Genomic DNA, 57,671 nt, shown 5'->3' on the forward strand with positions numbered 1-57,671 from the left:
GACCGATTTCCCCTCTAACTTTTCACCTTTGACACAAAACTATTGACATACCCTTTCTCCAGCATTGCAGTCATACTCTCTCGAAGCAACCTCAACAAGTTTGGTGATGACTTGCTGCGTTTTTTGCAGCCCGATCGTCTCCAATACTTGCTCATCGTCGAGCATTTGAATAATGTCGTTGAGCATATAGCTGCCGCTGTGATTGGACATCTACTTTCCTCCAGTCTGAACACTTCTAGGAATCGCAAATGCCGCTATTATATAGTACAAAAGTACGGTTTGATAATAGAGTTTTATCAGGCATCAATCTAGCGTCGGAACCTCCACTTCTATAGTCATTCCAGCACGTTGTAACCGATGTGCCAGAACCTCGCCCAATCCAGTCGCTGGAGTCAGAATGCCTCCCCGCGTCTGACCTCCGGGTAGCTCAACGATTTGAAGTGCCAAACTCAAGGCTGATTCACACATGAATTTGACAGTTGCTCGATTGCCAGGATCACCTTGATCTCGAATCAGTCCTTGTACCTTATGTCCATTGCCCGCAGTCCCAATCAGGTCACAGGAGAACCACCCCTCATTCATCGTTTGCTCTGAGGGTCCGCTTCCCGGTTGAGGCAAGATCGGTTGCAACAGCGATCGCACTTGAGGCTGTTGCAATGCTCCCATAAACAAAGCAAGTCCTGATGTCATACCTACTGCTTTCAGCCCTGCGAGTGGCTCCTCAAACTTGAGATATTCCTGGTAGGTAAAATCGGCTCCATAAGGTTCCTGCCAGTCTTCATACAAGGCAGCACTCCGCCGCACAATTCGAGTATTGACGGCTCCCATAAAGAAGGGTGCAATCCAGGTGTTGAGATCTGGATCGAACACTGGCAGGTGTGGATCGCGATTACGATCGAGTTCAGCTTGAGTATGGTTTCTGTATGGATTCAGCAGGAAGGGTTCATTCATCTGTACTAACCCCTGTGAATCGTAGAGATTAAACGCGGATGCCAGAGTCCCACCATTGAAGCCCCCTGCTGCTTGGAAATAAGCCTTGACTTGTTTGCAAGGCATCCCCAATTCTTGTAGGCGACGAACGATCAAGTAAGTGCCGAGGTCAGACGGAACAGAATCAAAGCCACAGCAAGGAATGATGCGCGTACCGTCGATCGCGGCTTGCTCATGATAGCGATCGATCAACGTTCTGACCCAGGGCGTTTCTCCGGTGATGTCCACGTAATGTGTTTTGAAGCGAACACAGGCATCGACGAGAGCATTGCCATAGAGCGCAAACGGTCCAGCAGTGGTAAGAATGACTCGCGTTTGAGACACGATCGCATCGATCGCCTGCTGATCCTGACTATCGGCAACTAGCACATCCACCGTTACACCCACTTCATCCCGAACAGCCTCTAATTTCTGGCGGCTTCGTCCAGCGATCGCCCAGCGCAATTGCTCAGGAGCAACATGGTTGGCAAAATATTGCACCGTTTGTTTGCCAACGAACCCACTCGCACCATAAAGGACAACATCATAAAGGCGATCAGACATCGTGAAGGACTCCCAAATTAGGCGATTTTTGAGGTTTGTCGGAGCAATTGCAACCGCACTTTTTTAGGATTGCGATCGCGCTCATAAAGTAAGGATAGAATCAGCTAAAGGAGAAAAGCGGGTGGATTACGAGTGTTGAGCAAGATGTGATCGAAACACTGAAGGTTCTGCCTCTTGACAAGCAGCGAGAGGTCTTACGCTTCGTGCAATCCTTACAGCCGTCTAGCCTAACCGCTCAGAAAGATCTACGAATTAGTTTTGCTGAAAAAATTCTGCCAGATTTGCGGCGAATTCGCCGCGATCGCGACGAACCGCCTTCTCCGGTTTATGCAGATAGCCTGATTCGGACGATGCGAGAAATGCGCGATCCTTCATCTGAAGATCCGTTCACACAGATTGTCATGGCGTTACACAATGCAATGGCGTTTGAGAATCATTGGATTACTTACACCGCAGATCAATATTTAGGAGCTTACACCCTGCTTAAGAGTCTGGTCGATCAAGACAATTTGCAACCTGAAGAGGTGCAGCAAGCAATTCTTGGGTTGAATCGGCTGGGTTTTGAGACGATACCGTTTGACTTCAATCCCTCAGTTTCTAGAGACTCCAATCCTCAATCTTCAGCCTTGGCACTTGTTCAAAGTCTCGGCGATTACGAGTGACAACTGTAGCATTTTGAGAAAGAGCAATTGCAGCAATCCTCATATCTTTACTGAATCCGATTTTTCCGCAAGTTGGGTGAGTCAGTTAGCATTTGGCGAAAACAGAGATCGGCGACATCATCTAGCTCTAAAACCTTAACCTCTTGCAAATACGCCACGATTCTCGCCAATTTTGCATAAAGTCGAACTTGATGATTTGCCTGAGCAGGGTCATTGAGGCGACCCACCCAACCATTAAACAGTTCTTGAACAGTCACGATCGTAATTGCAAGATCTGCCTCAAATTCGGCTGCTTTGCTCCTAACGGTTGGATGATCCTCTAGCCAAAGCGAGACATGATCAGTATCGAGAATGTACAAGTTCTGTCCTCAACCTTCTAACGAATAAATGGAAGGATCAACTTCTGTATCGTCCTCAACTTCCCGCTCTGCTCGAATCGCCGCCGCAATCTCTGCAAAGTCTGGATCATCTTTGAACATCCCAGCGTACTTAATCCACGGGCTTTCCATTATCCGTTCAGAACCATTCAAATTTTCATTTGGCAAAGGCACATCCCACGAAATTGTCTCACTCCGGGCAAGTTGCTCTAAGAAAGCAGCTTGAACTTTCGCGATCGCTGCCTCCCGCGTTGCTGCCTCTACTCGACAGTCAGGAAATTCAACCACGGAAGCCGCAACTCTGCCGGAAGCCTGCGCTTCTAACCGAAGCGTTACTCTGAGCGTGTTTGATGAGCGTTGATTCATAGGGTTTCCTTGAACAACATCTCTCATTATAGTCGAGGCATAACTCGAACCTTACGCTTCATTCTCCAGCCACGCACCTCATTGCGTTGTGTCAAATGCAATGCCAATGCTGTAGTAGATCTTGCGATCGCGCTATTTCAACCGAATTGTAAAGAGCGGCTGTGCGATTACCTCGACTCAGGCAGTTTTAGAGCTTTGAATGAACTCGTCCCAATGGTTTTGAATGGCTTGCGTTGCAGCTTGTCCGATCTCACTCCAATCTGAAGGTGAGAGTAATGAATGGACAATCGACTTCAGTTGGGCACGAAGCGGCTTGTCTGAGGACTGAAGCTGATCTTCACCAACCAAAGCATCGAAATAGGCTTGCTGTTCGTCCGTGAGATGAGCTAATTGCTGACGAATGCGTCGTCTCCCCTCTGTGATTGCCGCTTCAGTACCCGCGCCCAAATTGACAGATTGAATCAGTTCTGCGAAATCGCTCAACACCATTGACTGTAATCGCACCTTTCGCATCATCGCCTTCGCTTGGGCAGGTGTTATCGGCTTCGGATTTTTGGAGTAAGCAGGAAACCCTGCTCCAATCTCACTACATTCTGATTCGATGCGACCTAGTAGACTGTCAATCTTTAATTGAGGGATAAATTTTCTCAAAATCTGCTTTCATTCGAGGGTTACAGCCCCTAGCTGTCTCTCATTTTAATCTTGACAGACCACTAGGTCTTCTTTATCTGAGTCTTGTCCATAATCCGTTACATGACCCTAACTTTTTGACGAGCAAGAAGAAACATGATCATACCAAAATGCTCTGTTTATAGATAAATGGAATTAAATTCCAATGGAAGCTTAAAAATGCGATCGCCCTCTCACTAAATGTAAAGAATTATTAAGACACCTCGCGATCAATTTTGACTATGGAATGACTATCGTACCGATCGCAAAAATCAAAACCCTTGCATGTCAGTACTTTTAGCCTCTCAGTCGCAGCACTGGAAATGCTGTTTAGGGGTAACTTTAACGAGGGTTCGAATCCCTCTCTCTCCGTTCCAAACTTCAGACATAGTAAGGATTTCAGAAAACCCTCAAACTTTCGGGGCTTCCTTTTTGGGCGATCGATTGGGTATTTTTGGAGGTCTTTGGACACCTTTTGACTGCGCCATTCGACTGACACAGCTTTTAGACACACCGCAGGATATTCCGTTTCTCGCACCGATGATCATTCGCGAAATGTATTATCGTCTTCTGATGGGCGAACAAGGCGAAGCCGTGCGTCAAATTGCGACTTCTGGCAGTAGTATGCAGCGCATTGCTGAAGTCCTCAAACGGATTAAAGCTGACTTTATCAAGCCTCTGCGGGTTGATGAACTAGCTGAACAAGCAAATATGTCTCCTGCATCGTTCCATCGCCACTTCAAAGCAGTCACTTCGATGAGTCCGCTACAGTATCAAAAACAATTGAGACTATTAGCTGCGCGTCAGATGCTGCTGACCGAGAATGTTGATGCAACTCAGGCGGCTCATCGGGTTGGGTACGAGAGTCCTTCGCAGTTCAGCCGTGAATATTCCCGCATGTTTGGGGCTTCCCCGATTCGAGATGTTGCGCGGTTACGCATCGCTTCTTGATCAAAACTCAGATGGATTTAACAGACGACCCTAAAGCCAATGTCTTTGGCGCAGACGACGCGGCTAGTTGTATCATCTAGAAGGCGGTATCCAGAGCGGCAGTCAGCAGAATGTGCGAACCACGAACCGCCCCGCAGCACTGAGCGATCCCACCACTCCGCTTCACCTTCATCTGGGTATAAGGGTTGATATGCAGAGGGGCAATCAACTGGATAAACGAACCATATCCCATTCCGCTGCTCTGCTCTGTAAGGTTTTCGAGACGGATTCGTATTATCGCCATCAACCCAAGCACTGCCATCTGTAGGTGTACCTTCATAGCCACTGTGCCAATCATCCAGGCACCACTCCCAGACATTGCCGTGCATATCGTATAGCCCAAAGGCATTGGCAACACCAAAGCTACCTACAGGTGTGGTTGACCCACGGCTTTCTCTGCCTAGCCCGATACTATAGCTGTAGTCAGCCTTATAAGTTTGTATCGCACTTGTCTTGTAGTTTGCCAGTTCTGGTGACAATTTCTCACCGAAGTGAAAGGGGGTCGTAGTTCCTGCACGACACGCATATTCCCATTCGGCTTCAGTCGGGAGGCGATAGGCTCGTTGGGTCTGTTGAGTTAAGCGATCGCAATATTCAGCCGCATCGTGCCAAGTCACGCCTTCGACTGGAAGACTATCCCCTTTGAACGTAGACGGGTCAGGGTCGAGGTCACAGTTGACAGGAGGGAGAGCAGCAACGGCTCGCCATTGGGCTTGGGTGACAGGGTACTTACCCATACAAAACGGCTGAATGGTGACGATATGCTGAGGACTTTCGCTGTCAGGAAGGAAAGTGAGAACTTGTTCATGCGGTGGCAATCCCATCAGGAAACTCCCGCCTGAGATTTGAACCAATTCTAATTCGATTCCCCCTGCTAAACCTTCAATCAGGCTGATTGCCTGCTTTGAGTAGCGATTGATCACCCAACGATCGCCAATGCCTAAAAATTGGCTTTCCCGTTCTAAGGTTGCAACATCAAACTCAAAGGTGCGAGTTTCTTCAAAGGGCATGGCTACTCCATTCTGCTCAGAATTTCGAAATGCTCTCCTCTTGTTTCGGTGGGTTCTGCTGTGGGCAGTTTATGCAGTCGAATCATCAAATACAAAGCGAAGAGCATCCGAGCTACATCAGACCCTTTGCCCGAAGAAGTTCTGACTTTTTTAACCGTTTTTATGCTCAATCTAAACTCAGCTTCTAACTTTTATATAACTTTTCAGAAAATTCCTCATTCTCTCAGTGATGCCTGCATAAATATTCAATTAATCGTCCCACTGGAATCATGGGAGAAGATTGATCGGTCTCAATTTCATCCCTAGAGAGTTGGTCAGAGCAATAAAGGATTCCTGCTACAACTCCATGTTCATTCAAAGAGGTAAAAGTGATGAAACGTCTTTGCTACCGAGGAGTATTCTATGACTATCCTCAACTCTCCGTGTCTAACGCGCCTCCCATCATTCACTGCACAACCTTGAGGGCAGGACAAAACGATGAGGCTGTGCATAACGAGGCGCGATTCAACGTGAACAATATCAGTGATTGGAGTCAGAGTATGCAGTGTGAGCGGATGGGAACGTTGTATCGGCTTTATTGTGTGGGTTGGAGAAACGGCTCAACGCAGCATTTCTCGCCTTTGCTACATTACTTGTTGAGCGTGTTTCTCTACTACCGTCGAGGTTTTGCAGAAGGAGTAGATTGGCAGAAAGAACAGATGCAAAGTAGAACATTTTGAACCAAGAACCACATCCAATTAGGAGAATTCTGCTAACAATGCTACTTCTATGCAAACCATTCTGACGATGAATGCGTTTGAACTGCTACTTTGGATGCTATGCCCTTATTGGGCAATTTTGATTCTGAAGTACGAAAATTCTGAACTATGGCTGATTGCAGGCATCGTTGTCGGTATCGGACTAATGAACAAGTTTTCGATGGCGCTATTTGCGTTCAGTTCATTCTGATGAACCCTGTGGCATTTCCAGCCTGGCTAGCAGGCGTTTACTACTACTTATTTGCGCGAGGAGGCAGAAAATATCAAGCTTTTGGCTAGACGTTTGTTGTCATCTTAGGATTGTTTTTACTATTTGAGGCGCGGTATTACTATCTACTGCCAATTTACCCTCTGTCTCTTGCAGCAGGCGGCCGCATTATTCCCGGTGCAACATCCTCTACGATGTCAGTTGCCACCCGACCAGGATGTAGTTGGAGTTGAGGACAGCATGGCAGTGTGCCAACGACGTTACAGCCAAGAGGAGTTGATCCGAAAGTTTGCCAGAATTGGCAGCTTGGGGGGCGGAAGACTTAAGTAACGAAGCAAAAGAACTTCATCGAATTCACGTTAATCCAGGTAGCGATCGAACTCAAAAAACCGCAGCAGTTCCTCTAGTGAAGTTTGATTATCTGTGGGCGTAGTGGATTCCAGCGTTTGGATTGTGGCGGGTGTTAAGTGCTGAAAGACCTCGTGACGAAGCGGTGCGATCGCTGCCGTTGGAAATCCAGCGAGTTCTTGATCAATGCGTTTTACCCGACTTTTTGCAAAGTTGATTTGAAAATGACAGCGTTTGAGTAAGCGTTGCTGAATGTTTTTTGCCAGGGCTGGATCAGTCGTTTCTAGTTGGTAAATCGTGCCGTCTAACAACAGTGGAATCACGTCTGGATTTTCTTCTAAAAACAATAGGCTTCCTTCCTGGTTGTACATTGCAATTCCGTCGATTCCCAATGCACCCAAATCGGCCAATGCTAGAATTCGTGCCACGATCGGCAAATCCATTTGATCTAAAGCAGGCTGATAGATTGCTTGCTCGGCAGTGTCATAGGCGCAAACTGTGGCAGCAATCGCCGATCGCAGTATGGCTTGATCTAATTCGGTGAGTTGTTCGCAATGGTGAGCATGAATGTACTCCAGTAAGCGATCGATGGTCGCGGTTTCACTCACCCCTGCCGTTCTTTGCCGAGAAGTATGCTGCGGCTGTACTTCAAAGATTTGCACCATATCATGAACAATCACACACAGATCCAACAGGCGCTGCATTTGAGACTGTTCTACCTCAGATTGATGCAAGCCAGGGCTGATAGTTTGAAAGATTAGCTGCGATCGCCGTTGGACTTGAGCCAGATGATCGCGGGTGTGGTAGTAGAGTTGGTGATGTTGAATTTGGCGATCGAATTCCCCCAGCGCGAATGCTTTAATCGCCTCGATACAGTCCGCAGTAGAAAATAGATCAGGTAGTTGAGCGTCACGATTCATAGCTCTCAAACTTAACAGAAGGCTGAGTAGACTGCTGTTGCAATCATAGCTTGCAGATCTGTTGATCGATCGTTCACTAGACTCGCTACTACGGACTATCAGCCCTCCAACCGCTCAATTAAGTGGTCGCCTACCCGCAACGCATTCGCAATGATCGTCAGCGCCGGACTGACACTCGCACTAGACGGAAAGAAACTCCCATCCACCACATAAAGATTGTCAACCTCATGGGAACGACAGTTGAGATCCAACACCGAAGTCGTCAAGTCTGACCCAAACCGACAAGTCCCACACTGATGCGCCACCACCTGAATGGGCATATCGCTACGCGGATGAATCGCCCCTCGATTAAACAATGTCGGACTGTCCGCTTCGATCGCCTTCAACACATCAATCCAGCGATAAACTAAGCGATCGTGGGCCTCAACATTCTTAGGCTGATAATCTAGATGCAAGCGATCGCCCGCTAATCGGACTCGGTTGTTGGGGTCGGGCAAGTCTTCAGTTTGGAGCCACCAGCCGATCGAGCGAGTCGCCAACTGTCGTAGCCCAAATTCTGGCATGAGTCGAGTCAAGACTGAGAGGATCGGAGGCGCTTCTGAAAAGATCACGTCTTGTAGAATGCCACCAGAGTTTTGTACATGCCCCATCGGATACGGATAGTCGCCGTTTCCCCAATAGAAATCGTTGAGACTGAGCGATCGCTGAAACAATCCCGAATTAGCCGAAGAAGTTAACTGCACGACGACAGACAACTGTTGTTTCATCAAGTGACGACCAACTAGATCAGACCCGTTCGCAATGCCGTTGGGGTGTTTTTCGTTGGCAGACCGCAGCAGTAGAGCCGCCGAATTGATTGCTCCGCAAGACAGCACAATGATGTGTCCCAAAAACAGATAGGACTGTTCGCCTATTTTGGCTTGGACAGCTTTGACTTCAGAGCCAGAAGGATTGGTGTGCAGACAAACGACTTGAGCAGAGGTTTTGAGGGTGACGTTGGCGTGTTGAAGGGCAGGCGTGATGCCACTGTCTTCTGAATCAGTTCTGCCCTGATCGCCCAATCCTAGAGGCAAGTAGGTCGGGTGAAGTCCCTGTTTTGAGAGAATGTCGCTGATGGTTTGAATGTGGGATTCGTGAGCGATCGCCGAGTGGGGATAAGGTTCACTATGGGGTGGCTCAGTCGGGTCGTCGTCAGATTTGCCGTGGACTTGATAAAGTTTCTCAGCCTCGGTGTAGTAGGGTTCAAAATCCTGGTAGGTGAGGGGCCAGGCAGGAGAAAGGCCGTCTTGATGTTGAACGTCGGCAAAGTCTCGATCGCGCATCCGCATCAACACGCCACTATAAAGTTTGGTGTTGCCGCCCACTGCATATTGAGCTTGTGGAGTAAACGGCTCTCCCTGGGAGTCGTACCATTGCTCAGGCGCGTGAAACTGCTCCTTTTTGAATACTTCTGTATCGATTAGCTCCGAACTCTCTTTGACCAAAAAGTCGCCTCGCTCCAGCACCAAAATCTTTTTGCCTGTGGGAGCCAACTTACGCGCCAAAGTGCCGCCGCCTGCCCCAGTGCCAATGATAATAACATCGTAGTACTGATCATCAATGATCATGGTTCTTCCTCACGGTGCTAATAGAGAAGCTAATAGAGAAACACTCACTGCCAAACATAGATGAGAATGTACAAAACAATCCAGATTACATCAACAAAATGCCAGAATAGCGAAGTTGCTTCAACCCCAAAGAAACCATTGTCGTAGTTGCCCGGATAAAACGATCGCCCCAACATCAACACTTGAAGCAAAATACCCGTAAGAACGTGCAGACCGTGAAATCCAGTGAGTAAGTAGAACGTTCCGCCAAACAAGCCAGACGTAAAGCCAAAGGTCAAACTGCGCCACTCGATCGCTTGTCCATATAGGAAGTAGCCCCCCATGACCATTGTCGCCAGCAAAAACAGCCGAAATCCCCACAGTTTTTTGTCATGCAAATAGCGCTCGGCCACATAGATCACAAAGCTACTGGAGACTAAAACGATCGTATTAATTCTCGGTGCCTCAACCTCTAGACCTGTGACTCCGGGCGGATACCAGTCAGCGGTCGTTGTTTTGTAGACAATGTAGCCAACAAAAAAGCTGAGGAAGATCACGCTCTCCGACAGCAAAAATACAATAAAGCCAAACTTACTGTTGCCTGCTTCGTCATGTTCTTGAGTCTGCCGAACGTCGGCTTCAACTTCTTGGGCGATCGCTCTTTCTGCGGTCATGATTGGCTCCTAGGTAGTAGGGATGTCAGGCGATTGTGGGAGGTCTGGATTGGGGCTAGTTGCGACCAGGGGTTCATTGCTGCCGTAGCCATAGGGAGGCGAGATCACGACTGGAATTTCTTCAAAGTTCTCGACCGGAGGTGGTGAGGTGGTCAGCCACTCTAGCCCGATCGCTCGCCAGGGATTGTTGCCCACTTTTTCACCCCGAATCCAGGAACTCACCATGTTGAGAATAAAAGGCAATGTTGAGATTCCTAGTAAGAACCCACCCAAACTAGCCAACACATTCCAAAAAGCAAACTCTGGATCATAGGAAGCGACTCGTCTGGGCATTCCCATTAGTCCGGCTGCGTGCATCGGTAGAAAAGTGAGCGCTGTTCCAATAAAGGTGAGGATAAAGTGAACCTTCCCTAGACCTTCGTAGTACATGCGGCCGGTGATTTTGGGAAACCAGTGATACAACCCGGCGTAAATGCCAAAGACGATCGCACCATAAATTACATAGTGAAAGTGACCGACGACAAAGTAGGTATTGTTGACGTGAATGTCGATCGGAACGGATGCCAACATGATGCCAGTCACACCCGCAAACACAAAATTAACAATGCCCCCCAACGCAAACAACATCGGAGTCGTCAATCGAATCTTACCGCCCCAAATCGTCGCCACCCAGCCAAAGACCTTAATCCCAGTGGGGACTCCAACCAGCATCGAGGTAAACATAAAGCCGATCCGCATCCAACCCGGTGTCGCGCTGGCAAACATATGATGTACCCAGACCGTGGCACTAATCACCGTAATCAAAACCGATGAAACGGCAATGACTCGATACCCAAACAGCGGCTTACGCGCATGGACAGGCAGCACTTCTGAAAAAATCCCAAACACAGGCAAGATCATCACATAGACCGCCGGGTGAGAATAGAACCAGAAAAAATGCTGATACAACACCGGATTGCCGCCCCGCTCAGGGGTAAAGAAGCTCGTTCCCACGGTTAAATCGAGCAGCAGCATGACCGCCCCCGCCGTCAAAGCGGGCAGTCCGTAGAGTTGAATTAACTGCGCCGCCAATACTGACCAGACAAAAGCAGGCGTTCTAAACCAGGTCATTCCCGGTGCCCGCATTCTAAAAATGGTCGTGACAAAATTCACTGCGCCCATAATCGACGACACACCAGAAATCGCCACCGCCAAAATCCACAACACCTGACCATTGATCAAGTTGCCCGTTGGATTTTGCAAACTGACAGGAGGATAGGCCCACCACCCCGATTGAGACGGGCCACCGGGCACCAAAAAACTGCCAATCATCAATACGCCAACCACGGGGATCATCCAAAACGAAACCGCATTCAGCCGAGGAAAGGCCATGTCTCGCGCCCCAATCATCAAGGGCACCAGATAGTTTGACAATCCCACCAAAACAGGGAACGTCCAGAGAAACAGCATGATCGAGCCGTGCATCGTGAATAGCGCATTGTAGACGGTACGATCGACCAGATCGGTATCAGGACTAATCAACTCGCCGCGCATGACCATTGAGAACAGTCCACCGACGAGAAAAAAGAAAAACGACGTGAAAATATACTGAATGCCAATGACTTTGTGATCGGTGCTGAAGGTGAAAAATCGTTTCCAGTTGTCGGGTGCGCCGGGATAGGGTTGGGCGCGAGTGACACCAATTGCTTCAACGGGGATGTTGGCCATTAGGGGGAAGGGATGAGGGATGAGGGATGAGGGATGAGAGAATTAATTCTGTTGGTTCAGGGAGGGCAATCTTTCCCTTAATTGAGGATTTTGAACCAGAGATCTTGTCTTAAAGTCCCCCAAAATTGGGGGGTTGGGGGGCAGAAGGCCAGAATAACGAAGCAAAAAGACTTTATCGAATTCACTCCTACAGGCTTAAGCAGAAGGACTGGTGGCTTCGTGTTTGGGGGCGTAGTTGACGATCGGAGGTGAGGCAGGCGCGACTGATTTCCAGCCGCCGATGTTGCCGCTTTTGGTGCCCTTATCATATTCAAAGGCCGCTTGATTGTAGGCGGGAGACGGCGTTTGGGAAGCGGCATCTGACAACCACTGCTCATAGTCACTGGGGGACTGCACCACAATATCTGCCTGATTTGCTGCAAAATAAGTGCCGCTATACATCGAGTCTCTCAGACGATATTTACCAGGACGAATCGGCGTAAACTCAAAGTCGATCGTTCGATTGGGCACCACATCCTGCTTGAGTCGAAAGGCTGGCACATAGAAACCATGCAGCACATCTTCTGAATGCAGTGCTAAATGAATGCGACGATCGACGGGTAGATGTAGCTCGGTACTGGTGACATTTTGATCGGGATAGCGAAAGATCCAGGCCCACTGTTTGGCCGTCACCTCGATCGTTTCTACGGGGGCTTTTTCCTGGGCGCTCTGAATTTCTTTTTGGGGCGTGTCGTCAAACGGGGCGGCATTGGCAGTTTGTACCATTTGCGGCATGTGGAGATGTACCAACTCCATCGGGCCCCGCACTGACATCTTATCGTAGGTGCGATAGCTGGCAAAAGATAGCCCTAAGACAAGCGCGATCGGCACCCCTGTCCAAATAATTTCGAGTAGGGTGTTGCCCTCGATCGGCGGGCCGTCGCTAAAGTCATACTTCCCGGCTCGATGAAAGACTAGAGAATACACAATGGGAATCGTCACGCCAAAGAAGACGAAGGTTCCCAGTCCGACAAAGATGCTAAACAAATCGTCTGACAGTTTGGCTTCAGCGGCCGCCTCCGGTGGAAACCAGCCGTAAGATTGCTGTCCCATCCAGATGCTAAAGAATCCCAGAAGTACCGCTAAAACGGCAAGTGTCACAATCGCACGAAGTTTCATAGTCACAGCCGCAAAGAGTAGGAATCGATCGAGTTTAGTAGAACAGCCCTGAGATAAGATTGACTACCAAAAGCTCTGAGAACTCGTAGCACCGTTCACCGTTTTTGAGTCAGTAACACGCTTTAATCAAAGTTTGACGAATACCAGACCTACAACTGTTGATTTGGATTTTCGCCCATTTTGAGCAGTTGGTCAGCCGTGGTGTGAATGCCAAACTCACCGCCCAGATGCGATCCCAGCGTCCCCTGTAAAAACATCAGCAAAAAGATAGCCAGCCCTGCTGCCAGATAGCCCCACTGTACCTGTCTGGCCATATCCTTACGCCAAAGGTAGCGCTGAAAGCCTCGCCAGACGGTCATACCGACCATGAGAGCCAGCAGCAACACACCTCCAACGCCATGCCAGAGCATCGTTTCCATCGCTTGCAGCCCCCAGGCGCTTTTGACATCGGTTAGCGGATCGGCCAGCAAGATTTCAAAAAACCCAGTCGCGACGGTCAAGAATGTAATCACCGCAGCCGCCAACACGTTGTACCAGCCCACATCAAAGAGGCCCGATCGCGTCACCGGAATCGCCAGATACTTAAAGACCGCTTTCTCAACCGGAAAAAGCACGCCCACAATGTCGAAGGCGATCGCTGCGATAAATAGTCCCAGCGTCAAATGCACCAAGTTGGGATGAATTGGAATCACATAAGGCAAGTCATTAGCACCGAGGCGATCGCCCAATTGGTTAACTAAATCCGAGTTCATCACAGTTCCCCTCTTCTGGTCGCTTCAACCACCGGAACGTTGTGCAATCCATAAACCCACACCAGCAAATCGCCGAGATAGGTTTGAAAAATTACCAGCCCGACGAGTAGCACACTCACGACTAGATAAGGAATGGGCAACTGCGGCTTATTTTGCGATCGAATCACATAGCGCCACCCCGTCACACCCGCCAAAATGCCTGATAACGACCAGCCCAAAATGGTGTGTAGATCCAACGTTGAGGTCGCAGCGTCATAGGGTTCGGCGAGTCCTGCTTCTACTTGTCCAAAGATCACCGCGATGAAGATCGACACGGTGGCAAATGCCAGATTCCACCAACTCACTTCATAGAGTCGAGGATTTTTGGTAAAGTAGCCGATTCCATCGCAGAATACTGCAAATAGCACCATCGCAATCACAAAGTGAACGACGATCGGATGGATGGTGTCTGGGTAAGGTAAGTTGTGCTCGTTGAGCGGTGGAAGGTAGTTAAACATAAGTTTTGAGCGGCATTAAGAGGGAGCAAAGCGGTAATAACTCAGTGAACTAACAACCGTCCGAATGATGCCACAAAATGTTTGATTTCTACCCTTCAGGATAGTGTTTTAGACCCTGACTTTCCTCTTTCTTTCAATTAATCTGTTTAACAATCTACCTAAAGAGAGATCTTTGTGTTGTGCTTATGGCTACAAGCGGCTTGAGTGCAACTTTGACATGGGATGACCAGCCCGATCGCTCACACTACAGAAGTCTTTCTGCAATGCTGAAGAGAATCCCGGAATGTGACTAAAAATTCAGAACTTAATCCCCTGTATTTTGGCTTGCCTTCGTTGACTAAGAAAAGGTTAATCAAAATGGGTAGAACTCAAGCCACAACTCTTTCTGAAGTTTTATAGAATGGGGAACAGAATCGCTCAACAAAGCCGCGAAAGAACTTGATCAAATTGACGTTAAATCACCTTCACTCCTGGGAGAACTTTGATGACCTCAATCCAACAAACCACCGCAAGATCTAGAGTTAATTCTGCTTTCAAACAGTTGATGTCGGTGCATTGGTGGATGGCTGCTTGTTATCTGGTGCTGTTTGTCGTGGGCACATTTATGGCTCAACTGCCGAGAGAAGTTTCCTTTCGGGGAGCGCTTTATGACTTTCATAAGTCGATCGGGGTGTTGACGATGGCGCTGCTCACCTGGAGAATTTTGGTATTGCTGCGGGTGTGGTGGCGCAAGTACACTAAGCGTTTTCCTAAGTTTACACCGGACTGGTTTAAGACAGTAGCGCTGCATTCCAGTCTGTATTTATTTATGTGGGCAGTTCCGATCGCGGGGTTTTTGCTCTCCAATTCATTTAGGAGCGGTAACGTTAAGTTCTTTGGGATTGTGCTTCCCGATTTATTTCCTAAGAATCCAGCGATGGTCGAGGTGGGAAGAAGTCTTCATTTCTGGTTGTCTTATACATTTCTGACGTTTGTTGTGATGCATTCGATCGCTCAGTGGAAAGTGGTCAAAGCAAACTGGCGGCGAATTACAAAATTTGTAAAATCAAAGACCACCAGTTCTGCCGAGATGAAATAGAGACCAAGTGATCGAGTTATCGAGAAAAAGCTTGATTCACTTCCTTGGGAGAGATCGAAAGGGTGCTCATCTCTCCGGTGTCTTTGAGAATCTTTTTGGCGATGATCTCATTGATTGGGGCAAGCGTGGCGAAATGGTCAACGTCTTTGACCTCAATAAACTGGACTTTGGGATTTGTTGAAGCTTCTGACATGGCTCGCAGCGAATCTACATTGCCCTCAGTTCCTTCAAAAACCCAGACGGGCGATCGGATAGAAGACAACCAATGGAGGGGCGATCGTACCTCGACTTCCTTCTGATTTGAAATATCAAATGGCAGAAACCCAGAGTCGGCTCCATATCGGGAGACATCCTCTACTGGCCCAAAAGAGAAGACCCCACGAAACAGATTGGAGGTCTGTGCAACCAGCAAAACCAGGGTGCCGCCTGTACTGTGACCGCCCAAATAAATCCGTTTGGGATCGATGTAATCCTGCTTTGCTAAATAGTTTGCGGCGGCGATCACGTCATCTACCTCGCCCAAAAAGCCCTCTTTGGTGCCTGGATTGTCGTTGCCCCCTCGCAATGAAGGGAACATCATCACAATGCCTGCTTTGCGAAACGCTGCCGCCGTTTGATCGTTGTCACGCGGAGCCGGAGACCAGATATCGCCGATCGTGTTGGAGTCGCCGCCTGTGATCCAAATCATTGCGGGATGTTTTTTGCCGTCGCCAGGATTGGGAGAAAGATAAGCCGCCAGTTTGCCGCTTGGAGCCGGATATTTGATCGTTTGAAAGATCGAAGTTGGGGCGGCTTCGACGGGCTGAATCGGGGCTTTTTGAGGCTGCACAACTGTCTTAAAATCTTGCCGGGCCTCATTCAAGGAGGCCGCGTGAGATCGTATGGTTGGAGCGCAACCTGTGAGCAAGAGCAGTGAAAGCAGAGTCGGGTAGGTAAGTTTCATCGTCAAGAAGCTGTGAAGCAATAGGTCTGATCACACAGAATGCCCCACAAGTTCTGTCACCGTCCACCCAACGTCAATCTAATTCAAAGTTTCCCACTCATAGGGGATTAGGGGAAATTCAATTGATGTCTCCAATTTGCCCAGTTCTCCTTACCAAGGGTTGCCAATTAGCGTGAATCCTGACCAGTAGTAGGGATGAGATAAATCAACAAATTTGGGCAACTTGGCGGGTAGAGGCTGTTTGCCACCTGTCCAGGACAATTGACCGTCTTGAATTTTGACCTGCTGACGGATCATTGCAATTTGGGCTTGTTGTATTGCTTCTGCTTTGGTGGATGACTTTGCTAACTGCTGATAAAATTCGGCGATCAGTCCCAATGTTCCCGTGTCGCTGACATACCACAAGCTGGCGAGAACTGATTTTACACCCGACTGGAGCGCAAGTCCGGCAAATCCCAAGGTGGTCGTACGATCGCCCACTGCCGTCCGACAAGCACTCAGAACCAACAGTTCAACCGGGGGATTGTCTAGCTTTAGGTCGCGAAGTTGATTGAGGCGCAGTTGTGTATCCCATAGCTGAATGTAGGAAGCATTCGAGGTTTGTAGAGACAGCTTTAAATCTTCTTTGGCAGCATTGGGGCGCTGATCTCCAGACTTAAATTCTCCGTGGGTGGCCAGATGCAGAATGCCAAAGGATTGAGGTCGCTGTTGTTTTAAGTTATTGAGCGTGAACTGCTCATTGAGAAAAGCTTTGCCCGACCAGAGGGTTTGAGTGATCAGCGCAAGTTCGATCGGGACAGCAGGTAAAGGAGACTGTCTAGGATCGGTGAAGGTTGAGCGACCCATTGCTAACACTTGCAGTTTGCGAATATCTCGATAGCGCGTGTCGGTGAGGCTCAGACTGGGCATCAAGCTAAGGCTGTACTTCTCAATAAGAAACTGCTGAGTGGTACGATCGTAGAGGGCTGCTAAAGGCAGTGTGCTAAGGTCTGGCTCCAAAATTAAGGTGATGTGCTGGATGCGTTGGGCTTTGAGTTCTGACTCGATCGGGGCGATGAGAAGTTGGTAGAGTTGGTGTGCCGATCGACGATAGCTTGTTGTACCGACTTTACTCGGATCAGAAATCTCACTGCGGAACTGATTCGTTAATTGTCGAATTGTTTGGCGAGTAGCGGCCGCAATGCGTTTGCGAATCGGAGGTCGTGAGTGAGCAACGATTACTAATTCGAGTTGGGCCTGTTCTGGATCAGTGTTGAGCGAGGCAGGTACAAAGGTGCCATACAGTAAGGCATTTTTAACCCCTGTTGCGGTTTGGATCGAGTCAAGAACAAGGCAAGCATTGGTCGAAGTCGGATGGCTCGATTTGAATCTGAAGTAGTTGGAGTAGGTTTGAGTCAGGGTAGCTTCTATATTACTAACGCCTGCATCTAGACAGGTTGCATCCATCAATGAGGGAGGGGGTGAGGCGCTGGCAGGTTGTGCGATGTCAGGACGTTTCTCAGAGCGGGTTGGCTCCACGGTAGCACTGCTCAGTCCAGAACCAACTAGCTGAATCGTGCCGTTTTGATCAATGGCTGTCGTTGCATTGTCGCCTGTGCCTCCGGTTAGCTGTCGAGGAAGCGCGATCGAGGGAATAGTCGCCGGAAACTTCAACAAACTGTCAGGTGAATTGAATTGGATCAGTGATCGTCCCCGAAAGACTGAAGGTGCCGGATTCTGTACAAGTGGAAGAGACGGTTTAATCGTAGGTTGTGAGAAGGTGAGCGAATTGGGTAATGGATTTTGGAGAAGATTGAACGTGATGGAACTACTAAAGCTAGATGATGAGAATGAAGACGAAAACGACGATGAAAACGACGATGAAAACGACGAAGCCGATGATGAGAATGACGACGACACTGATGATGAAAACGACGACACTGAGGACGATCGCAAGATATCTGAAGAACCTGGAAGTAGAGGGTCAGGAACAAAGGCAGCAGGCACATTGAGACTGGCATTGGCTCCAATAATTACGCCTGCCGGATTCAACAAAAACAAATTGGAGTTGCCGCCTGTTACTTGAATCAAGCCATTAATAACCGACGTTTCGCCTCCATTAACTCTGGCTAAAATGTTTTGAATGTTGGGATTCGACAAAAACGTAGCCACTTCGCCAGGGCTAAGTCCAAACCTTTGAAAGCTATGAAACAGATTGGCATTGATCGGGGTGCCTCCCGTAATCGTGTAGGTACTACCCGTTTGATTGATCACAGTGCCCGTTCCATCGATTCCCGGAGTGATGGACTGTGCCAACGTTGGATGGGCAGCGATCGCTCCCAGAATGACGGTTAGCAGCCCGATATGAAGACTCTGCACGGTGGCACCTCTTGATGTGAGGGATGAGGGAGAACTTTGTTCTGGTTCACGAGGAGGCTCAGGGGGTTTTGACGATCGCTTTGAGGGCGACTCGATTTAAGCCGCTGTCGGTGAGTAGGGTTGTCCAATCGTCCAGCGTGCGGGGGTCTTGGGGGCGATCGTGTAGCGTTTTGCCTAGCTGGGTGATTGCGTCATACCACAGTCCAGCTTCTGCATAGAGGGCAGCTTTTCGTCCCGGTGCTGATAAGTTGACTAGCTGGGGAGCAATGCGCTGGATGGCTGCTTTGACAAATTGGTTAGCCGAAGCATCATTTGAATCACAAAGTACCACAAAACTCCAGTAGTAGAGCTGATTGGTGGCTAATGTTTTATTGGCGGGCAGGCGAATGCCCATCACACCGGGAGCGGCGTTGGTAATGCGAACAATGGTCTGATTGCGGCTGTTTCCTTCGGGGTCTTGCTCTTTGAGTCGTAGTTCACCTGGTAGTTGAGGAGTCAGCCGATAGGGAACATACACCCAGAAAGTAGGCCGCGCTTCTAGTGTGCGACCCCAGACAAAATCGCTCTCAGTCGAAGTCGGCACCAATGCGGTGAGGGGAATGTCTACAGCAGGGCATTTACCAGTCTGTCCTCGGCTTCCTGCGCCACTGGTTTGAGTAGGATTGCCCGTCGGCGGCGGTAGCGCGATTTTGTAACGAATGCGAGTCCGTTTGGGGCGTGGTGCAGGTGCAGAGAAAGCTACCCTGATGTCATTCAGTAGCAGTGCCGCGATCGTTGCGGCTAAGACGGTGTATCGGAGAATTTGATTGACTCTGTACATTGGGAGTGTCCTTTGTCATTCGTCATTGGCTGGTCGTTTGATGGATGAACAAACTTGTTTTTATTTCTGGCTGCATTCTACAATGCTCGATCGCTAGTGTAATCATAAAGGACTGCTGTCTAGATCTGTTTTTGAAGTCTCTTTTTAGTTAAAAAGGTGTTGTAAATCACCAAACTACCACTGCTTGCCGAGAATGCGATCGCAGACGGGACTAACGGAATCCAACCGCCTTGCTTAAGCCATCCAAAACAAATGCCGCCTAAGAGGATTAGCACTCCTGCACTTGTGATGCTCCAATAGAGCAATCCAGTTCGCCCTGTCCACACTGACATTCCTGCAACCCACACACCCGCGATCGACCAGCCCCAGATCCAGAGTCCTTCTACGCCAGGAGACCATACCCAAAGTAAAGGACGCTGATCCAAAACAGCACTCAGTAGTTGGCTCACCATTTGGGCATGAATTACAACACCGGGGAGCGTCTGACTATTATCTCGGCTGTAAGGTGTCGCAAAGCGATCGATGTCTTCGATATCGACTCCAATCAGGACAATGCGATCGCGAATGTAGTCCGGGTCAGGGTCATTTAATACCTGGGTGACTGTAACTTGTTGGGCGACTTCGATCGGCGCTCGGTAGTTGAGCAAAATTTGAGAACCATTGGTCTCGATCATAGAGTAGCCCCCTGTTGGCACCTGCAATCGAGGTAGTAAAACTTTGCCAAGCTGCCAATTGTTGTTTGTTACAGTATTCGGCTTTCCCTTGTCTGCTAAGTAGCGAGCTGCTAATAAAAAACTCAGTGCATAGCCAGTCGAACAGGACACACCTGGTTTTGGACTTACGGATAATACCTGACGACGAATCACTCGATCGGGATCAACCACAACATCCGTAAAGCCCAAAGAATCAGGAGGAATATCAGGGGGTGGAGCAATTCCTTGACTTCGCTGATCGGGCAGTTTGCAGGGAACAATGACGCGATCGCTCGTTTGCAGGTGTTGTAGGAGTGCGGCGCGTCCGGTGCCCTGGGGAATATCACGATATAAATCTAAGCCGATCGCTTGAGCCTCATAGCGTTCTAGCTTTTGTAATAGTTGGGTAACTGTGCGATCGCTGAGGGGATATTCCTGAAGTTGTTGAAAGTCTTTTTCGGTCGCTTTGACAACCAACAACCGCTGGTCTAACCCTTCACTCGGTCGGAGGCGCATCAGACGATCGAAGGCTGCAAGTTCCAGCGATTGTAGTCCGCCTAGCCAGCGAATTCCTAGTATCAGAGCAGTTATTAGCCCACTGGTGAACAGTCGCAATCGCAGAGAAGACCGAGGGACGGAAACTTCTTTTTGTCTGGACAGCGTGTGCCAGCGAGGTGGCGGATCAGGAGAATGTTGACAGAGAACAGGAAGCCAACTAGCGCAGGGAAAGTCGTGTTCGAGTCCTTGTAATTGTTCTCGCGATCGACGGCTCGCCAAGTAGAGTGATTCGCCTTGCGTAAATTCAGATAGAAACACTTTGAGGAATGCTTGGGCAACCGGATCAGGAACAGGTTCTCGCATCACAATCATCTGAGGAAGATGAAGTTGAGCAAACTCTTGAGCAAACCCCAATCCATCACAGGAATTAAAAATGGCTAACTGTAAGCCTTGAGCGATCGCTTGTCGCAGTCCATACTTGAGTTCTTCCAGGGTGAGGCTTTCTTGTGGGTTGAGGTAGATTCGTCCGTGGTTGCCTTCGGTTTGGCTGTGTCCGGCAAAAAACAGAATGTCCCAGGGCTGGTTCCAAAGCTGTTGGGTAATCTGTTGGCGAGGTGGCTCGACGAGAAAGGTCACTTCAGCGGGCAACTGTTCCAAAATTCTGCGATCGGCTTCGACATCAATACCGGACTGATTACCTAGAATTGCCAAAATCCGAACGGGACGATCGGGCGATCGATCAACCTGAATGCGTTCTAAAGTCGGCACTGATAGAGCAATTTCTGCTTTTGGGTAGCGCTCTAGTAGATTCCAACTCTGCCAGGGTAACCGCTGGATCTGTTCGTCCTGACTTCGCACCAAAATCCGAATCACTTCTTCTGGACTCAACGCTTCTCTGAGCCGACGGTCAATGCCTCGAAAGGCGGGTGAATCTAACCAGGTGTTGAGACGATCGTGTAGTTCGCGGGCAAAGCTGCGACAGTCATCCAACTGATTGACCGAGCCACCATAGATGATCTCTTGCGGAACAATGCGAGTGTGATGTCCCAAACTACGATAAGCTTGCTGCCATCGGTGTAGAACCATGACCAACTCTGAGTTAGCCGGAAGAAACCCAACCATCTCGATCGCAGGTCGATCGCCATCGATACCGACTTCTAAGGCGACTCGAAACCCTTGCTCAAAGTCACCATCTAGCTTGAGGACAACCAGTTTCTCAACGTTTAGCACGATCGGGTTCTCATGAGAAGGGATGAGGGATGAAGCAGTGAGTTGTATTCTCGGATGAAGTGACTTAAGCTGTCAACTTGCTTGATTCTTCACCTCTGATTAAGCTGTGAATTCGATTAGGTTTTTGGTGACTTTAAAAACGGCATTGCTGAATCTAATCTGAATCGTTGATGAAAGTCCGAAAGTCCCCAAAAGTGGGGGGTTGGGGGCACAAGCTTCAAGCAGCGCAGCGAAAAAACTTGTCGAACTGATGTCTTCTTAGATTACAAACGCTTTGATAACGCTTTGTCGTCCTAATGCAATTTTGATGCTAAAGGTTTCGCCGATCGTGCCAGTAAACCTTAGTTGAATCATATCAGTATGGCGAGATTGGGCCTGCATCGCTGCACAGTCTTCTGCATCCAATACAATCACTTCTAGCCCAGCGGGTAAGTAGGTTTGACGATCAAGGGGACACACTCTAATCCAGACTTCCATCCATTCAGTGTCTGTAGGAATCACACCGACTAAAAGTGCGACGAATATTTCTTCTAGTCCAATTCCCAGGTTCAGCATCTTACTACGAATTACAGGCGACTCGACTGCTTGAAGCTGACTGGTCCCTCGAAAATTGAGAATAGGTTGTTGTCCAAAACATTCCTCTAGTGTTTGCCAACCTGCTTCGATCGTGCCCTCTAGCCAGCGACTTAGATGTGTGGGCGTTTCGGGTTCTGACTGCTTTAAGCGATCGAGTAACTCATCCAGCGATCGTAGCTGTGCGATCGACACGGTTTCAGTGGTCACCTGAGCAGTAAACCCTAGCAAAACTGCTTCTGTCAAAGCTTGATCAAACTGTACGGCAACATAGCCAATCCGGTCACCCCAAACTTCGGCGGGGATTTGACAAGTCACTTCGTTGGGCAAGACCGATCGACACTCTAATCGACCTACTCCCGTAACCATCAGGTCTGCAACATTCGATAACGCTTGCATCACCGGATTCCAGCTATAACTTTCTGATAGCTCCGTCGCAATCCCAAACCAACTTAAGTAAGCCTGCACTACTTGAACTGCCAAAGTATTCAAATAGATCTGCTTTGCCTTGTGAGGATGCTCTTGACGAAAGCGATCGGCTATTTCACGCGCTCTCAGCGTTATAGGAATCGTCACTGTTGCCTGATCGACTGTAGTAGAAAGATTCATGTTGAAATTAGCTCCGTTATAGGAATGAAGGTGTTGAAATGGATTGGGCTAGTTAACTGACAAAACTTTTTGCTTGACGGCTCAAGCCATAGTTACTAGAACTTCGTAGCTCAACTGATCTTGAAGCCCCCGGAATTGGGGGTTTGGGGAGGCAGAAGCTTGACATCGAAGCGAAAAAACTTCATCAAATTCGCAGTGGTATAAATTCACAGTGGTATGGTATCTAGCTTGCATAATCCGGTCGATAGATTCTCACGCCTCAAGACAAGTAGGCTCTTAACTGAGGCGCAAACTTTGTCAGACATCGTTGATAAAAGCTGCTGAGAGTCGGAATGCTAATGCCTAGTTCTAAAGACAGATCTTGCCAGGAATAGCCCGCAAGTCGTCTCAGTGCGAGAACTTGAAAATTGGCTGCTGGCCTACGATCGATAAACGTAGCGCGAAATTTACCATCTGGGTCTTCTTCTAAACACTGTTGGACTTGTTGGGACGGCAAAGGTACTAATTGGGGATTGACTTCGCTGGGGTTGCTGTGGTCGAGATCTTCCAAGGTCAAACAAATGACCCGACGCGGATCAATTCCTTTGGGTAAAGTTGGCAAAATGTCTCGGCTGGCTTCGATAAAAAACTGGCGATCGAGCAAAAAATTCACCCATTGCAGCACTTCTCCCCGGTGGGGTTGGTAAGCATCAATCTTTTCGCACAAATGGACAAACAATCGCTGTACCGCTTCGGCATAGATTTCGTCGTAGAATCCTTGAAACTGCGATCGACGGGGACGTACTAGCTTTTTTGACTGCTGGAGCGCCCGAATTAACTGAGATAGTGCGCGCTGACGGAGGCGACTTTTGGGCGGATGGTGTTGAGCGGCGATCGCCATCTGCTTTAACTGGTGGTCAAGCAAGGATGGGTCAAGCAATTGACTCGATGATGTCTGTGTTCCAGTCATATCGGCAAGATGCGTGCAGGGGCTTGAGGCGATCGAGCTTCCTCGTTTGTGAGGAATTCTGTCACCCTACATCACTCTTAGAAATTTTAGGCAGTTTTTATGCAAGATCGATAATTTTTTTCTAAATTCACGCGAGTTCGATGAAGTCTTTCGCTTCGTTTCACTCGGCTTCAGCCCCCTAAATCCCCCACAAGTGAGGGACTTTGAACGAGAAATATTGTCTCAAAGTCCCCCAAAATTGGGGGGTTGGGGGGCAGAAGTGCTGAATAACGAAGCGAGAAAATTCCATCGAATTCACGTTAAATTCACGCGAGATCGATGAAGTCTTTCGCTACTATCCATCCGAAAACGCCCCCCAAATCGCCGACGAGTGAGGGACTTTGAATCAAAACGCTTGTCTAAAAGTCCTTCAAAATTGGCAGACTGGCAGGCAAAAGCTCTAAGCAACGAGGCCAGAAAACTCTACTGAATTCACGTCTACTCAATCAAATCTTGAAAGTCCCCTAGAATTGAGGAATTTAGGGGGCGAGGGTCGGTAGCAAGTAACCGCTTGTGCCCACAACGTGGGGCAAGTCGGCGGTAAACCCCCAGATCTGCTCTGACTATTACCCACAAGTTCGGCTTTCACTAGACGGGAGCAGGACTCGCTTATTTCGAGCAATCACATAGACGGTGGCATAGGCAAAGAAAGAAGTCGTGCCCGATTTGGCGTGAGAACGGTAGATATAGGGCAACTCTGTCGCGGTGGGGGTGCCATAGTACGGAATCCAGATGCAGGTCGATTGCCAATCGCTGCTTGCCTCCGCGAATCCGAGATGGGACTCGGCTTTGCAACGCTTGATTCAGTTGCGCTTCCAACGCTTCCATATCGTTGAGTTTGTCGAGATGATAGCGAATCGTATTGCCCGTGGGAACACCTGTTAACTGTTGGGTTGTATGCTCAATGCTGTCTTGTTTACTAGAACTCGATTTCAAGAATTTTATTGAATGGAGGCTAAGGGGATCGACTCTATGCAGCTTCCTAAAGAATTGGTATTAGACAGTATTCTCTGTACTTACGGTGTCGCGATCGCTTCATCTGCCACCGTCTCTAGCTCGATCGCTTTCAACAATTCCGCCCAGGTAGAATCTCTCGAATTGGTACGACGCAGTTCAGCCGCAGTCGCCAAAGCATCAAACCAAAAACCATTGGTCGCATACAGCCTGACTTGTTGTTGAAGCGTTGCCGTTTTGAGTTTCTGAGTCACATCAGACGGAAGCGTTTCGCGTTGAATCCAACCATCGACAAAGGAATCTGGTGGCGAAACCGATCGACAGTACAGCTTAAAAAACCAGTGGTAGCGCTTGCCAGCTTGTAGCGGAGTCACCGTTGCGGGTAGTTTCAAACTCAAGACCCCTGCGGTTTTGGGCAGCGCTACATTTGATTGGTAAATCGAGTTGCCGTCTTGATCTTGCAAAACAAACGTTGCAGTTGATAAGGAACGGTATGGCACATAAAACCAAAACGTGGGATGTTCTGCCGCAGTTTTGCCAAACACCATTCTCAAACTCGCCGTCTTCTGGATTGGCACCAAAGCTATTAGCGGTTTAGATTCCTTAGAGGACTCCTCGACTCCACAGCCTCGGCTCCCTGCATCCGATCGCCGTCCGGGAACTCCTGTACTAGGTGGCGGATCAGCATTAAAGATAATCGAATCCTTGAGAACGGATGGCACCGACTGCGCCTGTCCCTGATGACTAGAGGAGGCAACTAGGAATGCGATCGCGAATAGAGTTGTTTGTTTGAGTCGAGTCATGGTTTTGTTGATGTATTAATGTGATTTCTGTGATTTCGGTCTTGAGTTGCGACAATAAGGACACCGCTGGCAATCATGAACACAAACACAGTCGGAACGAGCGGCACCCACTGGCCTTGTGTCAGCCCATAAAAACAGAGAACGCCTAAAACTCCCAGTGCCGTGACTTCTAGCCCAATCAGCCAGGGAACTGAGCGACATCGCCAGACCAAAACGCTACCCAGGACAGCCCAAGTCCAGACCCAAAGAATTTCTACTCGCCAGCCCCAACCCTCGATCGGTGCGCGTCCGTTCTCAACCGCACTAATCAACTGGCTCACCATCTGCGCCTGAATAAACACGCCCGGTATTCTCTCACCCTCTGGCGTTGTTAGATAGTCTTTGCTGCTCGGTGCAGTGACCCCAATTAAAACAATGCGATCGCTCACATCTTCTCGCTTTAGTCGCCCTGCCAAGACCTCTTTGAGCGTGACAGTAGGAGCCGGACTGCGGGAGGATTGAGAAAACCGATAGTTTAGTAGAATCTGATAGCCTGCGGTGTCTGCTTGTTGATAACCCCCAGTGTGCTTGTGTAATCGCCGAAAAACCTGGTTGCCCAATTGCAAATCTCCCTGGGATGTATAGCGAGGAACAATCCCCTCAGCTTTGAGGTACTGAAATGCTAATCGAGTACTCAGCGCATAGGGGGTACTACAAGCGGCTCCTGGAATCCGATCCATAAATAGCAGATGGCGACGAAGTACAGTATCTGCATCGGTGATGACATCGCTAAACCCCTGACGATCGCTCGGTAGATTGGGCATCGGAGCAATTTCGGGGTAGTTCGCTTCTGGGTCGGCAACTTTGCAAATCGCGAAAAAATTGGGCTGATTCAGGTTGGCGGCTAGTTGGGTTGATAGTGGATCAAGGGGAAAATCACGATAGACATCCAAGCCGATCGCGCGAGGTTTGAGCAGGGTCAGGGTGTGCAAAAGCTTTGTCAGCGCCAGGTCTGAGAGTGATCCTTTGCGTTGTGCTTGTTCCGGTAGTTTCAAATCATCCTCAGTGATGGCGACAATGAGAATACGCTGGTCGGGCGGTTCTGAGGGGCGCAGTCGCAGAAGTTGATCAAAAGCTTGTAGTTCCCAGGACTGTAATCCTCCCAGGTGGCGAATTCCGAGTACGAAAGCGGTGGCGATCAGGCTCGTGAACACGATCGCTTGCCAGGAATGGTAAACCTTATTGGGATGTACTTGATTAGGATGTACTTGATTGGGATGTACTTTCTGAGTTCCACACCAGTCCTGCCAGGTAGATGGTTCTACGGCTGGATTTTGACACAAGACGGGCAACCATGAGGCACCCGGAAACTCATCTTCTAACCCCTGTAACTGCCGACGAGCCTGCCGCACCGCTAAGTAGAGGGATAAGTGCTGTTTGGCGAATGCTTCTAAAAAATGCTTAAAAAATTCCTGAGCGACTTGATTGGCAACAGGCTCTCGCATCACAATCACTTGAGGAATCTGTAATCTACTCAAGGCAGCCGCTAACCCCAACCCATCACAGGAATTAAAAATTGCCAGCTTTAGGCCATTGCTGACTGCCCCCTCGATCGCAGCCTCAAACTGTTCGATCGTCAGACTGTTGTGCTGCAAATTCTCATTGATATAAATGCGTCCCGTCTGGCTCTCTTTTTGACCTTCTGTTTGGCTGTGCCCTGCAAAAAAGAGCATATCCCACCCTGGTTTAGCCCAAAGCTGCTGGTTAAATTCTTGACGAGACGGATTCACCAAAAACTGAGTTTCTGCATCGTTTAGCGCCTTGAGAAATTGCCCGTCGCGCTCTAAGTTAATGCCCTGACTGTTGCCCAAAACGGCTAACACTCTGGCTTTTTTGCGAGGGGTGGGCGGAGTCGCGTGATGAAACTGATATTGTGAGCAACTCAACGCCATTTCTGCTTGGGGATAGTCTCTAAAGAAATCCCAGCGCTGCCAGGGTAGTCGTCGCAACAGTTCATCATCAGTCTCAATTACAATTCGGGCTTCCTCCAAGGGCGTGAGTTGCGATCGCAATTGTCGCTCGATCGGCAGAAAGGTTTCTGACTGTAGCCAGGTATTTAGGGCATCCTGTAAGCTTTGGCAGAGTTGCTCAAAACTGACCTGAGAGACGTTGGTAATGCCAATTTCATCAATTTCTAGCTCATCGTCAAGGTCATGGCTGGCTCCCGTGATCGAACGTAAGGGGCGGCGATCGCACAGACTTTGATAGAGTAACCGCCAGTCTCGGTACAGGTTTATGACGGCAGGGGCGGCGGGTAAACTGCCTACAAACTGCTCTGGTCGAGAGCGTCCTGCCCACACTTGAGCCGTGACTCTCGGCAAGCCACTATACAAGTCTCCAGCTCCTAAATGGATCACAACCGACTTGGGCATTTGCTAATCTCAGTCAGAGTATAGGTCTTCTCAAGGTCAGATTTGTTGAGCGAAGCAACTTTAGTATGGAGCAAAGCGTGAGTATGGAGCAAAGCATGGCTACAAATGTCCATCCAGGGAGTGTTTGTCCGTTTTTCCTGACAAGACTTTATATCAGCCCTCTCAGAATAAGCTCAGATTCAACTCCTTTACTCACCCAGAGCAGTGATTGTTCACATCATAATCTGATTTAAAGCTCAAAGTTTTCCTCAATCGTTTCGCCATCTAGATGAATGACAACACTAAAACGAGTTCCTGGTCTACCTTTGACTGGTTTTAGTTGAATGTAGTTGTCCTGACTCCTTGAAGTTACTTCTTGCAATGTTTTACCTGTGGGCGATCGCAAGCTCAATTTGAGATCTGGGATCAAGTATCGAGCTTCTCCTGTGGGATGCAGTTGTACTAACACCCCCAACTTTCCTTCTGCTTCTGAAGTAACATTCACCAGGAGCGCAACGCCTTGTTGTCCAAGCTGTACACCCAGGTTGATTAACTTTCCTCGTTTTGCTCCTGACTCGGTGCTGCGGGTCGTTAAGGCTAAATAAGCTTCGGGGTTGATTAATTGGTCGATCGTTTGCCAATTTTGATCAAAAGCATCCTGAAGCCATTGAATCAATTTTGTAGTTGTCTGGGTGAGCGTGACTAAAGATGGGTCTGGGGCTGCCCGAACTGGTAAAGGAATCGCCGCAGGTTGTAAAGAACGACAGTAAAACAGCAAATGATTAGGTTCAGCATCGAGTAACGAAAGGGGTAGCTGGTAGAAATCGCTTTGTACCCGATCGCGCGCGCGGTAGTTCATCAGTTCATCAAAACGCAGAAAGCCTCGCACCATAACCAATGCTTGCTCTTCTGACACCTCATGCACAACATAGAAATGTGCGGCTAGTTCAGGGTGCTCGATCAGAGCTTGAGGAATTTGCACGCTCTCATCTAGCACATGTTCGACGGCAATCAGACAGAATTTGAATCCGTTCACCTCAAGGTGACATGACCGAATCGAGCTATTGGGTGGAGTTTGCGCTAATCGGTTAATCGCGTGTTCGGGTAGTCGATCGCTCAACCATTGCTCAAAACTTAGCAGCGCTAGTGCATTCAAATAGCTTTGCCATTGTTGCTCCTCAGAAGCGGCACTGCCCATCAGTTTTGCTTGTTCAATTTGTTCAGGCTCCAGCCAGATTACCTCCGGCGGCAATTGTCTAGAACTCATCGGGAAACTAGATAAGTTAGTCATGGGGTTGTTCTCTTTAGTCTCAATGTATTTAGATGAACGCGAAGCTGTTGTGCGTAGACGCTATTGAATGAGCGACTTTTACCCGCTCTCATTTCTTCTACGGCCTCTTGAAAGATTTCCTGATCGGCAACGGCTTCTACTTGCTCTGCCAAAGTTCTCAAGTAGTTCGGTTCGGGAGGGGTTTGGGCAAATCCCTTTTGCTGCGCCTGTTTTAACAAACGATCGAGTACCTGTTGTACCGTCAGCGCCCGCACCTTACTGAGCAAGTCTCCAGGATTTAGAATGCGTCTGGCTTGATCCCAACTGCTCATTCCCAACCTTGGGGCAATCTCTCTGAGAGATAAGCCCTGATCATAGTAGAGTTGCAAGCCGGGAATAAACTGAGCCGCCAGAGGTGCGTACTTTTTGCTGTGTTCTAAAGCGGTGGTGCGATCGCTGACTTCCTGAACAATTCCGTCAATCAGTGCCCGGTTGAGTTGTTGATGAAAAAACGTCAGTAGCTCTTGCTGCTCTAGATCTAACTCGTCCACATCGCTGCTTGGTAGATCTGACCGCATGGTGTCACGCCCAGTTTCAGAATCGTGGACTTCTAGCGGGACGCGATGCGACCAAATATCGTACTGCCTGAGTTGTACTGCCACCCGTTTTAAGGTCTGCATCAACTCACTAGTTGTAAAAATCACTACAGACTGCAACATTGCTATCATTTCTTGCAGTTGCTCAATCGAGGGGTCGGGGCACCGCTTAACACCCGTAGCTTGCTTGCGACGATCGCGCCGATAAACTTGATGAAACACCTCAACTAGAGAACGATCGTGCTCTGATAATCGCTCTAGCTGGTGGGGTCTGGCTCGATTTAATAGCGCCCAATCACTGAGATGCTGAAATCCAAATTCTGCTAAAAACTGTTTGAGTTCTGTGTTCTGTTTGGTGCGTAGAAAGGCCCAATTGTCTAAACTCAAGCTGGACTGACCGTCAGAATTAAACGTCCGCAACACATCAACCGAAAAAAACTGATACGCCGTCGGCTGGGGAGGTTCGTCGCCCATTACCAGTAATTGAGCTTTGCGATCGCCATCCAGAATCACGAATGTTTTTCCATCATCATTCAACACAAAGGGCAGTAAGTCGCGGTATGTGAACGATTTCTCGCTGCCAAATAGACGGTCGATCGTGTGGCAAGCTTTGAGAATTGAGGCAGACACATAACATCTGAGACAAAGCCCAGCTTGAGCCTGAGTCTTGGTCGTCCCAGTGGCGTTGGGATAAAAATAGGACAGTAAAGCAGATTGAATGCCTCCATCTTGAGAACTAGAGAGATTTTGGACAAACTCTTGTGCTGAGGGAATCAAACAGTTTTTATACCCCAACTTTTCACTAGCAGGACTAACACACCAAATGCTTTCGTATCTCGATGAAGCAGTCATAGATTTTACGCCCCCTAAGAATTCCGAAAGTTTTTGCCTGTCCACGTTGGTCAATAGATGCCAACCCGATCAACTGATGCAGATCTAGCAGTATTTTAATCTGAATTGACAGAGGACTATTGATAAAACGTTCACAGTAGAAAAAGGCGGCACGAGTAAGTTAACGATCGAGTCCGAAGAGTTTTTGACGGACAATGCTAACAGTCGATACATGAACATTGAGTCATTTCAGCCTTAACCTCCTCAAAAGCAACTGTTGTCTGAACAACAATCCATTCATAGAAAAGTTCTATTAACTTCATGAATCTTTGAAGTGGCTATTTCCGCCTGTCATGTTCACCGCTTAATTGCATCAGTTCACATTGACATCTACTAACTCAATGTAGCGGAGCAAGTCCGATTTGGAATCAACCAATTCAATTATTCAACCATTCAACTCACCAGGAGCCTTCATTATGAGACTTACCTATCGCGGTAATGCTTGCAACGTACCTGCCACTATCAAAGCCCTCGTGCAACTAGCTGTCGCTATCAAAACTCAGCGGAGGCCTAAATGTGAGGTGACTCAAACACTCTGAAACCATTCATTTCCACGCAGTACAGCCCAACTCACCAAGCTACTATTGCCCGATCGAAAGCACCAAACTACAGTTCTGCAACGGCGCATTCAACGTCTGAATCGAATCTGGCAGCTAGATTCCAGCAAAAATCTATCTTAATTCACGACGTAACTACTCAGGGTGGAATATTGAGAGAATAAGATTTTGAATAAAGCACTTGGCAGCGCGTCTAGAACCTTGAGAGCCTAACCCTAACAATCTACATCGTTCAAGAGATCACGAGAAACTTAATTAATGGGAACTGCGATCGCGCTTTGTCCTTCTAGTCCCAGTTTAAGGAGGCATCTACAATTCAGTCACGAGGTCTGCTCTCTATAGATTGTCTAGCTAGTAAAACGATCGATTGCTGCTTATAGTCCACAAATCCATAGATCGGGGTCAGCGCCTGGGGATTTTTGCTGCTTGTTTCCCAGCGTTTTTGGTAGTCTTGAGGATCTAACTTCAACACTGTAAACTCCCCTACTTGTGGCTTGTCGATCGCGGTTTGTGCAATGTCACAGGGCAATGGCAAAACGGCAATTCCAGCACTCGTCGGAAACTTCTGCGGAAGGTCTAAAAACGCTTGTAGCTCTTTGTCCGCATTGGATAGGGAAGGGTCTACCGTCTGAGCCGCCTTGAGTCGCGCATCCCTGGCAATCTCGGCTTTTGAGCTTGTAGCAATCTCCCCTATCACTAGTTCAGAAACGGGTCTGGAGGCTCGATCGGAGAAGCGTTGATTGTTAGTTGCAGAAGAGGGATCAGCCTTGACTTGGGGACTCACACAACGAGCATCGGTAGTCGGTTGGCTTGAAGATGCGGCGATCGCAGAAGTAGGCGCAAACGTCTCATTAGAAAGAGTTGGAGGCAGCGAAGGAGTTGGCAGGCTCGCAGAGGGCGTGAGCGGCGAAGCCGTCAGAGCGGGGAGCGCTGGAGAAGACTTGGGAAGCAATCCCTTCAAGTTATCCGCCAGGGGTCGTTTCGAGTTAGTCGCGAGGGGTTGCTTTGAGTCACCCGTCAAGGGTTGCCTAATCACCGGAACTGTGGGAACTGGTAAAGGATCAGATAATGAAAGGGACTGCTGGACAAGTAGCTCCGAAGAAGACTGAACTGGAGCCGCAGAGGATTTTTGGGGGGGTGCGTCTTTAGGTTTTTGGCGAGATTTTGCTGGAGTCGATCGTGATTGGGGAATAACTTCGGGTGGAGCAACTTGGGGCGGGGTCTTTCTGGGCTTGGGGGTCTTTTTGACTTCGGGTTGAGTTGTATTTTGTGGAGACTGAGATTTAGAATTGTTGGCTAAGCTAGCAATCACAATGCCAGAAATCAAGGTTGCTCCTAAAACACTACCGCCCGCTAGATAAAAGGGTAAAAGATTTCTTGAAGTAGGGGCTTCCGCAGTGTCTGGGGTGAAGTAAGCAGGCTGTTCTACATCTTCGTAGTAGTAGCGAAAATAGGTGATTGGCCCCTGCTGTATTGTCTCATAGGGAGCTTTTGTGGTTTCGGACACTGTGTCATCGTTCGTCGGAGTCGCTGTTTCGCTAGAAGATTCTTTTTTGAATGCTGTTTTTTGAGCGATCGTATTCATCACAGGGTCTTGAGGACTAGTGACTTGTTCAAGGCTGCTATCCTGCGGTTCTTTGGACTGATCAAACTCAGTCATCGTGGGCAAGCTCCTGAAATTACGGCGATCTTCTAGTCCAGACAGAGCGATCTTTGTTGGTCTTTGGGTAATTCGAGCGAGGCGGCAATCGTGCCACATGGAGCTAATTGCTCTCTTTGAGATCGAGTTCATATCAGTCCAACGCTTCTCCACCACAGGGATATATTCAACGCTATTTTCACTGACCAGATGAGTCCGATGCTATCCGTTTATTGTTACAGACCTTGTACGGAGAATCAGGAAGATTTATAGAAGGGGAAAGCAATGCTATCTATCCGAGTTTGGTAGCTTGCAACTAAGATTTTTAGTTGTAGCTACTCTCCTGTCTATGGATGAATTTGATTGTCTCAAGATGCTCCATGAAAGTGATATGTGCTGCTAGTCAGTGTGGCTGGTTTTGCAGTATCAAAGAAAGCAGTAGAAAAAAAACTCAATCTCAATTCTCAAGATTTGCCAGGTAGAAAACACGACCTTGAGTGGTGTATTTCTTCTTACGGTGAATGCTGCCCTAAATCTTGCTAACTTGGCTTAGTCGATCCCCCTGGTAGAATAATAGCTATGACAGTACCAGCCAGTACAATTTCGGAAAAGGCTTTATCGAAATTACACAAAGATGTACAATGCCACTCAATCAATAAAAGTGAGACAAGTTGGTAAATTCACTTTAATCAGGTTTCTTCATCAGGACTAAAGTCACCACCTTATATAAGGAGGAAGTTGACTTGAACAGGGACGCGCCTTAAGTAACCGAGAACACAGTCACGCTGAGAAATAAATAGAGGCGATCGAGATACCTCCATAGATCCTAAAAAACTTCTGGATTAGTGTTACAGGCTACTTTAAATAAACTCGATCGCAAGCTTGCACTTAAAACGACTCCTTTAACTGAAGCTCTCCAGCCTATCTGTGAGGACTGTTTACAAGCAGTTTGCGCGGTTTTCAAGTCCTTATTTCTTTTGGTCGTAGGAGTATACAGCTTTTTGACGCTTAATCTCTTAGCCCCTAAGTATAAAGCCGTAAAACTTCGGTACTTTAGCTAATTTATTCTTATTTATAGAAAAGCTCCGGAATACACGCAGTGGCTCAGTAACTAGTTGTGGGAAGACGACTATGTGCCAGTTTTCCTGCAACTTTGTTTTGATGGCGATATGGTTTGCGATCGAGACAAAGTGCTCGTCATACCCATTATTCAACACTTAGGGATTCTCCAAACGTTCAGTTGGCTCTGGTTGCGATTATGACCTTAGTGACCTGGTTACGGTTACAACGCTGAAACTTTCTAGCCTTAAACTGTCTCATGAAGGATTTACGCCCCATTCGACCTGTTTGCAGAAGCACCCTTGTTGTAAGTCAGCGAGATAATCTGTGTTGGCACTGGCTGATCGCGATGAGTCAACCTTTGCTCTTGACATTGTTACTAAGTGCAGTTTTGTTTCCTGCCACGATCGCGCATGGTACCAAGCCGATGCCTCCCTCTCAACCTGCTTCTACCTTGGAGTCGGATGGCTATGTGTTAGGAGCGGGCGATCGGGTTCGAGTTGAGTTCTTTAGTGTGCCGGAGTTTAGCGGAGAATATTTAGTGTTGCCCAATGGCACAATTAACTTTCCTCAGGCTGGGGCGATTGTTGTTCAGGGTAAAACATTAAGACAGGCATCTGATGAGATTGTGGCGCGGTTTACGCCTTATTTAACACGCCCGATCGTCACCCTCAGTTTGACCGTCTCACGCCCAATTACGGTAGTTCTTGCAGGAGAAATCAACCGTCCTGGCTCTTATACGATCGGCAATGAGACCGTCCCAAATCTGACGCGCACCTTGCAGCTTGCCGAAGGGGTGACTCAAGCAGCAGACTTACGACGGGTACAGGTGCGACGGCGATCGACGACACCTGATCAAGATGAAGTCTTAACCGTGGACTTGTGGCAGCTTTTGCAGGCGGGCAACACTCGTCAAGACCTGCGACTACGGGATGGTGATAGTGTTTACATTCCCACTGCTACTAACGTCAATTTGGCAGAAGCTCGTCAACTCGCCAATGCTAACTTTGCTACGCGCAGCACTCGTCCACTCAAAATTGCGATTGTTGGTGAGGTCAGCCGTCCTGGCCCCTATACCATTAGTGATGCTGGAGGTGGGGGCAGTCAAGGGGCTAACCAATCTCAAGCAACCAGCGTGACAAAGGCAATTCAGATTGCAGGGGGCATTACTCAATCAGCAGATATTCGTAATATCCAGGTGCGTCGGCTGTCTGCTGGAGGCGTAGAGCAGCGAATCAAAATCGATTTTTGGCAACTGCTGTCGGCGGGGGATGTGCTGCAAGACTTACCTTTACAGGATGGCGACACGATCGAGATTCCCACCGCTACCGCAATGAATGATCAGGAAGTCACTCGAATTGCTGTGGCAAGTTTTTCACCCGATCGCGTTGCGGTCAACATTGTGGGTGAAGTAGAACGTGCCGGAACAGTCACCGTTGCGCCCAACACACCTTTAAATCAAGCACTACTAGCTGCAGGAGGCTTTAACAGTCGCGCTAGAAAACGATCAGTGACGTTAGTTCGCTTAAATCCCAATGGCACCGTGACTAAGCGTGATGTCTCCATCAATTTTGATCAGGGAGTCAACGAGCAAAATAACCCAGCGTTACGCAACAATGACACGATTATTGTTCGCAAATCGCCTTTGGCAGGCGTTACAGAAACGTTGGGTGCAATCACAGCCCCGTTTTCAGGCATCTTTAGTTTCTTCCGCTTGTTTGGCTTGTAATACCAATTGGCGTTGCTGAATCATGGGATGAATTGCCCAAATGCAAAGGGGAACTAACTATTCAAAGTCCCCCATTTAGGGAGATTTAGGGGGCGAAAAGATTAACAACTCCCACGCATTCATCCCTTCAATCAGCAACGCCTACCAATTTACTCAAGTCCTTTTGATTCGCTGTTTCGTCTTTCTAAGAAGTTGGACTATTTGTTAATTTTTTGACAACAGTTCTTAGTCATGAGGTCACATTTTGAAGTGAGTTTATGGTTAATGCTTCTTATAAAACAACAGCGAGATGTAATCTATAAACGAAGTCTTTAAAGGCGTAGATTACGCTGATAATCAGGCTTTGTGGTGCCAGTCTAGTAAACGAATCGACTGCTTTTGTATCGTCTCAGTGGAATTGCTGGTCGTGCTTTTACAGCAGGTTTGCTTAGATCGTGGAAGAATGTTCTAAAAGTATAAAACGCACTTTTGGATTATTAAGTTTACGTAAAAATAAGTAAAAACCGATGTGTCACTTCCCAAACTGGGTGATAATGCTCTGTAAGAATACCACTTAGTTAACGCTCCGAGCAATTACAGATTCATGCAGACCACCGCATCACCGATCGTGAATCTACATACAAGCCGTCTAAACTTTCTAACTTCAGTTCAGGGGCAGTCTTAACTCTCAGTTTAATTTTACTTAGTGAGTCTGCGGTGATGAAAATTGCTCTGGTTCATGACTACCTAACCCAACGAGGTGGAGCAGAGCGAGTGTTTGAGCTACTCTGCAAACGATATCCTCAAGCCGATATTTTTACCTCTCTCTATGACCCCGATCGCACGATTGATTTAGGCACTCGATCAGTTAATACAACGCTACTCCAACAGATTCCAGGTGCAGCCCAACACTTCCGCATGTTAGCCCCGCTCTATTACCCAGCATTTCGCGCCCTTGATTTGAGTGACTACGACTTGATTATTAGTAGCAGTACCAGCTTTGCCAAATCAGTACGAAAGCGACCCAGTGCCTACCACATTTGCTTTTGCCACAATGTCACGCGGTTTTTGTGGGATACTCGCACCTATCTGCGGGAGTACTACAACTATCAACGCTTCTATCCGCTATTGCAAAAAATCTTTCACGTAATGCGGGATTTTGACCGCAAGTATGCTCAAGAGCCTGACCTCTACATTGCTAACTCCACCATTGTTGCTCAACGGATTCGACAGATCTACGGCAAAGCTGCGATCGTGATTAACTACCCGATCGATACTAACTGCTTCCGATTTTGCGCTCACAAAGCAGACTTCTACCTCGCCTCGGCCCGTCTAATTAGCTACAAGCGTCTCGATGTAATTGTTGAAGCCTTTAACTGGTTAGAGCTACCTTTGCTGATCACGGGGGAAGGGCCCGAACGCGATCGCCTCCAGGCACGCGCTTCTAAAAACATTCAATTCCTCGGTCATGTCAGTGATGCAGAACGCCAAAACTTGATGGCAAATGCCCGCTCTGTTGTAGTAGCTGCGTTAGAAGACTATGGACTAGTTCCAGTAGAAGCCAATGCCAGTGGTACGCCTGTCGTTGCCTATGGTGCGGGTGGCGTGTTGGATACTCAAATTCCAGGGCAGACGGGCGTATTTTTTAACCGTCAAACTCCCGAATCGCTGCAAACGGCGATCGTCGAAGCCAGAGACATCTCCTGGAACTATCAACAGATTCGAGATCATGTGGTGCGTCATTTTTCGGAGCCTGCTTTTTTTAGTCAAGTCGATCGCGTGATCAATCAGGTCGTGCCTTCTATTTAAGCCGCCTTGCCTCCCCACCTCTTTTTGCGTCCGCCATGAATCCGACTTACCTCACAAAACCAACGGCTGAAACCGATCCGGGCTACGGGCAAATTCTGACTGTCTTATGGCGACGACGCTTTTTGTTTGCCAGCATCTTTACGATCGTGCTAGGAGTTTCAGCCTACTATGCCTCTCGTCAAACAACGAGCTACGCTAGCTCAATGCAGTTGTTAGTGGAGCCTTACTACAAGGGCAAAGCCGAAAAAACAACAGACTTTGCCGATTCTAATGTGGAGATCGACCCAGCTACTCAGATTAGTCTGCTGCAAAGTTCAGCCTTGTTGCAAAAAGCGATGAAATCGCTCCAGACGGACTATCCCGAACTGGATGCGAATAATCCGAGTAGTGTGCTGAGTTTGAAAAGCGGATTAACGATCGGACTGGGCGGAACAGATACCAAAGTCGGATCAGACAAAGGCACCACGAAAATTTTTCAAATTAGCTATACCGATACTGACCCCGCCAAAACACAACGAGTTCTCAAAGCCCTTAAGCAAGTTTATCTCGACTATAACCTCGAACAACAACGCCTACGATTAGGGCGAGGACTGTCTTTTATCAATGAGCAGCTACCCCAGATTCGCGACAAAATGAAGCGATCGGAGACTGCTTTAGAAGATTTTCGACGCGAACAAGAACTAATCGATCCCGAAGGAGAAGCCAAAACGCAGGCTGCACTACTTCAGCAAATTCAACAAGAGAAGCAATCCAGCCTCATCAAAATTCGAGAACTCCGCAGTCGTTACAGCACCTTACAGCAACAACTAGCGCTGGCTCCTCAAGAAGCAACCCTCTCAGCCCGGTTAAGTCAATCGTCTCGCTATCAAAATCTGCTTGTTGAGGTGCAGAAGAATGACTTAGCCCTCGTGCAGCAACGTCTGAGATTTAAGGACACTACGCCCTTTGTCCAACAGCTTGTGGATCAGCGTCAGCGGCTCTTGGGATTGTTGCGCGAGGAAGCAGGACGAATCCTGGGCACCGATTTGGTCAGCCGCACTGATGAAAGCCTCTTGACCAAAGGACAACTCAATACTCTGGACTTAGGTCTAGTAGGTCAACTCGCCACCGCCCAGGTAGAACTTCAGACCGCTGTTGCCCGCTATAGCAGCCTACTCAGTACAGAACAGCAAGTACGAGAAGCCCTAAAGCGATTTCCTAAGCTGCTCGCTGCCTACGGACGACTACAGCCAGAAGTCGAACTCAATCGTGAAACCTTGCGGGAACTGCTCAAAGCTCGTCAAGAACTTGGCTTAGAAATTGCGCGCGGAGGCTTTGACTGGCAAGTTGTCGAAGAACCTCAACTCGGCTTCCCGACGGGGTCTAATCTCTCTAGAAACGTGTTAGTGGGAGTCGTAGCGGGATTGTTTTTGGGTGGGATTGCAGCCTTTGCTCGTGATGCTGCTGACAGTGCTGTGCGAAGTTCGGATGAGCTAGAAAAGCAGTCTCCTGTGCCGCTGTTGGGTGTGATTCCCGAATTAGCGGCCCAGGAGGGTCTCAACCCTACGATGCTGAGTCTGCCTTTTCGCAAGACTAGAGAGTTGCCGCCTTCGCTCAATCAGATTCTTCAAGAGCGATCGATGCGAGAATCACTGGATTTGCTGTATCAAAACATTCAGCTTTTGACGAAGGGTCAGCCGTTAAACTCTTTGGTCGTCACGTCTGCGCTCGCGGGAGAAGGCAAATCAACGCTGATTATGGGGTTAGCAATTAGTGCAGCGCGACTTCACCAACGGGTGTTGTTGATTGATGCAGACTTACGTCGTCCCAGTTTGCACCAGATTCTAAATCTTCCCAACGATCAGGGACTCTCTACCCTCCTTACTAGCAATGCTCCACTGCCCCAAGACATTGATACTCAGCAGAATTCTAGTTTACGCGGCAACATTGCTGTGCTGACCTCTGGCCCCATTCCGAGTGATCCCGCAAAACTACTCAGTTCTCGACGGATGCGGGAAGTGGTGGCAAAGTTTGAGCAATCCTATGATCTAGTTCTGCTCGACGTGCCGCCTGTGTTGGGGATGGTCGATACCATACTGGCGGCTTCCTGCTGTGGAGGAGTGATTTTGGTGGGACGCATGGGACGAGTGACGCGCGATGAGGTGACTCAAGCGATCGCTGCCCTCAGTTCGTTAAATCTCGTTGGAGTGGTTGCCAATGGCTCTACTCAGGTTGCCACGATAGATACCCTTTATCAAGCTCAAGCTTCTTAGATCATGAATCCATCCCTCTCTATTCTGGACTACTGCCCGCTACCCACTGCCACTGAGTTTATTCCAACCACTCACTACGACCTTCGGTGGCGACGAAAGCAACTAATTGTTGAGTATGCGTCTCAAAATCGTGGAATGGTTTTTCCGCCGATTCGCGATTCGCAGTCCTTGGCTGACTGTTTGCAGCGATCGCCCATCAAACTGGTGAAGCTGGATGTCAAACTAGGTGAAGCCCGATTGCGACTCTGGGCACAGGCTTGTCAGCAGGCAGGCAAACTTGCTTATTTACGCATTCCAGTAACCCGACAACTTCCGCGCTGGCAAAATTCTATTGGCTGGTGGGTGAAGCGATCGCTCGATGTCTTTACAGCAGCCTTGTTGCTTGTGTTGTTGAGTCCTTTGATGATTGGCATTGTGGTCGCGATCGTCCTTACTTCGCCAGGCCCCCTGTTTTTTCGTCAATGGCGAGTCGGAGAACGTGGTCGGCTGTTTCAGATCATCAAGTTTCGCTCAATGGTTGTTAATGCAGAAGCCTTGCACCATCAAGTCATGACGGATCAACCAGGGCTACATAAGCGCAAAGATGATCCCCGCATTACGCCACTCGGCTATTGGCTGCGTCGCTATAGTCTGGATGAATTGCCGCAGTTGTTGAATGTGTTGCGTGGAGAGATGAGCCTGGTGGGCCCGCGTCCGTGGGCGTTGTATGACGCTGTGCGAATTGAACCTGCACTACAACATCGACTGAATGCACTACCAGGAATCACGGGGGCATGGCAGGTAGAGGGGCGATCGCACCAGTTGGATTTGGATGCGGTGAATCGACGGGATCTTCAGTATTTGGCGGATTGGTCACTGTGGCAAGACTTTAAGTTTTTGCTGCTGACGATTCCCAAAGTACTTTCGGGGTTTGGCGCTTACTAACTTCAGAAACGACGATCGACAACTCAATCGTTTTAGGATTCTTTCGGAGTGGACTTTGACGGTCTTTAAGATCTCAGTTCCTCCAACGTAGCCTTCCGTTAAAGCTTGTTTGCTAGTTAGGAAGGTGGGATGGTAGGGACAGTGTGACTAAAATTAGACATCTTTGCTGAGGATTTCCAGGGTAATTCCAGAATTTGGGGCTTATTAGTTCCTTCTGAAAAGATTCTAACTAAGTGCATAGAAGTTAATTGGGAGCTTATAGACAAGGCATGATTCTAATCCGCTCGCCTCTTTACAAACTGCTGAGGACAACCCGGTTTTGGCAAGATCACTATCTGATTTTGCGAGAGTTTAAGTATTTTCCTCGTGTGGCTATTCTAGCGATCGTCTTCTCTTTGCTGGCAGCCGCGTTGGAAGGTGTTGGAATTGGGCTGCTGATGTCTTTTTTGCAAAGTCTGACCACACCGGATGCTGCTGCTTTTCAAACTGGGATTCAGTGGTTGGATCAGTGGGTTTTGGGCAGTCAGGCATCGGCGACGAATCGGCTCTATCGTCTATCTGGGATTATTCTATTGACCACCTGGCTACGATCGACACTCGGTTATCTAGCATTCATCTACATGGAGACGGCTCAGTTCTTGTTGGTCGATCGGTTGCGAAAACAGATCTTCGAGCAGCTTCAGGCAGTCCAACTCAAGTTTTTCGTCACCACTCGCTCTGGTGAGCTAATTAACACCATTACGACGGAAATTGAGCGCTTTAAGACCGTATTTAGCGGGACTGCGTTTCTAATTACTCGATTGTTGACCTCGACGGTTTATTTTACAGCGCTATTTCTAATTTCCTGGCAGGTGACGATCGCTGCAATCCTCCTCTTTACCCTACTGATAGTCGGAATCTCTACTTTGAATGCGCGAGTGCGAGAAGCAGGTTTTGCGGTCTCTAGTGCCAGTGAAAACTTTACGTCAAGAGCGATCGAATTTATCAATGGGATTCGCACAGTCCATGCTTTCGCGGCTCAGGATTTTGAGCGTCAACGCTACTATCGGGCAAGTTCTGATCTAGTGAGTACCTCTAAGAGAGCTGTGGTCGCGATGGCGATCGTCAGACCTCTCGGAGAAAGCATTGCGACTACCATTCTAATTGTCCTGATTGTGATTGCGTTTACCTTTTTGGTGGCTCAAGGAACGCTTCAGGTGGCTTCATTGCTGACGTTTTTCTTTGTGCTGTTTCGGCTGGTTCCTATTTTGCAAGAAATCAATGGTACTAGAACTCAGCTTAATTTCGTCAAAGGGGCTGCCGATCGCTTAAAGAAGCTGCTTCAAACACAGGACAAGACCTACTTCGACAATGGTACACAGCAATTTTTGGGTTTGAGACGAGCGATCGAGTTTGTGGCAGTAGACTTTGGTTATGATCCCCTGAATCTAGTTCTACAAGATATTACTCTGACGATCGAACAAGGTAAAATGACTGCTCTAATTGGATCTTCGGGTGCAGGTAAATCGACTTTAGTAGACTTGATTCCGCGATTTTACGACCCGACTCAGGGACAAATCCGATTAGATGGTGTAGATTTGCGTCAATTTGAAGTTAATTCACTCCGACGCAAGCTGGCGGTGGTTAGTCAGGATACTTTCATCTTTAATGCCAGTGTTCGCGACAACATTGCGTATGGGAGTCCTGAAGCGTCAGAGGCAGAAGTTATCGAGGCGGCTCAGTGGGCAAATGCTCTCGATTTTATTCGCGATATGCCTGAAGGCTTTGATACATTGTTGGGCGATCGGGGTGTGCGCTTGTCTGGTGGTCAGCGTCAGCGCCTTGCGATTGCTCGTGCTCTACTACGAAACCCCGAAATTCTGATTTTGGATGAAGCGACCAGTGCATTGGATTCGATATCAGAACGGTTGATTCAAGACGCGATCGAGAAGCTGTCGGTAGGTCGGACGGTGATCGCGATCGCGCATCGTTTATCTACGATCGCTCAAGCGGATAAAGTGGTCGTACTAGAAAAGGGACGCATCGTGGAACAGGGTAACTATCGCGAGTTGCTGGCGTTACGCGGCAAACTTTGGAAATATCACCAGATGCAGCATGATGCAAAAGTTGCAGAATAGTAGCGAGTCAGCTTCCACTACAAGGTTTAGACCAAATTTCAGCTTACTCCAGTCAATTGACTCATAACAACACTAGTTGAAGGCAATCAAAATGCGAGTCTTATTTGTCTCAAATAGTTTCTATCCAGACTATAAAGGGGGCGGCTGTTACAATCGAATGTTGCTATTTGTCGAAGCACTGCGAACAGTGTCTCATCTTGATATGTTGTTTTATGTTTCCCCGGAGACTGATACTTCACCTGCGGAGGTAGCAAGACTCGAAGCATATCTTCGGCGCTCTTGGCATCCTAATCTCAATCTTTTTCTGTATGCACAGTCAACCCAACCCTCCAATCTATCCAATTGGAAACGGCAAGCCAAAGCAGTCTTCAATTTCTTCCATCACCCTTACATGGTGTCCACCAGTGGGGATCAGCAAGTTCAAGCTTTTGAAAAGTGCCTTGATTGCCAACCCGATGTCATTTTTGTCCATCGGCTGCACGCGATGCCGCCAGTAATGCTAACTCAGAGAGCTTTACCACCAACTTATCTGGATCTAGACGATGTTGAACACAAGAAGTTTTTCCGAGAGATCAGTCAGCCTCCCTATAGTTTCTTTACTAATCTGTACTATCTCCAGATGCCTGCGTTGTGGTGGGGTGAATCACGAGCACTTTGTATGGCTGATTCAACATTCGTTTGTTCAGACCTTGATCGATGCTATCTTTCTCATCGTCTAGGTTTGCCTGGTGTAATGACGCTTCCAAATGCTACAACAATCCCAGAATCTCAAGCTTTAACCTCTGAACCAACCTTGTTATTTTTGGGTGCATACGGCTATCAGCCAAATGTCAACGCAGCAAATTTTCTAATCGAGCAAGTTTGGCCACAAATCTATCGTGTGATGCCGAATGCTCGTTTAATTATTGCAGGTGCTTCACCTGAAAGAATTCAGAGTTACGATCGTGGAGTCCCAGGCGTTGATTTTACTGGATTTGTGGATGATTTGACAGTTCTCTATCAGCGAGTTCGAGTTGTTTGCTGTCCCATTTTTTCGGGTGGAGGAACACGAGTCAAAATGATCGAAGCCGCAGCCTATGGTAAACCGATTGTCGCTGCCGGGATTGGGGCTGAAGGTCTTCAAATGCAAAGCGGGCGCGAATATTTGCAGTGTGATTCTCCTAAAAAGTTTGCTGAAGCTTGTTTAGAACTTTTGAAGAACGATCGTCTGTGTGAACAACTTGGAATGGCTGCACGAGAGACGGCGATTCGACTCTACGATCGGGCAAACATTGTTAACCAGATACGGCAATACATGACTGCTGAAGACTCAGGTACTATATCCACCACCTGTAGAACAAGGCATTTATGAAAAGTGAGCGTTGCTGCAATTATGTATTATTAACCTAACAATGGTTGATAATAATTTCCCTAACTCAACAAATTGAGATTGAATCAAGTGAGTAGCAATCCTGATTACTTCATCAACCACCCTGGCTTGATGTACTTGCTATCGTGCTTTGTGTTAGCTGTCAATTGTAAGACAGGGGATTAAAGAAACAATGTACCAGACAAAGAAAATTGTAGTTACAGGCGGAGCTGGGTTTATTGGATCTGCTCTAGTATCCAAGCTTCAGACCCTAGGTCATGAGATTTATGTGATTGATAACTTATCGTCTGGCAATCGAAAATTTATTGATCTTCCAGACACCCACTTTCTCAAATTGGACATTTTGAACTCAGTGGCTTTAGAGGCAGCAATTCAGACGATTGCGCCCGAGTGGATTATCCATCTAGCTGCTATTCACTTCATTCCTTATTGTAATCAGAATCCTATAGAAGCTAGTCAGGTGAACATCCAGGGAACAATTAATGTACTAAAGGTGGCGAAGACACTGAATAATTTAGAGAAAGTGTTTTTTGCCTCTACTGCAGCTGTCTATCCGATTTATGATCAAGCAATTCCTGAAACACTACAACCTGAACCGAAAGATATTTATGGACTATCTAAGCTGGTAGGAGAACATTTACTAAACGAATTTCATTTACAAACAGCAATTCCAACAGTTGTTGGTCGCTTCTTTAACGCCTTTGGTTTGAATGAAACAAATCCACATGTCATCCCTGAAATTCAGCGGCAAGTAAATTCAGGAATGAGAACAATTCGATTAGGAAATCTTGAACCCAAACGAGATTTCATCCATACCTCAGATATGGCAATTGCAATTACTCGTTTACTAGAGCAGGTCACGACTGGACAGGAAGTGTTCAATATTGGTAGCGGAATAGAATACTCTGTCAAAGATATTGTTCAGTCGTTTGGATATGAATTAGGAGAAGAACTCGTGATTCACGTTGATCCTGATCGAGTCAGGAGAGTTGAACGAATGCATCTACTGGCAGACATTTCTAAATTGAAAGCTTTCATTAACTGGCAACCGCTCGTAAATCTCGATGATGGAATAAAAACATTAGTAGATGTTAGGACTCAACCCACTGCGCTGTTTGATGGGGTAAACCACTATGAATAATCAGAAAAAACGAATTTTATTTCACTTTCCAGTTCCGATTAAGCCTGAAGACTATGACGGAACACAGGGCAGAATACTCGCAATGTTGAAGTACTTTAACGATCGCAAAGATAGGTTTTCTATTGACGCAATTGTCGGCAATAAGTTTGGCAATCCAGAATGGACGTTGGAGCGTCAGCAGATGCTTTTAGACTATGTAGACAATGTTCTTGTCTACAAAGGAGAGAACAACTGGCTTGACTTCTTATATACACGCAGTCAAAGTCTCTACCATCAGCATCTCCTAAAACAGCAACTGCCCGTCGATTCTGACTATTTTGCACCACCTGGTTATGTACAGTTTCTACGTAAGATTGTTTCTCAAAACACTTATGACTTTGTGTGGATCAACAATCTTGACTACGCACATTTAGCCACAGGACTTAGAAAGCGTCACTCTGTTCCAATTTTAATGGACATTCATGACATCACATCTCAATTTCGACTGGTACGAAAGAATATCGACTATGCCAAGAACTTGCGCTTTGACTTTGAAGCGAATTTCAAGAAAGAGATCACTCTACTCAGCCAGTTCGACTTTGTTATCGTCGATTCTCAGCGTGAGCGAGATATTGTCAGCCGCCACTTACGTTCTCAAAAGCTTCATTTTATTCCAACGCCGCCAAATACGCTGCCTCTTAATGCTAGCTCCACGCCTTACGCTGATCGTAGCTTTGAGTATGATATTTTATTTGTTGGTGCCATCAATCAGCCTAACAAAGACGGACTTGAGTTTTTCCTAAACTCTATTTTTCCAGCTATCCTTCAAGCTAGACCCGAAACACGCTGTGCGATCGCTGGGAAAATTTCCTCTACTATCTCGATTGATAGCGCGCTAGGCGATTCGGTACAGCGATTAGGATATGTACCCGATCTACCGGAGCTTTATTTCAAATCGAGACTTGTGATCTGTCCTCTCATTAGCGGCGCAGGCACCAAGTTTAAATTGGTAGAAGCAATGGCCTACTCAATGCCTATTGTGACCACAGAGATTTGTGCGGCCGCCTTAAGTCTCGTAGATGGTGTAAATGCTTTTATTGCCGATGACCCTGCACTATTTGCTCAGAAGGTTCTCTATCTATTAGATCAGCCAGCATTATGTCAAGCTTTCTCTGAAAGTATATCTTCAGTATTTAAAAGTCAGCACTCTCCTGAATCTGTGTACCTCAACCTCGACAAGATCTTTGGTTTTGTCAGCGTAGACTCACCAAAGTTTCTTCCCCTAGATAGAGCGACATCAGTGTAAGAGCTACTCTGTATCTAATTTTAGAAGCCATTCTTTTGAGCTAACAGCCCTTTGATCTTCAGGCACACACTACTCGTTAATGCTCCGGTGCCCCATCGATTCTAATCTCTACTTACTTGTCGCCATTCCCAATTCAGAGGTTTCAATGATACCAAATCTATTCACTGATATTGGCTTAGCCACATTGCTCGAATCATTACCCAGAGGGCGAAGCACTACTGCAAAGTTTGCGCGATCGCTACGGCAAAAAGTGTATCAATGGGATCCTTGGATATTCAAGGATGGCGATGTGTATCGAATGTTTTACTTGGAAGCACCAAAGCCCAAACCTGAAGTAGACTTTTGGAGCCAAGGAACTATCTATGGAGCGATTTCCCCTGACTTAATTAATTGGCAGACTCTAGGTGTGATGTTGGCTCCAGAACCTAACAACTCATGGGAGTCAGGCAGAATGCTAGCAGGTAGTATCTATAAAGAAGATGGGATATATTACTTATTTTACTCGGCATCCGGCGGCGGGGTTGCTCTTAAAGATGAACGAATTGGTTTGGCAACTTCCATTGATGGAGTTAATTGGCGACGAACCTCATCTAATCATTTATTCCTAGAGTCCGAATGGGGTCAATGGTATGGTCGTCAAACCGATAGTGGTCATTTTCACTGGCGCGATCCGTATATTGTGAAGGATGAGGCGACGAGCAAATATTACATGTATATTTGTGCGTATTCGCAAACGAACCACTTGAAACAATTGACAACTGACGTTGCTAATAAGTATCAAGGATGTGTTGGTTTAGCGATCTCTGATCACATCGCTGGCCCATACAAACTATTACCTCCGGTAGCAGGGCCAACCATCTCCGGCATGGAGGATTGGCCGTTTGTAGAAATGGAACGTCCTCAGGTCATCTACCGTGACGGAATCTATCATTTATTTTTCTCCTGTTGGCCTTGGCAACTCAATCCGAACTGGCTAAGTCGAGTAAGACCAAAGCATCTACGAGAATCTTCTGTATATTGGCTGGTCTCGAACTCAATGACGGGCCCATTTCGACCTGTGTCTGAAATTCCTATGGTTAATGGAAGTCAGAAGACTGGATTATATGCGACAAACTTTCTCCAGATTCAAAACGAGCCAGAGGAGTGGATTGCTATGGGGTGGTATCACAGAATTTATGCGCTCCAAGTTGCCCCACGCTTTCAAGTTCAGTTCGGCGATCAGGAAATTAATATCACTATCAAAGATGCTGGTATAAAGCACAACCGCTTAAATGACCGCTTGAATGTAGGGAGAGCAAGTTAAATCTCTAACATCACATCCGGCTAATCTCCTCTCAAACAGGTCAAATTTTGTATTAGGAACCTTCATGCCTCGTCACCTCTCCCAGTTTTTCTGCCACCTATTGTTGTCTATCATCGATTTTAACTAAATATCGGCTTCTATTGAGTGATGGCTCTCCTGGCTCTACGGCAAATTGTGAAGCTACCACTATGTGCAATACGAATTAGGGACATTGAGTGAATAAATTTGGCGTAACTAGTTATCGGATGTTTAACAGCTACCTACCCAAGAAACTACCCATGAAAGTATCTGTGATTATTGCCAACTATAACTACGATCGCTATCTCTCCACAGCGATCTATTCGGTACTTGCTCAGACTTATACCGATTATGAAATTATAGTTGTGGATGACGGTTCAACGGATAACAGTCACCAACTACTTGCTGAGTTCCACTCCAAACTCCCTGCCGATAAATTCAAGGTGATTTTGCAGGAAAACCAGGGTCACGGTGGCGCAATTAATACAGGCTTTCAAAATTCTGTAGGTGAAATTCTTGCGTTTTTGGACTCTGACGACATCTGGCATCCCAGCAAACTAGAGCAAATTGTCCGAGCCTTCAAACAACCAGGCACTGCCGGGGTAGCTCATATGCTGGACGTGATTGATAGCGGTGGCATTGCAGTCAATCTTCAAACACCATTTCTCCAGATACCCGACGATAACTTGGCACGCATTATTCTCGACACGGGCGGCATATGGCACTTTCCTGCCACGACTGGACTCAGCTTTCACCGCAGCGTGCTGCAAAAAATTCTGCCGATAACCCCCCCAGAGTGGCGCTTTTGGCCGGACGGTTGTTTGCTTTATTGTGCGGCATTTCTAGGCAAGATTACTGCAATTAATGAAGTTCTGGGCAGTTACCGAACGCATGAAGCAAACACATTTTGGTCTGCCGAGAAACTAACTCCCGAACGCAAGGCTAAAGCGATCGCTGGAGTTGAAATGACCAATCAGTGGCTAAATCAATTTCTGGAACGAATTGGTCATCCAAATCGAGTTAACTTATCGAAGCATCTCGACCATCGTCGCGCTAAATATTATCTGCAAGGCAAATGGAACTTGTCTGAAATGCGCGAGATTTCACAGCTCATTCTGACCTGGCACTTCTATTCGTGGCATGAAAAGCTGAATTATCTAATGCGGTTTTGGGTGAAGAGTACAGGTTTTTTGATTTATCCGGCAACGGTTTTAGAAAAAACAACGCTTTGAGCAAGGAAAACGAAACGATGACGATCGCCAACCAACCCACTATTTCATTAGGTGCAAATGCCGAAGAATATAGTCAGGCTATGTCGCCAGAAGCAGAGCAGGTCGAGCTTCGTTGGGCATCCGAGAAGATTCGCTTGTTGATTAAAACACTGAAAGCATTACCGCAGCGGGAACGAGTCGCTGACATCGGCTGTCGCAGTGGTGGACAAGCTGCCTACTATCAAGAACAAGCTGGCATTCGGGAAATGCATGGTTTTGATATTGCGCCCGTTCCGTTGGCTGAGGCCCGCAAAAAAGGCATTGTTACCCATGAGTGGATTAGTGGCGTGTCTCCCTGCCCAGTAGAGGACAATTTTTTTGATGCCATTATCGCAGGTGATTTGATTGAGCATCTGGTGGATACCGACGTGTTTCTAGAAGAACTGCATCGTGTCCTGCGACCGGGAGGATATTTGCTCATTACAACGCCTAATCTTGCCTGGTGGTGGAGTCGAGTTCGATTATTACTGGGTAAGGTGCCAGGTGGCATTGGGTCTGTTTCCTTTCAACATGCAGATGATACAGCGGTCGATCGCAAGCATCTGCGCGTTAGCACTAACTCTGAATGGGTGTATTTATTCAAACAACACGGATTCAAGTGTGTATCAACCACGGGCTATTATTATCCGGGTTTACTCCGGGAACCTTTGAATACAGTGGATAGAGTGTTTACACAGAAGCCAACCTTAGCAAACAGTAACCTCTTCCTGCTTCACAAATCGGAGAGCTTAGGCACTCTTTCTGTAGAAACTTGGGGCAATGGAGCTTAGGCACCATCTTAGCTTTTCAGTCATGGTGGCTTACTCAGGCAACTTGAAAAGTCAGGAAAGTATGAATATTTTACTTACCATTCATCATGACCTTGATCCAAACGCAGGTGCCCCTGGTGTTACCTGGCAACTTGGTCAAGAATACCGCAGACTAGGGCATGATGTGCATTTCTACTCTTTCAGTGATCTACCACCCAAACTGCCTGGAATTGTTAAAGCGATCGTCTTTCCGATGTTTGCTGCCAGACACATTATTGGCTTAATGCAACAGCAGCCCTTGGATGTGATTGATGCATCCACTGGGGATGCCTGGATCTGGGCAAAAATTCGTCATTGCACCTCTAGCAAGAATCCCCTGTTAGTCACGCGAAGTCATGGACTAGAACATACCATGCACGTGGAGAATCTGACAGAAGCAAAACTCGGCAACTTGTCATTGAGTTGGAAATATCCTTTTTATCATGGTGGATTTCGGCTTTGGGAAGTATCCAATTCGCTGTGTGATGCTGACTTAGCCATTCTGTTAAATCGACTTGACCTGACGTATGCTGTGGAGAATTTAGGCGTTCGACTTGAGCGGGCCCAGATTTCTGCAAATGGCATTCCCCAAGAATTTATAGGCTTGCCCTATGAGCCAACCCCCAGAGAGCCAGTAGACTTCATTCGCATTGCTCAAATCGGCACTTATATTCCTCGCAAAGGCATTCACTACGGAACACCAGCTTTAAGCCAGATTCTGCTGCGGTATCCACAGGTCATGGTTAGCCTCTTGGGAACTGGTGTTTCGGAAGCACAGGTTCACGCCGATTTTGAGTCTAAGGTGCGCGATCGAGTCAAAGTTATCCCTCACTACAATCATGAGATGTTGCCTGCTCTTCTTCAGGGACATCACATTAAGTTCTTTCCAACTCTATCTGAAGGTTTTAGTTTAGTACTGCCAGAAGCAATGGCTTGCGGGCTGGCACCGATTACGACAAAAACACCAGGGCCAATGGAAATTGTGACAGACGGAGTAAATGGAGTTTTAGTTCAACCACGGGACAGCGAAGCAATTGTTCAGGCTCTGGAAGAGTTGATTAGCGATCGAGACTATCTTGAGCAGCTTCGTCGTAATGCTTATGCTACTGCACAAAACTACAGTTGGCAGGAGATTGCTACAACAACCCTTGCACTCTATGAAACAGCAAAGTATAGAAAAAAGAGAGCCATATGAATTTCTGTCAGCAATCCGATGCTCAAACGCAGCTAACATCAGCACTGAATTTGTCAGTCTGCGTAACAACTCGGAATCGTCCTCAAGCTTTGGCAGTCTGTTTAAGAGCACTTTGGAGTTCTCAGGTTAAACCTCTGTCTGTTGTCGTTTCTGATGATTCATTCGATCGGGAAGTTCAGCAAAAGAATCACCAGATTACAAAACAAAACCCTTCAACAACTTATGTGCTAGGCCCGCAAAGGGGAGTCTGTGCAAATCGGAATAACGCGCTTACTTTACTGCTGAAGTCTACGGCCGAATACATTGCCTTTATCGATGATGATATTTGTGTTGCATCAGATTTCATAGCTCAAGCTATAAGTGATTACGAGCAGATGTCTGAAAAGCGGCGCTGCCATACAATTCTGTCTGGTATTCACTGTACTGACGATGCAGAAAACGCACCAACCAAGCTCTCATTCCGAGGTTACTTTTGTGTTAGTAAGGTGCCTGAAACAGTAAACCTGCACGCAGCAGTCTTTCCTCGCTCACTGCTAGAAATTGAACAATGGGATGAGCAAATCTTTTTTGGCTATGAAGATGCAGAACTGTGTTTGCGGGCATTAAAGAACGGCTACTGTATTCTGCATTGCCCTAAACTAAAGGTATCAGATACTTGCGCCCAGACTAGCACACTGAACATAGTCACAAGTACAGTGCCAGTTCGCCCTTTGACCGAGTACGAACTCTACATCGAAGCAGCACGCCTCTATGTCGGGATTAAGCGTTATCAACAAATTTTTCCAAATAGATTAAAGCTAGTAGGTTTTCTGATTGTTTACTTTGTTCATATGGTGGTCTACCTGGTTAAGCGCGGTTATCTTCAGGGACTACCAGAAATTGTAAAACGCTCCCAAATTCAGCAACTATGGCAACAACCATCAAAAATGGCAAGAGGATAAGCTACCTATGAGATTTTGCATCGTAACGCCTAGCGTCATCAAAGGCGATGGACAGGGGCGCGCCAACTATGAAATTGTCTGGGAAGCAATTCGGCAGGGGCATCAGGTCACTCTGCTTGCAACAAACCTGGCATCAGACCTACAGCAGCATAGCCAAGTCAACTGGGTTAATATTCCTGTTAAGGGATATCCAACTCAACTTCTCAAAGAACTGGTTTTCGCCCAACGGAGTGCTCAATGGCTGCGAACCCATCGCCAACAGTTTGATATCGTGCAAGTTTATGGGGCTGTCACTTCGGCTTTCGGTGATATCAATACTGTTCAGTTTGTCCATAACGCCTGGTTGCAATCGCCTTCCCACACTTCCCGTCAGCGAAGGGGAATTTATGGTCTGTACCACTGGCTTTATACCGTTTTGAATGCTCATTGGGAAAAAACAGCATTTCAACAAGCAAAACTAGTAATTGCGGTTTCAGAAAAAATTCGTCAGGAATTAATTGACATTGGAGTTCCACCAGAACGTACCCATGTGATTCTAAATGGCGTTGACGTTCAAGAGTTCTTTCCAGATAACCGAGAACGTGAAGCATTAGGGCTGCCAGAGCAGGTTCCCCTCGCAATATTTGTGGGTGATATACGAACCAATCGTAAAAACTTGGATACGGTATTGCGTGCCTTAGTGGAAGTACCAGATCTGCATCTAGCAGTCGTAGGAGATACTAACCGCAGTCCCTATCCTGATATGGCAGTGCAACTACAGCTCAACGATCGCGTTCATTTTCTGGGTTATCGACAAGATATTGTTCTGCTGATGCAAACTGCTGACCTTTTTGTATTTCCTTCCCGATACGAGGCTTGTACCCTTGTTTTGCTAGAAGCTATGGCTTCTGGTTTACCTGTGATCACAGCAAATAGTGCCGGTGGAGCTGAAATTGTTACCCCTGAGTGTGGAGTTGTGCTACAAGATTCTGACGATGTAGAAACTCTCGCGAAAGCACTGCGAACACTCAGCCAGGATGCAAGGCTACGCCATCAAATGGGACAAGCTGCCTACGCCATCGCTCAACAGCATAGCTGGAGTAGCAAAGCAAAAAGCTACGTCAATCTCTTTGAGCAGGTGGGTCAGCGATGAAAATCAGTGTCGTTATCCCAACCTATCGCCGTCCTCAAGATTTACAGCGTTGCCTGGAAGCCCTGCAACAACAGACTCGTTTAGCCGATGAGGTCTTACTCATTGTTCGAGATACCGATGCAGATACTTGGTCATGGTTGAGGGACTTTAACTGCGATCGCCTGCCGCTCCAAATTGTTACAGTGCAGGTGCCAGGAGTTGTTGCCGCTATGAATCGGGGGCTGGAAGCTGCGACAGGGGATATTATTACCTTTACGGATGATGATGCTGGCCCCCATCCAACATGGTTAGCCAAGATTGAAGCCTGTTTTCAAGCCAGTGAGCAAATTGGGGGAGTAGGCGGTCGAGATTGGGTTTATCACGGTACAGAACTTGAAGCAGGTGCGCGTGAGATCGTGGGCAAGGTGCAGTGGTTTGGACGAGTGATTGGCAATCATCACATTGGCATTGGAGCCGCTCGCGAGGTAGATGTCCTCAAGGGAGTCAATATGAGCTTTCGCCGTACCGCAATTCAGGGGTTGTGGTTTGATTCACGAATGCGAGGAACAGGTGCCCAGGTGCATTTTGAGTTGGCATTTAGTCTGGCAGTCAGACAACGAGGTTGGCAGCTAATTTATGATCCGGCGATCGCAGTTGATCACTTTCGCGGACAGCGATTTGATGAAGATCAGCGAGATCAATTTAATGCCCTTGCATTCAGCAATGCTGTTCACAATGAGACTTTAGCGCTACTGGAGCATTTCTCTGTTCCTCAACGGCTCATATTTGTTATCTGGGCAGTCTTGATTGGGACAAGCAGCGCACCAGGCTTCTTACAGTATTTGCGATTTTTACCCAGAGGAGCTTACCTTGCTCAACAAAAACTTTTCGTATCTCTAGCAGCCCGCTGGCTTGCCTGCCAGACTTGGTGGAGTAGCTACCAACCACCTGATCTACTACATCTGCCAAAGAGTGGTTCACTATGAAAGGGATGGCCAGCACGACTCCAAATCATCGCCTCAGCACTCAAACAGCCTGGTTTGACTTTCAACCCGCCACTGCTTGGATGTCCATTCTGGTATTAATTGCATTTACTACAGTGCTTGTCCTGGTTGGTGCTGGAAGCATCCTTAATGCTGCTTTTCCGACTGGAGCTTTTGTCGTTGGCTTTGTGCTGTACTACCGCGCACCCCTACTTTATGTAGGCTTTAGCTGGTGGCTCTGGTTTCTGACTCCCCTAGTTCGGCGGCTGGCAGACTATCGAAGTAGTTTTACCGATCCCAGTCCCATTCTATTAGCACCATCACTCGTCGCGCTGCTCACGCTCATCACAGTCTGGCAACATCTCCCTCGTTTGTCCCGGCGAGGTGCACTCCCTTTTGTTCTGGCTGGTGCAGGGATAGGGTATGCGTTTTGCATTGGATTGCTTAGTCGTGAACCTGTACCAGCAACACTCTCTTTTTTAGGATGGATTTTACCCATTACCTTCGGCTTCCATCTATTTGCCCATTGGCGATACTATCCAGAGTATCGGCGCAATCTGGAGCGAGTTTTTGTGTGGGCAGTCTTGGTGATGGGGGCGTATGGGGTGTATCAGTACTTCGTTGCACCAGAATGGGATCGGTTTTGGTTAATTAGCACTAAGCTAACCACGATGGGCAACCCTGAACCAATGGGGATAAGAGTTTGGAGTACGCTAAATTCTGTTGAGCCTTTTGGGAGCGTAATGGCTGGGGGGCTAATTGTGCTATTTCACAGCAAAACTCCATTACAACTACCCGCCGCGATCGTGGGTTATTTAAGCTTCTTGTTATCCATCATGCGCTCTGCTTGGCTCGGATGGTTCGTCGGACTACTCTCTTTGATCGCTTTGCTACAGGGACGTGCCCAGGTTCGGATGCACGTAACTCTACTTATAATGGTGCTGTGTGTTGTACCACTTGCTGTAATCGAGCCGTTCGCTGGGCTACTCAACTCTCGATTGTCAACGTTCTCGGATTTAGAAAATGACGGCAGCGCTAATGCTAGAAGATGGTTTTATGCAACTCAACTAGACAGCGCTTTGGCGAATATTACGGGAGATGGTACTGGCAGCCCTCCGATCGATAGTTCACTATTTTCGATGCTGTTAGATTTAGGTTGGGTAGGAGGACTACCTTATCTGATTGGTTTATTGTTACTGTTGCTTAAAGTTTTTCAGTCCAACGTCACTCGCATTGATCCATTTATTCGAGTCATTCAGGCGGTTGTGTTAACTGTGTTAGCGCGTTTTTTGGTCAATACAGTTCTTGTTGGAGTCAGCGGCGTATTGCTGTGGGGATTCTTAGGATTGGGTCTGGCAGCCATTCAGTACTATCGCAACCCATTAACATCATCTGACGTGAATCGATCTGAGGAGTCAGTTTTATGACGATTACACCCATTTCTACTTCTGTGCAGGTTCACCAATCAACTCAAGCTCACTGCAAGCCGCGTGTCCTATTTGTACTAGGCGATTTGTGGGGTGAAAATGGGATTACAGTCCATCTGCTAACACTCTCAAAAAGTCTGATAGAGCAGGGCTGGGAGGTTGCTCTAGCTTGTAACTTGGCTGCTGGTTCCAGTGAAGCGCGAGATGAAGCATTACGAGCCATTTCTCGATTTGAGGCGCAGGGGATTCAACATTTCTTCATGCCCTTCTCAAGCCTAAAGCCTACGATTCAAAACGCGACACAGGCTGTTCGGGCGTTATTTCAACTTGCTTCTGCTATCCGTCAGTTCAGTCCTGACATTGTTCATGTACATTCTCTAACGCTTTGCCCCTATGTTTATCTTATGCGGCAACTGTATGGTATTCCCTATGTATCAACCTGTCATTTACTGCCTGCCGCTGAGAGAAGTGATGTTAAGTTGAGTAGAGTATTAAGCCGTTATGTTGGCTCTATTTTTGGCGATCGCATGATTGCTATCAGTAGCGAATTACAGCAGGCTTTTGAAATAGGACTGGAGATTCCCAAGGAGAAAATCCGATTAATCTGTCATGGGGTTGATCAAAATTACTTTCGTCCTCCCACCCCAACAGAGCGTCACCAAGCACGGGAGGCGTTTGGATTAAAGCCAGAAGATTGGGTCGTCTGTCATGTGGGGCGGTTGGCTCCAGAGAAAGGCCATGCTGTTCTGACGGAAGCGATCGCCCACTTGCGGTCAGCAGGCGTTGAGATCATTGGCTTGTACGCTGGAAAAGGATACGGCAATGAGAAAGCAGCGATCGCAGCAAAGGTTACTCAGTCAGGTGTTTCTGATCTAGTTCGCTTGCTCGGCATGACTGACACTCGCCAAGTACTTTGGGCTGCGGATGCTCTAGTTCTACCAAGCCACAGTCTTGCAGAAGGATTTCCCCTAGTTATTCCTGAAGCAATGCTATGTGGAGTAGTTCCAGTTCGTACTCCGGGGCCTGGGGCATTTGACCAGATCCAAGATGGAATGAACGGATTTATTGTACCCTTCAATCAATCTGAGGAATTAGCAGCACGATTAAAGCAACTTGTTGAAGATGGTCACTTAAGGAATCAGATGGCAGAAGCAGCCGTGAAAACTGCTAACCAACAGTTCACAATCCCTCACATGGTTCAGTCTACAGTTGCTCTCTACCAAGAGCTTTTGTTGAATCACATAGCTCCGAATTACTAGAAACTTATGCCTGCATCATTGGGCTTACTCTATTGCCTTAGTTGCGAATTCAAAGCTAGAGAGGGTGTGTTGTAGTATCTATTACTGTTCGATTTCGGTTTCTCGTAAAAATATGCTTTTAGAGAGAGGCTAGAGCTTTGTCTTGAAGCAGTTTTTGTACTGGCAAACACAGAAGCAAGCATTTCTCCGATTAACATTCCATTTCCCCGAAAAGCAGGAGAGTAACATACTCTCGACAATTGCCTGATTATTCTCTCACATCACCCTTCAGTACTTATCAATGAACGAACTTAGAGAGATTACAATCTTGCAGAAGGAGCAGATTGAGATCGAGTTTTGGAAGAACTCTCCGATCGAGAACCCTCAATCTGAAGCGATCGAGAACTTAGTCAGTAAGTTTTGTGAGGCTAAAATTCTCTTAGAGAAACTTGCCTATCACCAGTCGTATTTTCAGCAGGCTAGTACCATTTTGGAGATTGGTGCAGGACAAGGTTGGGCATCGTGTATTGTCAAACGCTTCTTTCCCAACAAGCAGGTGATTGCTTCAGATATTAGCGAATATGCGATCGCATCGGCTCACAAGTGGGAATACGCTCTCCAAACCAGT

The 57,671-nt window shown here is 47.6% G+C and carries 48 protein-coding genes (1 of these 48 running past the window's edge); 23 read left to right on the top strand and 25 right to left on the bottom strand.

Features of this window, described 5'->3' with window-relative positions; all coding sequences use genetic code 11:
• Window positions 1-39: 39 nt before the first annotated feature.
• Both ACKFKH_RS10745 and ACKFKH_RS10750 read right to left on the bottom strand, forming a co-directional pair.
• On the bottom strand, window positions 40-210 hold the full coding sequence (locus ACKFKH_RS10745) for a hypothetical protein (protein WP_446858279.1): 171 nt from the start codon (window positions 208-210) through the stop codon (window positions 40-42).
• 93 nt (window positions 211-303) lie between these two features.
• Window positions 304-1,533 (bottom strand): saccharopine dehydrogenase family protein, encoded by a 1,230-nt coding sequence (locus ACKFKH_RS10750; protein ID WP_446858280.1) that lies wholly within the window; start codon window positions 1,531-1,533, stop codon window positions 304-306.
• A gap of 146 nt (window positions 1,534-1,679) precedes the next feature.
• Here ACKFKH_RS10750 and ACKFKH_RS10755 point away from each other — a divergent pair, with 146 nt between their 5' ends.
• A complete protein-coding gene (locus ACKFKH_RS10755; protein ID WP_446858281.1) occupies window positions 1,680-2,195 on the top strand; it encodes a hypothetical protein in 516 nt (171 codons plus the stop codon).
• 47 nt (window positions 2,196-2,242) lie between these two features.
• Here ACKFKH_RS10755 and ACKFKH_RS10760 read toward each other — a convergent pair whose 3' ends face one another.
• The 3 genes from ACKFKH_RS10760 to ACKFKH_RS10770 all read right to left on the bottom strand — a co-directional run bounded on the left by ACKFKH_RS10760 (window position 2,243) and on the right by ACKFKH_RS10770 (window position 3,589).
• Window positions 2,243-2,554: a type II toxin-antitoxin system VapC family toxin gene (locus ACKFKH_RS10760; protein ID WP_446858282.1), complete on the bottom strand. Its 312-nt coding sequence runs from the start codon at window positions 2,552-2,554 to the stop codon at window positions 2,243-2,245.
• Window positions 2,555-2,563: 9 nt separating this feature from the next.
• Window positions 2,564-2,938, bottom strand: coding sequence for a hypothetical protein (locus tag ACKFKH_RS10765; protein WP_446858283.1), 375 nt, complete (start codon window positions 2,936-2,938; stop codon window positions 2,564-2,566).
• 177 nt (window positions 2,939-3,115) lie between these two features.
• A complete protein-coding gene (locus ACKFKH_RS10770) occupies window positions 3,116-3,589 on the bottom strand; it encodes a hypothetical protein (RefSeq protein WP_446858284.1) in 474 nt (157 codons plus the stop codon).
• A 450-nt stretch (window positions 3,590-4,039) separates the two neighbouring features.
• Between ACKFKH_RS10770 and ACKFKH_RS10775 the strand changes: the two genes are divergently transcribed.
• Window positions 4,040-4,558: a helix-turn-helix domain-containing protein gene (locus ACKFKH_RS10775; protein ID WP_446858285.1), complete on the top strand. Its 519-nt coding sequence runs from the start codon at window positions 4,040-4,042 to the stop codon at window positions 4,556-4,558.
• A 17-nt stretch (window positions 4,559-4,575) separates the two neighbouring features.
• Here ACKFKH_RS10775 and ACKFKH_RS10780 read toward each other — a convergent pair whose 3' ends face one another.
• Window positions 4,576-5,607: a formylglycine-generating enzyme family protein gene (locus tag ACKFKH_RS10780; protein ID WP_446858286.1), complete on the bottom strand. Its 1,032-nt coding sequence runs from the start codon at window positions 5,605-5,607 to the stop codon at window positions 4,576-4,578.
• A gap of 371 nt (window positions 5,608-5,978) precedes the next feature.
• Between ACKFKH_RS10780 and ACKFKH_RS10785 the strand changes: the two genes are divergently transcribed.
• Both ACKFKH_RS10785 and ACKFKH_RS10790 read left to right on the top strand, forming a co-directional pair.
• Window positions 5,979-6,326: a hypothetical protein gene (locus ACKFKH_RS10785; RefSeq protein WP_446858287.1), complete on the top strand. Its 348-nt coding sequence runs from the start codon at window positions 5,979-5,981 to the stop codon at window positions 6,324-6,326.
• Between the two features lie 49 nt (window positions 6,327-6,375).
• Entirely contained in the window at window positions 6,376-6,555 is a 180-nt protein-coding gene (locus ACKFKH_RS10790; protein WP_446858288.1) for a glycosyltransferase family 39 protein, read from the top strand.
• 377 nt (window positions 6,556-6,932) lie between these two features.
• On the opposite strand, the gene ACKFKH_RS10795 is transcribed toward ACKFKH_RS10790, so the two are convergent.
• From ACKFKH_RS10795 to ACKFKH_RS10825, 7 genes are all read right to left on the bottom strand, one after another.
• Window positions 6,933-7,841 (bottom strand): hypothetical protein, encoded by a 909-nt coding sequence (locus ACKFKH_RS10795; RefSeq protein ID WP_446858289.1) that lies wholly within the window; start codon window positions 7,839-7,841, stop codon window positions 6,933-6,935.
• 98 nt (window positions 7,842-7,939) lie between these two features.
• Entirely contained in the window at window positions 7,940-9,448 is a 1,509-nt protein-coding gene (locus tag ACKFKH_RS10800; RefSeq protein ID WP_446858290.1) for a GMC oxidoreductase, read from the bottom strand.
• 44 nt (window positions 9,449-9,492) lie between these two features.
• The gene (locus ACKFKH_RS10805; RefSeq protein WP_446858291.1) at window positions 9,493-10,101 is read right to left on the bottom strand and encodes a cytochrome c oxidase subunit 3; all 609 of its coding nucleotides are present in this window, start codon (window positions 10,099-10,101) and stop codon (window positions 9,493-9,495) included.
• Between the two features lie 9 nt (window positions 10,102-10,110).
• Window positions 10,111-11,808 carry a cytochrome c oxidase subunit I gene (gene ctaD, locus ACKFKH_RS10810; protein ID WP_446858292.1) on the bottom strand — a complete coding sequence of 566 codons (1,698 nt, stop codon included), beginning with the start codon at window positions 11,806-11,808 and terminating at the stop codon, window positions 10,111-10,113.
• Between the two features lie 195 nt (window positions 11,809-12,003).
• The gene (locus tag ACKFKH_RS10815) at window positions 12,004-12,966 is read right to left on the bottom strand and encodes a cytochrome c oxidase subunit II (protein ID WP_446858293.1); all 963 of its coding nucleotides are present in this window, start codon (window positions 12,964-12,966) and stop codon (window positions 12,004-12,006) included.
• A 149-nt stretch (window positions 12,967-13,115) separates the two neighbouring features.
• On the bottom strand, window positions 13,116-13,718 hold the full coding sequence (locus ACKFKH_RS10820; RefSeq protein ID WP_446858294.1) for a DUF2231 domain-containing protein: 603 nt from the start codon (window positions 13,716-13,718) through the stop codon (window positions 13,116-13,118).
• Window positions 13,718-14,215: a DUF2231 domain-containing protein gene (locus ACKFKH_RS10825; protein WP_446858295.1), complete on the bottom strand. Its 498-nt coding sequence runs from the start codon at window positions 14,213-14,215 to the stop codon at window positions 13,718-13,720. Before ACKFKH_RS10825 ends, ACKFKH_RS10820 begins: the two co-directional genes overlap by 1 nt.
• Window positions 14,216-14,699: 484 nt before the next feature.
• On the opposite strand from ACKFKH_RS10825, the gene ACKFKH_RS10830 reads away from it, so the two are divergent.
• Complete coding sequence (locus tag ACKFKH_RS10830; RefSeq protein ID WP_446858296.1) at window positions 14,700-15,293, top strand: cytochrome b; 594 nt, start codon at window positions 14,700-14,702, stop codon at window positions 15,291-15,293.
• A 16-nt stretch (window positions 15,294-15,309) separates the two neighbouring features.
• Here the strand turns inward: ACKFKH_RS10830 and ACKFKH_RS10835 are convergent, their stop codons facing one another.
• The 12 genes from ACKFKH_RS10835 to ACKFKH_RS10890 form a co-directional block, all read right to left on the bottom strand.
• Entirely contained in the window at window positions 15,310-16,236 is a 927-nt protein-coding gene (locus ACKFKH_RS10835; protein ID WP_446858297.1) for an alpha/beta hydrolase family protein, read from the bottom strand.
• A 150-nt stretch (window positions 16,237-16,386) separates the two neighbouring features.
• Window positions 16,387-18,594 carry a CHAT domain-containing protein gene (locus ACKFKH_RS10840; RefSeq protein WP_446858298.1) on the bottom strand — a complete coding sequence of 736 codons (2,208 nt, stop codon included), beginning with the start codon at window positions 18,592-18,594 and terminating at the stop codon, window positions 16,387-16,389.
• Window positions 18,595-18,652: 58 nt separating this feature from the next.
• The gene (locus tag ACKFKH_RS10845; protein WP_446858299.1) at window positions 18,653-19,414 is read right to left on the bottom strand and encodes a DUF928 domain-containing protein; all 762 of its coding nucleotides are present in this window, start codon (window positions 19,412-19,414) and stop codon (window positions 18,653-18,655) included.
• 119 nt (window positions 19,415-19,533) lie between these two features.
• Window positions 19,534-21,834, bottom strand: a complete 2,301-nt coding sequence (locus ACKFKH_RS10850; protein WP_446858300.1) for a CHASE2 domain-containing protein — start codon at window positions 21,832-21,834, stop codon at window positions 19,534-19,536.
• A gap of 258 nt (window positions 21,835-22,092) precedes the next feature.
• Complete coding sequence (locus tag ACKFKH_RS10855; RefSeq protein WP_446858301.1) at window positions 22,093-23,016, bottom strand: DUF1822 family protein; 924 nt, start codon at window positions 23,014-23,016, stop codon at window positions 22,093-22,095.
• 259 nt (window positions 23,017-23,275) lie between these two features.
• Window positions 23,276-23,965: a sigma-70 family RNA polymerase sigma factor gene (locus ACKFKH_RS10860; RefSeq protein WP_446858302.1), complete on the bottom strand. Its 690-nt coding sequence runs from the start codon at window positions 23,963-23,965 to the stop codon at window positions 23,276-23,278.
• Between the two features lie 648 nt (window positions 23,966-24,613).
• Window positions 24,614-24,940 (bottom strand): hypothetical protein, encoded by a 327-nt coding sequence (locus tag ACKFKH_RS10865; RefSeq protein ID WP_446858303.1) that lies wholly within the window; start codon window positions 24,938-24,940, stop codon window positions 24,614-24,616.
• Between the two features lie 80 nt (window positions 24,941-25,020).
• A complete protein-coding gene (locus ACKFKH_RS10870; protein WP_446858304.1) occupies window positions 25,021-25,761 on the bottom strand; it encodes a DUF928 domain-containing protein in 741 nt (246 codons plus the stop codon).
• On the bottom strand, window positions 25,758-28,172 hold the full coding sequence (locus tag ACKFKH_RS10875; RefSeq protein ID WP_446858305.1) for a CHASE2 domain-containing protein: 2,415 nt from the start codon (window positions 28,170-28,172) through the stop codon (window positions 25,758-25,760). The genes ACKFKH_RS10870 and ACKFKH_RS10875 overlap by 4 nt, the downstream gene beginning before the upstream one ends.
• A gap of 229 nt (window positions 28,173-28,401) precedes the next feature.
• Window positions 28,402-29,442 carry a DUF1822 family protein gene (locus ACKFKH_RS10880; protein ID WP_446858306.1) on the bottom strand — a complete coding sequence of 347 codons (1,041 nt, stop codon included), beginning with the start codon at window positions 29,440-29,442 and terminating at the stop codon, window positions 28,402-28,404.
• Complete coding sequence (locus tag ACKFKH_RS10885; protein ID WP_446858307.1) at window positions 29,439-30,869, bottom strand: hypothetical protein; 1,431 nt, start codon at window positions 30,867-30,869, stop codon at window positions 29,439-29,441. The genes ACKFKH_RS10880 and ACKFKH_RS10885 overlap by 4 nt, the downstream gene beginning before the upstream one ends.
• Before the next feature lie 912 nt (window positions 30,870-31,781).
• Window positions 31,782-33,125 carry a hypothetical protein gene (locus ACKFKH_RS10890; protein ID WP_446858308.1) on the bottom strand — a complete coding sequence of 448 codons (1,344 nt, stop codon included), beginning with the start codon at window positions 33,123-33,125 and terminating at the stop codon, window positions 31,782-31,784.
• A 1,387-nt stretch (window positions 33,126-34,512) separates the two neighbouring features.
• On the opposite strand from ACKFKH_RS10890, the gene ACKFKH_RS10895 reads away from it, so the two are divergent.
• From ACKFKH_RS10895 to ACKFKH_RS10980, 18 genes are all read left to right on the top strand, one after another.
• On the top strand, window positions 34,513-35,892 hold the full coding sequence (locus ACKFKH_RS10895) for a polysaccharide biosynthesis/export family protein (RefSeq protein WP_446858309.1): 1,380 nt from the start codon (window positions 34,513-34,515) through the stop codon (window positions 35,890-35,892).
• A gap of 699 nt (window positions 35,893-36,591) precedes the next feature.
• Window positions 36,592-37,680, top strand: a complete 1,089-nt coding sequence (locus tag ACKFKH_RS10900) for a glycosyltransferase (protein ID WP_446858310.1) — start codon at window positions 36,592-36,594, stop codon at window positions 37,678-37,680.
• A 35-nt stretch (window positions 37,681-37,715) separates the two neighbouring features.
• Window positions 37,716-39,932, top strand: coding sequence for a GumC family protein (locus tag ACKFKH_RS10905; protein WP_446858311.1), 2,217 nt, complete (start codon window positions 37,716-37,718; stop codon window positions 39,930-39,932).
• A gap of 3 nt (window positions 39,933-39,935) precedes the next feature.
• Window positions 39,936-40,856 (top strand): heterocyst development glycosyltransferase HepC, encoded by a 921-nt coding sequence (gene hepC, locus ACKFKH_RS10910; protein ID WP_446858312.1) that lies wholly within the window; start codon window positions 39,936-39,938, stop codon window positions 40,854-40,856.
• Window positions 40,857-41,125: 269 nt separating this feature from the next.
• A complete protein-coding gene (hepA, locus tag ACKFKH_RS10915) occupies window positions 41,126-42,973 on the top strand; it encodes a heterocyst formation ABC transporter subunit HepA (RefSeq protein ID WP_446858313.1) in 1,848 nt (615 codons plus the stop codon).
• A 91-nt stretch (window positions 42,974-43,064) separates the two neighbouring features.
• On the top strand, window positions 43,065-44,324 hold the full coding sequence (locus ACKFKH_RS10920; RefSeq protein WP_446858314.1) for a glycosyltransferase: 1,260 nt from the start codon (window positions 43,065-43,067) through the stop codon (window positions 44,322-44,324).
• A 190-nt stretch (window positions 44,325-44,514) separates the two neighbouring features.
• On the top strand, window positions 44,515-45,483 hold the full coding sequence (locus tag ACKFKH_RS10925; protein WP_446858315.1) for an NAD-dependent epimerase/dehydratase family protein: 969 nt from the start codon (window positions 44,515-44,517) through the stop codon (window positions 45,481-45,483).
• Window positions 45,476-46,768, top strand: a complete 1,293-nt coding sequence (locus ACKFKH_RS10930; RefSeq protein WP_446858316.1) for a glycosyltransferase — start codon at window positions 45,476-45,478, stop codon at window positions 46,766-46,768. The genes ACKFKH_RS10925 and ACKFKH_RS10930 overlap by 8 nt, the downstream gene beginning before the upstream one ends.
• A gap of 145 nt (window positions 46,769-46,913) precedes the next feature.
• Window positions 46,914-48,071: a family 43 glycosylhydrolase gene (locus tag ACKFKH_RS10935; protein WP_446858317.1), complete on the top strand. Its 1,158-nt coding sequence runs from the start codon at window positions 46,914-46,916 to the stop codon at window positions 48,069-48,071.
• A 278-nt stretch (window positions 48,072-48,349) separates the two neighbouring features.
• Window positions 48,350-49,321 (top strand): glycosyltransferase family 2 protein, encoded by a 972-nt coding sequence (locus ACKFKH_RS10940; protein WP_446858318.1) that lies wholly within the window; start codon window positions 48,350-48,352, stop codon window positions 49,319-49,321.
• A complete protein-coding gene (locus tag ACKFKH_RS10945; protein WP_446858319.1) occupies window positions 49,318-50,130 on the top strand; it encodes a class I SAM-dependent methyltransferase in 813 nt (270 codons plus the stop codon). Before ACKFKH_RS10940 ends, ACKFKH_RS10945 begins: the two co-directional genes overlap by 4 nt.
• A 61-nt stretch (window positions 50,131-50,191) precedes the next feature.
• The gene (locus ACKFKH_RS10950; protein WP_446858320.1) at window positions 50,192-51,343 is read left to right on the top strand and encodes a glycosyltransferase family 4 protein; all 1,152 of its coding nucleotides are present in this window, start codon (window positions 50,192-50,194) and stop codon (window positions 51,341-51,343) included.
• Window positions 51,340-52,284 (top strand): glycosyltransferase family 2 protein, encoded by a 945-nt coding sequence (locus tag ACKFKH_RS10955; protein WP_446858321.1) that lies wholly within the window; start codon window positions 51,340-51,342, stop codon window positions 52,282-52,284. Before ACKFKH_RS10950 ends, ACKFKH_RS10955 begins: the two co-directional genes overlap by 4 nt.
• Window positions 52,285-52,291: 7 nt before the next feature.
• Window positions 52,292-53,416 carry a glycosyltransferase family 4 protein gene (locus ACKFKH_RS10960; RefSeq protein WP_446858322.1) on the top strand — a complete coding sequence of 375 codons (1,125 nt, stop codon included), beginning with the start codon at window positions 52,292-52,294 and terminating at the stop codon, window positions 53,414-53,416.
• Complete coding sequence (locus tag ACKFKH_RS10965) at window positions 53,413-54,381, top strand: glycosyltransferase family 2 protein (RefSeq protein WP_446858323.1); 969 nt, start codon at window positions 53,413-53,415, stop codon at window positions 54,379-54,381. Before ACKFKH_RS10960 ends, ACKFKH_RS10965 begins: the two co-directional genes overlap by 4 nt.
• Window positions 54,378-55,805, top strand: a complete 1,428-nt coding sequence (locus tag ACKFKH_RS10970; protein ID WP_446858324.1) for an O-antigen ligase domain-containing protein — start codon at window positions 54,378-54,380, stop codon at window positions 55,803-55,805. The genes ACKFKH_RS10965 and ACKFKH_RS10970 overlap by 4 nt, the downstream gene beginning before the upstream one ends.
• Complete coding sequence (locus ACKFKH_RS10975) at window positions 55,802-57,064, top strand: glycosyltransferase family 4 protein (RefSeq protein ID WP_446858325.1); 1,263 nt, start codon at window positions 55,802-55,804, stop codon at window positions 57,062-57,064. Before ACKFKH_RS10970 ends, ACKFKH_RS10975 begins: the two co-directional genes overlap by 4 nt.
• A 280-nt stretch (window positions 57,065-57,344) precedes the next feature.
• On the top strand, window positions 57,345-57,671 hold the start of the coding sequence (locus ACKFKH_RS10980; protein WP_446858326.1) for a class I SAM-dependent methyltransferase. 429 nt of this gene lie beyond the right edge of the window; the window shows 327 of its 756 coding nt (coding positions 1-327); its start codon is at window positions 57,345-57,347; its stop codon lies off the right edge, out of view.

The sequence above is a fragment of the Phormidesmis sp. 146-20 genome (assembly GCF_052939475.1).

Bases quoted from the DNA above. Each gene is read 5' to 3' on its own strand.
- ACKFKH_RS10745 (WP_446858279.1), bottom strand. From the start codon at position 210: ATGTCCAATCACAGCGGCAGCTATATGCTCAACGACATTATTCAAATG.
- ACKFKH_RS10750 (WP_446858280.1), bottom strand. From the start codon at position 1,533: ATGTCTGATCGCCTTTATGATGTTGTCCTTTATGGTGCGAGTGGGTTC.
- ACKFKH_RS10765 (WP_446858283.1), bottom strand. From the start codon at position 2,938: ATGAATCAACGCTCATCAAACACGCTCAGAGTAACGCTTCGGTTAGAA.
- ACKFKH_RS10780 (WP_446858286.1), bottom strand. From the start codon at position 5,607: ATGCCCTTTGAAGAAACTCGCACCTTTGAGTTTGATGTTGCAACCTTA.
- ACKFKH_RS10785 (WP_446858287.1), top strand. From the start codon at position 5,979: ATGAAACGTCTTTGCTACCGAGGAGTATTCTATGACTATCCTCAACTC.
- ACKFKH_RS10790 (WP_446858288.1), top strand. From the start codon at position 6,376: ATGCAAACCATTCTGACGATGAATGCGTTTGAACTGCTACTTTGGATG.
- ACKFKH_RS10795 (WP_446858289.1), bottom strand. From the start codon at position 7,841: ATGAATCGTGACGCTCAACTACCTGATCTATTTTCTACTGCGGACTGT.
- ACKFKH_RS10800 (WP_446858290.1), bottom strand. From the start codon at position 9,448: ATGATCATTGATGATCAGTACTACGATGTTATTATCATTGGCACTGGG.
- ACKFKH_RS10805 (WP_446858291.1), bottom strand. From the start codon at position 10,101: ATGACCGCAGAAAGAGCGATCGCCCAAGAAGTTGAAGCCGACGTTCGG.
- ctaD (WP_446858292.1), bottom strand. From the start codon at position 11,808: ATGGCCAACATCCCCGTTGAAGCAATTGGTGTCACTCGCGCCCAACCC.
- ACKFKH_RS10815 (WP_446858293.1), bottom strand. From the start codon at position 12,966: ATGAAACTTCGTGCGATTGTGACACTTGCCGTTTTAGCGGTACTTCTG.
- ACKFKH_RS10820 (WP_446858294.1), bottom strand. From the start codon at position 13,718: ATGAACTCGGATTTAGTTAACCAATTGGGCGATCGCCTCGGTGCTAAT.
- ACKFKH_RS10825 (WP_446858295.1), bottom strand. From the start codon at position 14,215: ATGTTTAACTACCTTCCACCGCTCAACGAGCACAACTTACCTTACCCA.
- ACKFKH_RS10830 (WP_446858296.1), top strand. From the start codon at position 14,700: ATGACCTCAATCCAACAAACCACCGCAAGATCTAGAGTTAATTCTGCT.
- ACKFKH_RS10835 (WP_446858297.1), bottom strand. From the start codon at position 16,236: ATGAAACTTACCTACCCGACTCTGCTTTCACTGCTCTTGCTCACAGGT.
- ACKFKH_RS10845 (WP_446858299.1), bottom strand. From the start codon at position 19,414: ATGTACAGAGTCAATCAAATTCTCCGATACACCGTCTTAGCCGCAACG.
- ACKFKH_RS10855 (WP_446858301.1), bottom strand. From the start codon at position 23,016: ATGAATCTTTCTACTACAGTCGATCAGGCAACAGTGACGATTCCTATA.
- ACKFKH_RS10860 (WP_446858302.1), bottom strand. From the start codon at position 23,965: ATGACTGGAACACAGACATCATCGAGTCAATTGCTTGACCCATCCTTG.
- ACKFKH_RS10870 (WP_446858304.1), bottom strand. From the start codon at position 25,761: ATGACTCGACTCAAACAAACAACTCTATTCGCGATCGCATTCCTAGTT.
- ACKFKH_RS10875 (WP_446858305.1), bottom strand. From the start codon at position 28,172: ATGCCCAAGTCGGTTGTGATCCATTTAGGAGCTGGAGACTTGTATAGT.
- ACKFKH_RS10880 (WP_446858306.1), bottom strand. From the start codon at position 29,442: ATGACTAACTTATCTAGTTTCCCGATGAGTTCTAGACAATTGCCGCCG.
- ACKFKH_RS10885 (WP_446858307.1), bottom strand. From the start codon at position 30,869: ATGACTGCTTCATCGAGATACGAAAGCATTTGGTGTGTTAGTCCTGCT.
- ACKFKH_RS10890 (WP_446858308.1), bottom strand. From the start codon at position 33,125: ATGACTGAGTTTGATCAGTCCAAAGAACCGCAGGATAGCAGCCTTGAA.
- ACKFKH_RS10895 (WP_446858309.1), top strand. From the start codon at position 34,513: ATGAGTCAACCTTTGCTCTTGACATTGTTACTAAGTGCAGTTTTGTTT.
- ACKFKH_RS10900 (WP_446858310.1), top strand. From the start codon at position 36,592: ATGAAAATTGCTCTGGTTCATGACTACCTAACCCAACGAGGTGGAGCA.
- ACKFKH_RS10905 (WP_446858311.1), top strand. From the start codon at position 37,716: ATGAATCCGACTTACCTCACAAAACCAACGGCTGAAACCGATCCGGGC.
- hepC (WP_446858312.1), top strand. From the start codon at position 39,936: ATGAATCCATCCCTCTCTATTCTGGACTACTGCCCGCTACCCACTGCC.
- hepA (WP_446858313.1), top strand. From the start codon at position 41,126: ATGATTCTAATCCGCTCGCCTCTTTACAAACTGCTGAGGACAACCCGG.
- ACKFKH_RS10920 (WP_446858314.1), top strand. From the start codon at position 43,065: ATGCGAGTCTTATTTGTCTCAAATAGTTTCTATCCAGACTATAAAGGG.
- ACKFKH_RS10925 (WP_446858315.1), top strand. From the start codon at position 44,515: ATGTACCAGACAAAGAAAATTGTAGTTACAGGCGGAGCTGGGTTTATT.
- ACKFKH_RS10930 (WP_446858316.1), top strand. From the start codon at position 45,476: ATGAATAATCAGAAAAAACGAATTTTATTTCACTTTCCAGTTCCGATT.
- ACKFKH_RS10935 (WP_446858317.1), top strand. From the start codon at position 46,914: ATGATACCAAATCTATTCACTGATATTGGCTTAGCCACATTGCTCGAA.
- ACKFKH_RS10940 (WP_446858318.1), top strand. From the start codon at position 48,350: ATGAAAGTATCTGTGATTATTGCCAACTATAACTACGATCGCTATCTC.
- ACKFKH_RS10950 (WP_446858320.1), top strand. From the start codon at position 50,192: ATGAATATTTTACTTACCATTCATCATGACCTTGATCCAAACGCAGGT.
- ACKFKH_RS10955 (WP_446858321.1), top strand. From the start codon at position 51,340: ATGAATTTCTGTCAGCAATCCGATGCTCAAACGCAGCTAACATCAGCA.
- ACKFKH_RS10960 (WP_446858322.1), top strand. From the start codon at position 52,292: ATGAGATTTTGCATCGTAACGCCTAGCGTCATCAAAGGCGATGGACAG.
- ACKFKH_RS10965 (WP_446858323.1), top strand. From the start codon at position 53,413: ATGAAAATCAGTGTCGTTATCCCAACCTATCGCCGTCCTCAAGATTTA.
- ACKFKH_RS10970 (WP_446858324.1), top strand. From the start codon at position 54,378: ATGAAAGGGATGGCCAGCACGACTCCAAATCATCGCCTCAGCACTCAA.
- ACKFKH_RS10975 (WP_446858325.1), top strand. From the start codon at position 55,802: ATGACGATTACACCCATTTCTACTTCTGTGCAGGTTCACCAATCAACT.